The sequence below is a fragment of the Clostridium malenominatum genome (assembly GCF_039521365.1).
Taxonomy (GTDB): domain Bacteria; phylum Bacillota; class Clostridia; order Clostridiales; family Clostridiaceae; genus Clostridium_AW; species Clostridium_AW malenominatum.
Genome location: NZ_BAAACF010000002.1, coordinates 1 through 57,671 on the forward strand (window position 1 = coordinate 1; position 57,671 = coordinate 57,671).

Annotated in this window: 52 protein-coding genes and 7 tRNA genes (1 of these 59 running past the window's edge); 9 read left to right on the plus strand and 50 right to left on the minus strand. The window is 30.5% G+C overall.

Going from position 1 to position 57,671, the window contains the following annotated elements:
* Window positions 1-436: 436 nt before the first annotated feature.
* The 40 genes from murD to purR all read right to left on the minus strand — a co-directional run bounded on the left by murD (window position 437) and on the right by purR (window position 36,972).
* Window positions 437-1,816, minus strand: coding sequence for a UDP-N-acetylmuramoyl-L-alanine--D-glutamate ligase (gene murD, locus ABDZ69_RS11065; RefSeq protein ID WP_343769662.1), 1,380 nt, complete (start codon window positions 1,814-1,816; stop codon window positions 437-439).
* Between the two features lie 390 nt (window positions 1,817-2,206).
* Complete coding sequence (locus ABDZ69_RS11070; RefSeq protein ID WP_343769663.1) at window positions 2,207-3,598, minus strand: glycine--tRNA ligase; 1,392 nt, start codon at window positions 3,596-3,598, stop codon at window positions 2,207-2,209.
* 285 nt (window positions 3,599-3,883) lie between these two features.
* Window positions 3,884-3,958: transfer RNA gene (locus tag ABDZ69_RS11075), tRNA-Asn, on the minus strand.
* A 97-nt stretch (window positions 3,959-4,055) separates the two neighbouring features.
* Window positions 4,056-5,567 carry a lysine--tRNA ligase gene (lysS, locus tag ABDZ69_RS11080; RefSeq protein WP_343769664.1) on the minus strand — a complete coding sequence of 504 codons (1,512 nt, stop codon included), beginning with the start codon at window positions 5,565-5,567 and terminating at the stop codon, window positions 4,056-4,058.
* A gap of 19 nt (window positions 5,568-5,586) precedes the next feature.
* Window positions 5,587-6,066 carry a transcription elongation factor GreA gene (greA, locus tag ABDZ69_RS11085; protein WP_343769665.1) on the minus strand — a complete coding sequence of 160 codons (480 nt, stop codon included), beginning with the start codon at window positions 6,064-6,066 and terminating at the stop codon, window positions 5,587-5,589.
* Between the two features lie 146 nt (window positions 6,067-6,212).
* Window positions 6,213-7,040, minus strand: a complete 828-nt coding sequence (locus tag ABDZ69_RS11090; RefSeq protein ID WP_343769667.1) for a hypothetical protein — start codon at window positions 7,038-7,040, stop codon at window positions 6,213-6,215.
* Between the two features lie 58 nt (window positions 7,041-7,098).
* On the minus strand, window positions 7,099-8,070 hold the full coding sequence (gene dusB, locus ABDZ69_RS11095; RefSeq protein WP_343769669.1) for a tRNA dihydrouridine synthase DusB: 972 nt from the start codon (window positions 8,068-8,070) through the stop codon (window positions 7,099-7,101).
* Window positions 8,071-8,078: 8 nt separating this feature from the next.
* Window positions 8,079-8,858 carry a type III pantothenate kinase gene (locus tag ABDZ69_RS11100; protein WP_343769671.1) on the minus strand — a complete coding sequence of 260 codons (780 nt, stop codon included), beginning with the start codon at window positions 8,856-8,858 and terminating at the stop codon, window positions 8,079-8,081.
* Window positions 8,859-9,033: 175 nt separating this feature from the next.
* Window positions 9,034-10,068 carry a DUF4179 domain-containing protein gene (locus ABDZ69_RS11105; RefSeq protein WP_343769673.1) on the minus strand — a complete coding sequence of 345 codons (1,035 nt, stop codon included), beginning with the start codon at window positions 10,066-10,068 and terminating at the stop codon, window positions 9,034-9,036.
* Window positions 10,043-10,654: a sigma-70 family RNA polymerase sigma factor gene (locus tag ABDZ69_RS11110; protein ID WP_343769675.1), complete on the minus strand. Its 612-nt coding sequence runs from the start codon at window positions 10,652-10,654 to the stop codon at window positions 10,043-10,045. The genes ABDZ69_RS11105 and ABDZ69_RS11110 overlap by 26 nt, the downstream gene beginning before the upstream one ends.
* A 123-nt stretch (window positions 10,655-10,777) precedes the next feature.
* The gene (locus ABDZ69_RS11115; protein WP_343769677.1) at window positions 10,778-11,161 is read right to left on the minus strand and encodes a thioesterase family protein; all 384 of its coding nucleotides are present in this window, start codon (window positions 11,159-11,161) and stop codon (window positions 10,778-10,780) included.
* Between the two features lie 28 nt (window positions 11,162-11,189).
* On the minus strand, window positions 11,190-12,995 hold the full coding sequence (ftsH, locus tag ABDZ69_RS11120) for an ATP-dependent zinc metalloprotease FtsH (RefSeq protein WP_343769679.1): 1,806 nt from the start codon (window positions 12,993-12,995) through the stop codon (window positions 11,190-11,192).
* A 79-nt stretch (window positions 12,996-13,074) separates the two neighbouring features.
* Complete coding sequence (hpt, locus tag ABDZ69_RS11125; protein WP_343769681.1) at window positions 13,075-13,611, minus strand: hypoxanthine phosphoribosyltransferase; 537 nt, start codon at window positions 13,609-13,611, stop codon at window positions 13,075-13,077.
* Entirely contained in the window at window positions 13,608-14,993 is a 1,386-nt protein-coding gene (gene tilS / locus ABDZ69_RS11130) for a tRNA lysidine(34) synthetase TilS (RefSeq protein ID WP_343769683.1), read from the minus strand. The genes hpt and tilS overlap by 4 nt, the downstream gene beginning before the upstream one ends.
* Window positions 14,994-15,093: 100 nt before the next feature.
* Complete coding sequence (gene spoIIE, locus ABDZ69_RS11135; RefSeq protein WP_343769685.1) at window positions 15,094-17,481, minus strand: stage II sporulation protein E; 2,388 nt, start codon at window positions 17,479-17,481, stop codon at window positions 15,094-15,096.
* A gap of 220 nt (window positions 17,482-17,701) precedes the next feature.
* Window positions 17,702-17,778 (minus strand) — tRNA-Met (locus ABDZ69_RS11140).
* A 12-nt stretch (window positions 17,779-17,790) separates the two neighbouring features.
* Window positions 17,791-17,866: transfer RNA gene (locus ABDZ69_RS11145), tRNA-Met, on the minus strand.
* Window positions 17,867-17,876: 10 nt separating this feature from the next.
* Window positions 17,877-17,965 (minus strand) — tRNA-Leu (locus ABDZ69_RS11150).
* Window positions 17,966-17,972: 7 nt separating this feature from the next.
* Window positions 17,973-18,049, minus strand: a tRNA-Met gene (locus tag ABDZ69_RS11155).
* A gap of 12 nt (window positions 18,050-18,061) precedes the next feature.
* A tRNA-Met gene (locus tag ABDZ69_RS11160) sits at window positions 18,062-18,137 on the minus strand.
* 11 nt (window positions 18,138-18,148) lie between these two features.
* Window positions 18,149-18,237: transfer RNA gene (locus ABDZ69_RS11165), tRNA-Leu, on the minus strand.
* A gap of 107 nt (window positions 18,238-18,344) precedes the next feature.
* On the minus strand, window positions 18,345-18,758 hold the full coding sequence (locus ABDZ69_RS11170) for a S1 domain-containing RNA-binding protein (protein ID WP_343769687.1): 414 nt from the start codon (window positions 18,756-18,758) through the stop codon (window positions 18,345-18,347).
* Window positions 18,759-18,811: 53 nt separating this feature from the next.
* Window positions 18,812-19,087 (minus strand): FtsB family cell division protein, encoded by a 276-nt coding sequence (locus ABDZ69_RS11175; RefSeq protein ID WP_343769689.1) that lies wholly within the window; start codon window positions 19,085-19,087, stop codon window positions 18,812-18,814.
* Window positions 19,088-19,174: 87 nt separating this feature from the next.
* Window positions 19,175-19,573, minus strand: a complete 399-nt coding sequence (yabQ, locus tag ABDZ69_RS11180; protein WP_343769691.1) for a spore cortex biosynthesis protein YabQ — start codon at window positions 19,571-19,573, stop codon at window positions 19,175-19,177.
* 9 nt (window positions 19,574-19,582) lie between these two features.
* Window positions 19,583-19,870 carry a sporulation protein YabP gene (yabP, locus tag ABDZ69_RS11185; RefSeq protein ID WP_343769693.1) on the minus strand — a complete coding sequence of 96 codons (288 nt, stop codon included), beginning with the start codon at window positions 19,868-19,870 and terminating at the stop codon, window positions 19,583-19,585.
* A 96-nt stretch (window positions 19,871-19,966) separates the two neighbouring features.
* Complete coding sequence (locus ABDZ69_RS11190) at window positions 19,967-20,230, minus strand: RNA-binding S4 domain-containing protein (protein ID WP_343769695.1); 264 nt, start codon at window positions 20,228-20,230, stop codon at window positions 19,967-19,969.
* 75 nt (window positions 20,231-20,305) lie between these two features.
* Window positions 20,306-20,599 (minus strand): HU family DNA-binding protein, encoded by a 294-nt coding sequence (locus ABDZ69_RS11195; RefSeq protein ID WP_343769920.1) that lies wholly within the window; start codon window positions 20,597-20,599, stop codon window positions 20,306-20,308.
* 78 nt (window positions 20,600-20,677) lie between these two features.
* The gene (yabN, locus tag ABDZ69_RS11200) at window positions 20,678-22,141 is read right to left on the minus strand and encodes a bifunctional methyltransferase/pyrophosphohydrolase YabN (RefSeq protein WP_343769697.1); all 1,464 of its coding nucleotides are present in this window, start codon (window positions 22,139-22,141) and stop codon (window positions 20,678-20,680) included.
* Complete coding sequence (locus ABDZ69_RS11205; RefSeq protein ID WP_343769699.1) at window positions 22,104-23,690, minus strand: putative polysaccharide biosynthesis protein; 1,587 nt, start codon at window positions 23,688-23,690, stop codon at window positions 22,104-22,106. Before ABDZ69_RS11205 ends, yabN begins: the two co-directional genes overlap by 38 nt.
* Before the next feature lie 163 nt (window positions 23,691-23,853).
* Window positions 23,854-24,405, minus strand: coding sequence for a stage V sporulation protein T (gene spoVT / locus ABDZ69_RS11210; RefSeq protein ID WP_343769701.1), 552 nt, complete (start codon window positions 24,403-24,405; stop codon window positions 23,854-23,856).
* A 120-nt stretch (window positions 24,406-24,525) separates the two neighbouring features.
* Window positions 24,526-25,530 carry a peptidylprolyl isomerase gene (locus ABDZ69_RS11215; protein WP_343769702.1) on the minus strand — a complete coding sequence of 335 codons (1,005 nt, stop codon included), beginning with the start codon at window positions 25,528-25,530 and terminating at the stop codon, window positions 24,526-24,528.
* Between the two features lie 72 nt (window positions 25,531-25,602).
* Window positions 25,603-29,109 carry a transcription-repair coupling factor gene (gene mfd, locus ABDZ69_RS11220; RefSeq protein ID WP_343769703.1) on the minus strand — a complete coding sequence of 1,169 codons (3,507 nt, stop codon included), beginning with the start codon at window positions 29,107-29,109 and terminating at the stop codon, window positions 25,603-25,605.
* Between the two features lie 22 nt (window positions 29,110-29,131).
* Window positions 29,132-29,698 (minus strand): aminoacyl-tRNA hydrolase, encoded by a 567-nt coding sequence (pth, locus tag ABDZ69_RS11225; RefSeq protein ID WP_343769704.1) that lies wholly within the window; start codon window positions 29,696-29,698, stop codon window positions 29,132-29,134.
* Between the two features lie 87 nt (window positions 29,699-29,785).
* Entirely contained in the window at window positions 29,786-30,967 is a 1,182-nt protein-coding gene (locus tag ABDZ69_RS11230; protein WP_343769706.1) for a S1C family serine protease, read from the minus strand.
* A 77-nt stretch (window positions 30,968-31,044) separates the two neighbouring features.
* Window positions 31,045-32,451, minus strand: a complete 1,407-nt coding sequence (locus ABDZ69_RS11235) for a sensor histidine kinase (protein WP_343769708.1) — start codon at window positions 32,449-32,451, stop codon at window positions 31,045-31,047.
* A 1-nt stretch (window position 32,452) separates the two neighbouring features.
* Entirely contained in the window at window positions 32,453-33,139 is a 687-nt protein-coding gene (locus ABDZ69_RS11240) for a response regulator (protein ID WP_343769710.1), read from the minus strand.
* Window positions 33,140-33,307: 168 nt separating this feature from the next.
* A complete protein-coding gene (locus ABDZ69_RS11245) occupies window positions 33,308-34,261 on the minus strand; it encodes a ribose-phosphate pyrophosphokinase (protein ID WP_343769712.1) in 954 nt (317 codons plus the stop codon).
* Window positions 34,262-34,283: 22 nt separating this feature from the next.
* The gene (gene glmU / locus ABDZ69_RS11250; RefSeq protein ID WP_343769714.1) at window positions 34,284-35,654 is read right to left on the minus strand and encodes a bifunctional UDP-N-acetylglucosamine diphosphorylase/glucosamine-1-phosphate N-acetyltransferase GlmU; all 1,371 of its coding nucleotides are present in this window, start codon (window positions 35,652-35,654) and stop codon (window positions 34,284-34,286) included.
* Window positions 35,655-35,780: 126 nt separating this feature from the next.
* The gene (spoVG, locus tag ABDZ69_RS11255; RefSeq protein ID WP_343769716.1) at window positions 35,781-36,062 is read right to left on the minus strand and encodes a septation regulator SpoVG; all 282 of its coding nucleotides are present in this window, start codon (window positions 36,060-36,062) and stop codon (window positions 35,781-35,783) included.
* 91 nt (window positions 36,063-36,153) lie between these two features.
* Window positions 36,154-36,972 (minus strand): pur operon repressor, encoded by an 819-nt coding sequence (gene purR, locus ABDZ69_RS11260; RefSeq protein ID WP_343769718.1) that lies wholly within the window; start codon window positions 36,970-36,972, stop codon window positions 36,154-36,156.
* A gap of 195 nt (window positions 36,973-37,167) precedes the next feature.
* Here purR and murC point away from each other — a divergent pair, with 195 nt between their 5' ends.
* From murC to ABDZ69_RS11280, 4 genes are all read left to right on the plus strand, one after another.
* Window positions 37,168-38,547: a UDP-N-acetylmuramate--L-alanine ligase gene (gene murC / locus ABDZ69_RS11265; protein ID WP_343769719.1), complete on the plus strand. Its 1,380-nt coding sequence runs from the start codon at window positions 37,168-37,170 to the stop codon at window positions 38,545-38,547.
* An 83-nt stretch (window positions 38,548-38,630) separates the two neighbouring features.
* Window positions 38,631-38,948: a hypothetical protein gene (locus ABDZ69_RS11270; RefSeq protein WP_343769721.1), complete on the plus strand. Its 318-nt coding sequence runs from the start codon at window positions 38,631-38,633 to the stop codon at window positions 38,946-38,948.
* Window positions 38,949-39,005: 57 nt separating this feature from the next.
* Entirely contained in the window at window positions 39,006-40,352 is a 1,347-nt protein-coding gene (locus ABDZ69_RS11275) for a [Fe-Fe] hydrogenase large subunit C-terminal domain-containing protein (protein WP_343769722.1), read from the plus strand.
* 276 nt (window positions 40,353-40,628) lie between these two features.
* Window positions 40,629-41,804 (plus strand): class I SAM-dependent rRNA methyltransferase, encoded by a 1,176-nt coding sequence (locus ABDZ69_RS11280; protein ID WP_343769723.1) that lies wholly within the window; start codon window positions 40,629-40,631, stop codon window positions 41,802-41,804.
* A 108-nt stretch (window positions 41,805-41,912) separates the two neighbouring features.
* Here ABDZ69_RS11280 and ABDZ69_RS11285 read toward each other — a convergent pair whose 3' ends face one another.
* From ABDZ69_RS11285 to ABDZ69_RS11310, 6 genes are all read right to left on the minus strand, one after another.
* Window positions 41,913-42,623 (minus strand): 2-phosphosulfolactate phosphatase family protein, encoded by a 711-nt coding sequence (locus tag ABDZ69_RS11285; RefSeq protein WP_343769724.1) that lies wholly within the window; start codon window positions 42,621-42,623, stop codon window positions 41,913-41,915.
* 1 nt (window position 42,624) lies between these two features.
* Window positions 42,625-43,653 carry a LacI family DNA-binding transcriptional regulator gene (locus tag ABDZ69_RS11290; RefSeq protein ID WP_343769725.1) on the minus strand — a complete coding sequence of 343 codons (1,029 nt, stop codon included), beginning with the start codon at window positions 43,651-43,653 and terminating at the stop codon, window positions 42,625-42,627.
* Window positions 43,654-43,692: 39 nt separating this feature from the next.
* Window positions 43,693-44,637: a PucR family transcriptional regulator gene (locus tag ABDZ69_RS11295; RefSeq protein ID WP_343769726.1), complete on the minus strand. Its 945-nt coding sequence runs from the start codon at window positions 44,635-44,637 to the stop codon at window positions 43,693-43,695.
* Between the two features lie 11 nt (window positions 44,638-44,648).
* Complete coding sequence (locus ABDZ69_RS11300; protein ID WP_343769727.1) at window positions 44,649-45,758, minus strand: ABC transporter ATP-binding protein; 1,110 nt, start codon at window positions 45,756-45,758, stop codon at window positions 44,649-44,651.
* A gap of 93 nt (window positions 45,759-45,851) precedes the next feature.
* Window positions 45,852-46,784 (minus strand): tRNA modification radical SAM protein MnmL/YtqA, encoded by a 933-nt coding sequence (mnmL, locus tag ABDZ69_RS11305; protein WP_343769728.1) that lies wholly within the window; start codon window positions 46,782-46,784, stop codon window positions 45,852-45,854.
* A gap of 84 nt (window positions 46,785-46,868) precedes the next feature.
* A complete protein-coding gene (locus ABDZ69_RS11310) occupies window positions 46,869-48,002 on the minus strand; it encodes a hypothetical protein (RefSeq protein WP_343769730.1) in 1,134 nt (377 codons plus the stop codon).
* Window positions 48,003-48,132: 130 nt separating this feature from the next.
* On the opposite strand from ABDZ69_RS11310, the gene ABDZ69_RS11315 reads away from it, so the two are divergent.
* Window positions 48,133-49,173, plus strand: a complete 1,041-nt coding sequence (locus ABDZ69_RS11315) for a YkvI family membrane protein (RefSeq protein ID WP_343769732.1) — start codon at window positions 48,133-48,135, stop codon at window positions 49,171-49,173.
* 29 nt (window positions 49,174-49,202) lie between these two features.
* Here ABDZ69_RS11315 and ABDZ69_RS11320 read toward each other — a convergent pair whose 3' ends face one another.
* Window positions 49,203-51,002 (minus strand): heme NO-binding domain-containing protein, encoded by a 1,800-nt coding sequence (locus ABDZ69_RS11320; protein WP_343769733.1) that lies wholly within the window; start codon window positions 51,000-51,002, stop codon window positions 49,203-49,205.
* Window positions 51,003-51,139: 137 nt separating this feature from the next.
* Between ABDZ69_RS11320 and ABDZ69_RS11325 the strand changes: the two genes are divergently transcribed.
* On the plus strand, window positions 51,140-52,918 hold the full coding sequence (locus ABDZ69_RS11325; protein WP_343769734.1) for a SpoIID/LytB domain-containing protein: 1,779 nt from the start codon (window positions 51,140-51,142) through the stop codon (window positions 52,916-52,918).
* Between the two features lie 40 nt (window positions 52,919-52,958).
* Here ABDZ69_RS11325 and ABDZ69_RS11330 read toward each other — a convergent pair whose 3' ends face one another.
* Both ABDZ69_RS11330 and ABDZ69_RS11335 read right to left on the minus strand, forming a co-directional pair.
* Entirely contained in the window at window positions 52,959-53,624 is a 666-nt protein-coding gene (locus tag ABDZ69_RS11330; RefSeq protein ID WP_343769736.1) for a S24 family peptidase, read from the minus strand.
* A gap of 2 nt (window positions 53,625-53,626) precedes the next feature.
* A complete protein-coding gene (locus ABDZ69_RS11335) occupies window positions 53,627-54,004 on the minus strand; it encodes a DUF3783 domain-containing protein (protein WP_343769737.1) in 378 nt (125 codons plus the stop codon).
* A 224-nt stretch (window positions 54,005-54,228) separates the two neighbouring features.
* Between ABDZ69_RS11335 and ABDZ69_RS11340 the strand changes: the two genes are divergently transcribed.
* Complete coding sequence (locus ABDZ69_RS11340) at window positions 54,229-56,127, plus strand: type I glutamate--ammonia ligase (protein ID WP_343769738.1); 1,899 nt, start codon at window positions 54,229-54,231, stop codon at window positions 56,125-56,127.
* Between the two features lie 42 nt (window positions 56,128-56,169).
* On the opposite strand, the gene ABDZ69_RS11345 is transcribed toward ABDZ69_RS11340, so the two are convergent.
* Window positions 56,170-56,718, minus strand: a complete 549-nt coding sequence (locus ABDZ69_RS11345) for a 2'-5' RNA ligase family protein (RefSeq protein WP_343769739.1) — start codon at window positions 56,716-56,718, stop codon at window positions 56,170-56,172.
* Between the two features lie 132 nt (window positions 56,719-56,850).
* Between ABDZ69_RS11345 and ABDZ69_RS11350 the strand changes: the two genes are divergently transcribed.
* Window positions 56,851-57,009: a DUF1540 domain-containing protein gene (locus ABDZ69_RS11350; RefSeq protein ID WP_343769740.1), complete on the plus strand. Its 159-nt coding sequence runs from the start codon at window positions 56,851-56,853 to the stop codon at window positions 57,007-57,009.
* A 200-nt stretch (window positions 57,010-57,209) separates the two neighbouring features.
* On the plus strand, window positions 57,210-57,671 hold the 5' portion of the coding sequence (locus ABDZ69_RS11355) for a UDP-N-acetylglucosamine 1-carboxyvinyltransferase (protein ID WP_343769741.1). It continues 798 nt past the right edge of the window; the window shows 462 of its 1,260 coding nt (coding positions 1-462); the start codon lies at window positions 57,210-57,212; its stop codon lies off the right edge, out of view.

Consider the following 57,671-nt stretch of genomic DNA (forward strand, 5'->3'; position numbering starts at 1 on the left):
TGAGCCAGGATCAAACTCTCAATTTTAAAGTTGACCTTTTGCTCAAGATGATATTTTTATCATCCATTATTTTGATTCTTTATAGAATCGACTGGCTTAATGTACTCTGTTTAATTTTCAAAGACCATTGCCCCTAAAGGACTACTTTATATTATCATTTGCGCTTTACATTGTCAAGAAGATTTTTAATATTAAATTAACTTATTTAATCTCTTTGAACTTAGTAAGTGAAATGACAAAAGCTATTCTATCATATAAGCCTATATTGGACATGCATTGAGTTATTGTTATTTTACATTATTTCTATAATACTTACTCTACCTTTGTTTTTCGTATAAATTCATATATAGATACACCAGATACAGTTGAAAGTTATACTATAAAAAAAGAATTAAAAGTTTACTTAAACTCTTAATTCTTATCTATAAATATTTAGTTATTCAATATTGTTTACTATAGCTTTAAATTTATTTCCTCTTTCCTCAAAATTAGCAAACATATCAAAGCTTGCACAAGCAGGAGAAAGAGATACCACATCTCCTCTTGAAGATATCTTTAAAGACACTTCAACAGCTTCTTCAAGAGAATCTACTATATATATAGGTATTGCGCAGTTATTTTTTTTCATAATATCTTCAAAAACTTTTCTTATCTTATCTTTTGTAGTCCCTAAAAGAACTAAACTTTTTAAAAAGCTATATCCCTCTTCCGCTAGTTCATCAAAGGATATATTTTTATCATATCCACCTGCAATTAGTATAATAGGCTTGTTAAAAGCTTTAAGCGCAGCTAAAGTCCTTGTTGGGCTTGAAGCTATTGAATCATTATAAAAATCTACTTCCTTTACTCTCTTAACAAACTCCATTCTATGGGGGACTCCTGAAAAGTTTATTGCTACTTTTCTCATAGCTTCTATAGATACTTCACCACTAACACAGCAAAATGCAGCTAAAAGATTTTCTACATTATGCATTCCCTTCAGCTTCATTTCTGACACATTGCAAATCTTCTTGTCACCATTGAACAAGTCCCCTTGATTATAATAAGCTCCATTTAAAAGCTTATCCTTTATACTAAATTGAATAACTTTTCCTTTACTCTCCTTAGTCATTTCATTTGTTATTTCATTATCTTTATTTAAAATTAATAAGCTATCCTCTTCTGCAAATTTAAATATATTCTTTTTAGCATTTATATATTCTTCCATATCCTTATGTATATCTAAATGATTTGGACTTATATTAGTAATCAATGCTACATCTATTGAACATTCTATTGTCATTAATTGAAAGCTAGATAACTCTAGTACTACCTTATCATCTTCTTTTATCTCTTCAATTCTAGCAAACAAAGGAGTTCCTATATTTCCTCCTACCCATGTATTATATCCCTCTTCCTTAAGCATATTATATACAAGTGTAGTAGTAGTGGTCTTTCCATCGCTTCCTGTTATTCCAAAAACTTTAGCTGGACAATATCTTATAAATTCCTCCATCTCCGAGGTTATATACGCTCCACTTTCTTTAGCCTTTAATAATTCAGGTAAATCTGCTCTCATAGATGGGGTTTTAAATATAACATCATATCCTTCTAACTTATTTAAATAATCTCCTCCTAAAACTAAGTCTATATTTTTATCTTTTAAATCTACTGCTACTTTTCCTAATTGCTCCTCAGTTTTTTTATCAAAAGCTGTAACTTTAGCACCTAATTTTATTAGTAGATCTATTAAAGGTCTATTGCTCACTCCTACTCCTAGTACAGCAGTTTTCTTATTTCTTATATACTCCTTAAATTCATCAAAGTTTCTTTTCATATTTCCCTCCAAATTAATTCAGTTTCTAATATAAATTATATCATCTTTAGCCCATTCTATATAATTAAAATATAAAATTCATCCTTTTTTATAGCGTCAAATTTATTATTATTTGTATGTCGAACTAAGTCGAAATTGTGAGAATAAATTTAATATAAAGACTTTTTTATCGGTTATTGCAATATTATGCATTGCTGTGTTATACTAAGAATGTGCCGTAAGGAAACATTAATATAATTCCCCAAGTTTTAATTGAACATATAACATATCCCCATGATTAAACCCTATTTAGCCGGTATAGATACGTAGTACCGGCTCTTTTTTTATACTTTTTTATATAGACGCAAAAAAGAGGAAGTTATGTTTCTATTCATAACTCCCTCTTTTTTATTAAAACTCCATCTTATCTTGTATATATTTTACTAGCTCATTTATATTCAATCTGATTTGTTCCATAGTATCTCTATCCCTTATTGTTACAGTATTATCCTCTAGAGTATCAAAATCCACTGTAATGCAGAAAGGAGTTCCTATTTCATCTTCTCTTCTATATCTTTTACCTATGCTACCAGCTTCATCATAATCTACATTGAAGTGTTTTGATAACATCGCATATACTTCTGTTGATTTTTCTGATAGTTTTTTTGTTAATGGAAGCACTGCAGCTTTAAATGGTGCTAATGCTGGATGTAATCTCAACACCGTTCTAACATCTCCATCTTCTAATTCCTCTTCGTCATAAGCATCTGCTAAAAAGGCTAGCGTTACTCTGTCTGCTCCTAAAGATGGCTCTACACAATAAGGAACATATCTTTTGTTAGTAACTGGATCTAAGTAAGTTAAATCCTCTCCTGAATGTTTCATATGTTGATTTAAGTCATAGTCAGTTCTGTCTGCAATTCCCCAAAGCTCTCCCCATCCAAATGGGAATAAATATTCTATATCTGCAGTAGCTTTGCTGTAAAAAGATAATTCTTCTGCAGCATGATCTCTAAATCTTAAATTATCTTGTTTCATTCCAAGATTTAATAAGAAGTTCCAGCAATAATCTTTCCAATACTTAAACCATTCTAAATCTGTATCTGGTTCACAGAAAAACTCAAGCTCCATTTGTTCAAATTCTCTTGTTCTAAAAGTAAAGTTTCCTGGAGTTATTTCATTTCTAAAAGACTTACCTATCTGAGCTATACCAAAAGGCAGTTTCTTTCTCGTAGTTCTTTGAACGTTTTTGAAGTTTACAAAAATACCTTGAGCTGTTTCTGGTCTTAAGAATATTTCTGACTTAGCATCATCCGTTACACCTTGAAAGGTTTTAAACATAAGATTAAACTTTCTTATATCTGTATAATTTTTCTTACCACATTTAGGACAAACTATATTGTTTACATCTATATATTCTTTTAATTGTTCATTACTCCATCCATCAGCAGATGCAACTTCAGCACCTAACTCTGACATATGATCTTCAACAAGTTTATCTGCTCTAAATCTAGCCTTGCACTCTTTACAATCCATCAATGGATCTGAGAATCCCCCTACATGTCCAGATGCAACCCATACTTCTCTATTCATAAGAATTGCACAGTCCACCCCTACGTTATATGGGCTTTCTTGAACAAACTTTTTCCACCAAGCTTTTTTAACATTATTTTTAAATTCCACACCAAGAGGACCATAATCCCATGAGTTTGCAAGTCCGCCATATATCTCTGACCCCGGGAATATAAAACCTCTATTTTTAGCTAAAGCTACTACTTTATCCATAGTTTTTTGAAATGACATAATTTTTCCTCCTTCATATCTTATTTTTTTGTATAAAAAAAGCAGTTACCATAAGGGACGAAAGAAATTCTTCCGCGGTTCCACCCTTTTTGGCAACAGCCCTACTCTCAACAAACACATTCAAAAGTTCCCTTCATAATAAAATTTTAGCTATTTTCACCAACCATAGCCTCTCTTAAAAATTACTATTATTACTCTTCTCCATCATCATGCACTATATTCATTTAAAATATATTTTATCAGAACTCAAATCATTGTCAATACTTAATTATCAAAAAATAAAAATGGCTCCGCGAAAAGGATTCGAACCTTCAACCTATCGGTTAACAGCCGAGTGCTCCACCGTTGAGCTATCGCGGAACGTTTATTACAAGACTTATTATATCATAACTTTTTTTAAATGCAAGTGTTTTTTTAAAAAAGACATTGGTTTTATCCAATGTCTTTTTTGTATTAATTATTGATTATTAGTAGGTTTCATAGTAGGGAATAATATAACGTCTCTTATGGAATGTGCATCCGTCAAGAACATTACAAGTCTATCTACACCTATTCCTAATCCGCCAGTTGGAGGCATTCCTATTTCTAGGGAATTTATGAAGTCTTCGTCCATCATATAAGCCTCATCATCGCCTAGTTCTTTTTCCTGTAATTGTTGCATAAATCTTTCCTTCTGAACTATAGGATCATTTAATTCTGAGTATGCATTGCATATTTCTCTTCCATATATGAATCCTTCAAATCTTTCGGTATATTCAGGATTTCCTCTTTTAACTTTTGTTAGTGGGGATATTTCTACTGGATAATCTAATATAAACGTTGGTTGAATCATATGTTTTTCTGCATATTCTTCAAACATAGCATTTAATATATCCCCTTTAGTGCAGTCTTTTAATTCCTTCTTTAATTCAACTCTCTTAGCTTTTACAATTTCTCTAGCTTCTTCATGAGTTTTAATTTCATTGAAATCTATTCCTGCATATTCCTTTACCGCATCCACCATAGTTATTCTTCTCCACGGTGGAGTTAAATCAATGTCAGTTCCTTGATAGTTTATTTTAGTAGTTCCACAAACCTTTTGGGCTACATAAGCTACCATATTCTCTGTAATTTCCATCATATCATTATAATCTGCATAGGCTTCATATAATTCTATCATAGTAAATTCCGGATTATGTCTTATACTTATTCCTTCATTTCTAAAGTTTTTACCTATTTCATATACCCTTTCAAATCCACCTACAATCAATCTCTTTAAATAAAGCTCTGTTGCTATTCTTAAGTACATATCTATATCTAAAGTATTGTGATGAGTAACAAAAGGCCTAGCCGCAGCCCCACCTGCAATTGGCGAAAGAACAGGCGTTTCTACTTCTAAATAATCTCTAGCATCTAAGAATTCTCTTATAGCTTTGATAGTTTCTATTCTCTTAAAGAATGTTTCTCTAACTTCTGCGTTCATTATTAAGTCTACATATCTTTGTCTGTATCTTAGATCTGGATCCTTCAGTCCATGCCATTTTTCTGGAAGTGGCTTTAATGACTTAGAAAGTAGTTGAAAGTCCATAATATGTACAGAAACTTCTCCTGTTTTTGTTCTAAAAACTGTTCCTGTTATAGATACAAAATCTCCAATATCAAAGGTTTTATATTCTTTTAATTTCTCTTCTCCAACATCGTTAATTTTTATATATAATTGAATTTTACCGTATCTGTCATGTATATCTGAAAAACCAGCCTTACCATGAACTCTTTTAGACATAAGTCTTCCTGCTACAGTAACCTCTTTTCCATCAAGGCTTTCAAAATCCTCTTTTATTTGTTTTGATGTGTGTGTTCTATTAACCTTATAAACATCAAATGGATCCTTACCTGCAGCCTGAAGATCAAAAAACTTTTGTCTTCTTTCCTTAATCAACTGATTAAATTCTTGTTCTTCTGTAATTAAATTCTTTTCTTCATTAGACATAGTATATCTTTCCTCCATATCAATCTTTTCTTACTGATAGTATTTCATATTTACTTACTCCATCCGGAACTGAAACTTCCACTATATCTCCTATACCTTTTCCTATAAGAGCTTTCCCTACTGGAGACTCATTGGAAATTTTATTTTCCATAGGATCTGCTTCTGCGGAGCCTACCATGAAAAATTCTACTTCTTCATCAAACTCATAATCCTTTACTTTTACAATAGTTCCTACACTAACAATATTTTCAGGTATTTCGCTTTCATCAATTATAGATGCATTCTTAAGCATATTTTCAAGTTGCATTATTCTTCCTTCAACAAAAGCTTGTTCATTTTTTGCTTCATCATATTCAGAGTTCTCACTTAAGTCTCCAAAAGATAATGCAACCTTTATTTTTTCTGTTATCTCTTTTCTTTTAACTGTTTTTAAATACTCTAATTCATCTTCTAATTTTTTAACTCCCTCATATGTCATGATATATTTTTTATCACTCATTTTTTTCTCCCCTTTTAAATTCTTTTAATGTAATACCTCTATATATTATTATGTTGCCTTAATATTTATGCCTTAACACAAAGCAACTATTTAACAATCATTTAAGTTATTATAAATCACCCTAATAATCAATGTCAACTTATGCACTATTTAAATAATAGTACTTTGTTATTAAATAGTATGTGATTTAAGTAAACCCCATTATACCGTAAAGATTTTTCTACATCCTTTTCTTCCATTTGACAAAGTATCGCTCCTAATAGCTCTAAGGAAATTCCATTTTCACCAAACCAAGGAGTAAAGTAAGTAACATCATTTATATATTGTAAGCTACTATTTTCACCAACAAATAAATTGTCTAAAAACCAGGTAGGTTTTTCCGTTTTTAAATTCTCTTTTTTTGATGTTACTATAAAATCTCCAAGCTTTAGAGCATAATCTTTGTCTTTGGTAACTATAGGTGATATACCGTAATTCGCCATTACATAATCAGACAACGTCATAGCCTTCGGAATATTATTTGTTAAAAATACTATATATTTAGCAAATTTAGAAATTGTCATAACACTTTCATAAACTGATGGATCTACAGGGTCATATATTACTACACAGCCACTTCTTATACTCTTATTATTTAATCTAAATATAGTTTGTATAGTTGAAGTTATGCTATAAGCTAAAAGGTCTTTTTGAAACTTACTATAAAAATTATAATCCACTTTCCTCCATACCCTAGGCGCTATATATCCACTTTCTTTTTTAAAATATCTTTTTGCTGTTTCAATATTTTTAATGTATGCATTGAGATTGAGATTCATGGGAAATTTTATATTCTTTATATTTAAGTTTAAATCTTTTACATAATGTTCATCAGTTAACTTAATAGTTAATCTATCTTTTACCCTTGCGACTATATCATGTCTTTCATATACCTTACAATTTTTAGGTTGTTCAATTAAAAGTATAGGCTTCATAATACTATATCCTTTACATTGATATAGTCTATTTATATGATTATTGCCTTTATATAATTCAATCTTTCATTACATATTCTTTGTAACTTTCCAATATACTTATTAAATTATACGCCTTATCTTCTGAATTTACTAAAGTTTTTATTTTAGTACAATCTTTTAAACCTTTTATATACCAAGCAATATGTTTTTTCATTTCTCTTACAGCCTTATTCTCTCCATGATAATGTATAGCTCTTTTTACATGCTCTATACAAGTGTCTATTATCTCTTGATCACTGGGATGAGTTACAGGCTTACCATTTAGTTTTTGGTGAATTTGCTTAAATATCCAAGGGTTTCCTAAGGCTCCTCTACCAATCATTATTCCATCACAATTTGTAACTTTTACTATTCTCTCTGCATCTTCAGGATTAAATACATCTCCATTTCCTATTACAGGAATGGACACACTTTCTTTTACTCTTCTTATTATTTCCCAGTCAGCTTCTCCTTCATACATCTGCTGTCTTGTCCTTCCATGAATAGTAATACAATCTACACCAGATTCTTCCAATATTTTTGCGAACTCTACGGCATTGATATTATTTTCGTCATACCCTTTTCTAAACTTGACCGTTACAGGTTTATTCGTAGAAGCTTTTACCCTCTTTACTATTTCTGATGCCAACTTTGGATTTTTCATCAAAGCAGCTCCCTCTCCATTTTTCACTATCTTAGGAGCAGGGCATCCCATATTTATATCAATTAAGCATATATCTTCAATATGGTTAAAATAATCACATATTCTCCCCATAACTTCTGGTTCATGACCGAAAATCTGAACAGCTATAGGAACCTCATCTTTAGAAAACCGCAACATTTCCTTAGTATTTTCATTATTATAGTCTAGAGCTTTAGCACTTATCATCTCAGTATATACAAGACCACAGCCCTTTTCTTTGCACAACCCTCTAAAAGCTATATCTGTAACTCCAGCTAGTGGAGCTAAAAAAACATTATTTTCAAATTCTAAATTGGATATTTTCATTAAGAGTTTTACTCCTTATTTTTTTCATAAATTATTCTTAATCCTACTAATGTTAAGTAAGGATCTACCACATCTATGCTTCCTGCTTCTTCACTTATTAGTTTTGCTAATCCGCCAGTAGCAATGACAATTGGCTCCTCTTCACCCATGGCTATCATTTCTGATTTCATCTTACTTACAATAAACTCTACTAAACCACCATAGCCATATATCATCCCCGCTTGCATACTTGCTACAGTATTCTTGCAAATAACTGTCGAGGGTTTAACTAATTCAACTCTTGGAAGTTTAGCAGCCTTTTGAAATAAAGCTTCTAAAGATATCTTTATTCCTGGACATATGGTTCCTCCTAGATAATCCCCTTCTTTTGTTATTGCACAAAAGGTTGTAGCTGTACCAAAATCAATTAATATTAAAGGTTTTTTATATATTTCATGAGCAGCCACTGCATTTACAATTCTATCTGCTCCAACTTCCTTAGGATTATCATATTTAATATTTATTCCCGTTCTAACTCCTGGTCCAACTATTATTGGTTTTAATTCAAAGTATTTGGAAATCATATGTTCTATTGAATACATAATATTAGGTACTACTGAAGATATTATAACTCCTTCTACATCGGAAGGGTCAATTTTATTTTGCAAAAATAATTGCATTACTTGAATACCATATTCATCTGCAGTCCTTATAGGGTCTGTTGATAACCTCCAATCCACTATAAGTTCTTTATCTTTATATAGCCCTATAACAATATTGGTATTACCTGCATCCAAAACCAAAATCAAAGTTAACACCACTTTCTTTATTAATTTAATCTTTACTGTCTTTTTGTATTATGCAGAAAAATCCAGTAATTATACATAGATATTTACATACACACAATTATAAGTTATAAAAGAGTATCTGTAAATTAAAAATCAACAGATACTCTTTTATTTAACAATTAATTCAATTATTGTTTTACTCTTTTAAGGATATTTCTCCTATTACCACTTTAGATTCATCTTTTTTATTATATTCTATGATTATTTTTTCAGGTATTTCTTCCACATAGTCAAATTTATAAAGTCCTTCATACTTATATCCTAATCTTAGGGAATTGCAACTTAATGAAGCCCCCCTCTCATTAAAATCATTTTCACTCCTAAATTTTATGTTGCTATATTCAAATTCTTTATCCGCTTTAAAGGTTATTGCTGTAGATATAGATGAGAAAGTTATTTTATCTATAACAAGCTCTATTTCTTCTCCTTTTCCGTCAATAAAAGTATATTTGGTATTAACATCAAAAGATTTTATACTATCTCTCATTTTACCTTTTGTTGCATCAAACTTAAATGCCCAATTTCCCTTTACATTGCCTATTTCATTAAAACTAATATCCATGGTGAAATCATCTGGTATGTCATTATTCTTTATTTCATAGTCCATCATTACCTGAACTGTGTTTTGGTCAATTATTTCATGTCTTCCTCCAGCTCCTCCTCTAATTTCTTTATTGTTAATTTTAATAGACTTACTTGGAGCATACGGGAATGGGCCTTGAGCCTTATTAATTATATCTTCTATTTTTTCTTCAGTCTTTATAGTATATATTATCATAAGGCTATAATCATCCATGGTAATTTCATTTAGAGTTACTTCATATCCTTTATCCTTTACGCTTTCTCCTATGACTTGCGTGTAGTCTTCAAACTTTCCACTATAATTAAATTTAGAAAATAAAGTATTTATATATGGAGCCTTTGCTATACCTATCTTATCCGCTAATACACTATTGTTTAACATCACCGCGGAAACTCCTAATGCTAAAAGTAGTGACGCTACCCAAACTCTATATTTCCTCTTTCTATTTCCACGGTAATTTTTATTTATTGAGCTTTTGAATCTATTTTTTATTCTTTTCATAGTTACATCATCAATATCCATTACTTCATTCTCTATAGAATTTAAATCCAAAGTAATATCATTAAAATGCTCGTATACACTTTTCATCACTATATACCTCCTTAGACTCTTTATATTTACTTTTCAACTGACTTCTGCCTCTTGATAATCTTGTATACACTGAACTTTTAGATAATTTCAATGATGCAGCTATATCTTCAATGGACTGTTCCAAATAATACCTCATTATAAATATCTTCTTATCTGTATCATTCATTTTATTTATGTCATTATATAACTCTTCTTTTTGTTCTTTTAATATTAAACTTTCTTCTATAGAAAAATCTGAAACTTCATTACACTCTTCAAACTGTAGCACACGTTTTTCATTAACTAATTTTCTATAATAATCTATGGATTTATATCTAGCTATAACGCAAATCCAATTTTTAAACTTTCTTTCTTCTCCTTCTAATTTAATATTGTATTCTCCAGAATACTTCTCAATATTTTCCCATATGTTTAATAATACATCATTCATGCATTCTTCTAAAATTCCCTTATCATTAAAACTGCCTAAGGTTTTATATATCACCGTATAAAGAAGTCTTCCATATTTATTAACTAAAAAATCCATAGCCTGTGGATCTTTTACTTTAATCTTGTGTATAAAATTCTTTTCTGTTATTCCCAAGACCTGTACCTCCCTCCATATAATCTAAAGAGCTCTTCATTTATTATTACGTGTAGTAGAAGTATTTTCTTACACAAATAAAAAAAGAAGATATAGGATTAATCCCATATCTTCTTTCATATATTACTTTATTCTCTCCATAAAATCCTTGCTATTTACTATATATCTAACATGGGTACCTTCTCCAATTTTGCCTAGTTCATCCCAAGCATTAACCTTGAAGAAAAGCTTTTTTCCATCTATTTTTTCTAAAACAGCTTCACCTTTTACCTTCATATTTAATGGAGTAGCTTTAATATGTTTTACACTTATGTCTATACCAACAGTAGTAAATTCACTAGTTAAATGAGATCCTACACAGCCCTTAGCAGCATTTTCCATAAGACCTATCATTGCTGGTGTTGCAAAAACTGGCAAATCTCCTGAACCATGCTCTATGGCGGTGTCCTTTTCACTAACTGTAATTTCAACTATTGAGTTAATACCTTCTTTTAAATCAAAACTCATTTTAATCACTCATCTCTACTTTTTATAGTTAGTTACCACTAAATATTTCTTCAAATTCATCAGCTTCAAGCTTTTCTCTTTCTAACAAAGCTACGGCTACTGCATGAAGTTTATTTATATTTTCAGTAAGTAATGTCTGAGCTTTTTTATATCCTGTATCAATTAAGTTTCTTACTTCCTTATCAATCTTAGATGAAACTTCTTCACTAAAGTTTCTACCTTTATTATAATCTCTTCCCAAGAAAACTTCTTCATGACCGCTTCCAAAGGCTATTGGTCCTAGTTCTTCACTCATTCCATAGTCCATAATCATTTTTCTAGCTATAGTAGTAGCCCTTTCAATGTCGTTTTTAGCGCCAGTGCTAATATCTCCAAGTACAAGTTTTTCAGCTACTCTTCCACCTAGTAATCCTACTATTTGATCTTCTAGCTTAGATTTGGACATATATGAACTATCCTTTTCAGGTAAATGCATAGTATATCCGCCTGCCATTCCTCTTGGAATTATGCTTATTTGATGAACAGGATCAGCATTTGGCAACAGTTTCATTACCACAGCGTGACCTGCTTCATGGTATGCTGTAAGTTTTCTATCATCTTCATCAATAACTCTACTCTTCTTTTCAGGTCCAGCTATTACTCTAGTTACTGCTTCTTCTAATTCTTCCATAGTAATTTCTTTTTTATCTTTTCTCACTGTTAAAAGTGCTGATTCATTCATTAAGTTTTCTAAATCGGCACCAGTAAATCCTGGTGTTCTTTTAGCTAAAATATCTAGCTTAACTTCTGTTGACAGTGGTTTATTTTTTGAATGAACCTTTAATATTTCTTCTCTTCCCTTTACATCTGGAGCTCCTACAAGAATTTGTCTATCAAATCTTCCAGGTCTTAATAATGCAGGGTCTAAAATATCAGGTCTATTTGTAGCGGCAATCATTATTATTCCTTCATTTACCGCAAATCCATCCATTTCAACTAGTAATTGATTTAGTGTTTGCTCTCTTTCATCATGACCTCCACCAAATCCAGCTCCCCTTTGTCTACCAACTGCATCTATTTCATCTATAAATATTATACATGGAGCATTTTTCTTCGCTTGGTCAAATAAATCCCTAACTCTTGATGCACCAACACCAACAAACATTTCTACGAAATCGGAACCGGAAATGCTAAAGAAGGGAACTCCCGCTTCTCCTGCTATTGCTTTCGCAAGCAATGTTTTACCTGTTCCTGGAGGCCCTACTAACAAAACACCCTTAGGTATTCTAGCTCCCATTTCTATATATCTTTTAGGTTGTTTTAAGAAATCAACTATTTCAGCTAATTCCTCTTTTTCTTCATCAGCTCCCGCAACATCATCAAAGGTTACTTTCCGTTTATCCGGAGTAGCCATCTTAGCCCTACTCTTTCCAAAATTCATTACATTTCTATTTCCTCCACCTTGAGATTGTTGCATGAACATAAACCAAAATATTACGAACATCAAGATTACTATAGCACTAGGAAGGAAATTCACCCATATAGGCGTTTTTGCAGGAAGTAAATAACTCTCTCCAATCTCTCCACCTTTATCGTATTTATTTATAAAGTCGTTTAATCTTGCAAAGGGAACTATTGTCTCATATTGAGTTCCATCCTTTAGAGTACCGACTACAGTCATTCCATCTTCTTTTACCTCAAAGCCTTTTATACTATCGTCTCTCCAATATTTTTGAAATTGGTTAAAACTAATTCTTGTTGAAGGTTCATTAGTTCTTGCTAAATATAATGCTGAAAATATAACTAATACAAATATAACAACCCAGGCCGTTGCGCTTGAAAACTTTTTATTCATTATTGGCCCCCCTCTCTTTCTAATTATACTGTAAAATTGTATCACATGTGAAAATTGTTTACAATATTGTTAATATTAATTATTTATAAACTTCCTCTTTTAAAATACCTACATATGGTAAATTTCTATATTTCTCTGCGTAATCAAGTCCATATCCTACCAAAAAGAAGTCTGCTGCTTTAAAACCTACATATTTAGCATCTATTTGAACCATTCTTCTTTCAGGCTTATTTAATAGTGCTGCAATTTCTATAGAAGCTGGTTTTCTTCCCTTTAAGTAATCAACTAAATATCTTAATGTAGTTCCTGTATCTATTATATCTTCAACTATTAAAACATGCTTATCTTCTATTTCAAAATCCAAGTCTTTTAAGATTCTAACAACTCCTGATGTAGTTGATGAATTACCATAACTGGATACTGCCATAAAATCTATAGAGCATGGAATATCTATTTCTTTAATTAAGTCTGCCATGAATGGAACAGAACCCTTAAGTACTCCTATTAACAATAGATCTTTTCCCCTATAATCTTTACTTATCTGCTTTCCTATTTCCTTAACTTTTTCTCTTATTTGGTCTTCACTAAATAGCACTTCTTTAATATCATCTTTCATTCTTCTGCCTCTCTTTCAATACTAATTTTTAATATATTTTTTGTAGATTTTTCAATCTTAAAATCTTCACTAATTCTATAACCAATTACCCAGGCAATTTCTTCTCCAAAACATATAAGAGGGATATCATTCCTTTTTTCTTTGGGTATCTTCAAATCTATAAATAAATCCTTTAACTTTTTACTTCCCTTCATTCCTAAAGGCTTGATTCTATCTCCATCTTTTCTATATCTTAAAACTATATTTTTAGTTATTTTATCATAATCAAAAAATTTTATATACTGTTCTTCTTTTATCAAAATATCTTTTGAAGTTAACATTTCTAAGTTTACAGTCATGTTTTCTTTTATATCATTTCGCCCTAAGTGCAATTCATATTGTTCCCTTGTATCATTTTTATAATCCTTATCTCTTTTTAAAATATGAATATCCTCATAATTATTTAAAGCTATAAGTTCTTTGGGTAGTTCTATTATCTTTCCCGTTCCCAGCTTATGTAACTTTATAATATTATCAATATGTACCTTTTCAAAATTTAGTAGATTCCCTTGCAATGAATTTATAGCATTTCTTATAACCCTACTAATTATCGCTCGAGGCTCTAAAAACAATTCTTTTAATAAAATCACTCTATCTTGTTCCTCTTGAGCATATTTATTATAAATCTCTTTACTTATAAAGTCCATAAATTCAATATCCCACTCTATATTTTCCACAAGCCTATTTATAGATTGAACAATATTACTATTAAAATTTTCTTTTATATAGGGGATTAACTCTAATCTTATTTTATTTCTAGTATAAATTGTTTCTAAATTACTTTTGTCCAGTCTAGTTTCTAAAACATTGCTTCTACAATAATCCTCAATCTCTTCTCTTGTTATCTTAATTAATGGTCTTATGTATATATTATCTCTTAAGGGCTTTATTCCTGCAAGGCCTTCAATCCCTGTCCCCCTCATTATTCTCATTAAAACAGTCTCACATTGATCATTAGCATTATGCGCTAAAGCAATCTTATTTCCATTAACTCTTTCCATGACTTCTTTAAAAAAAGTATATCTTACCTCTCTTGCTGCTGTTTCAAAAGATATCTTTTTTTCCTTAGCTATTTCATCTACCTGTATTCTTGCACTATAAAAATCAATATTATAATCTTTACAAAATTGCCTTACAAAATCCTCATCCTTATCTGCATCTTCTCCTCTTAAGCAATGATTAACATGTGCTACGTATAGTTCTATTGAATATTTTTTCTTTAATTGCCAAAGAATATGCAACAAACAAATAGAATCTGGCCCGCCTGAAACAGCAATAATTATTTTATCACCTTTACTAATCATTTGTTTCTCTTCTATTAATTGAATAACTTTTTCTATCATGTCAATCACTTCCCTAGATTTTATAATTTTTATTATAACATAAATGCGGAATAAAAAACCAGAAATCCTCAATAAGTACTATTGATTTCTGGTTTTTAAATTAATATAAAGCATATACCTTAGAAACTATTACAGTCATATCGTCTTTAACTTTTCCATTACTTAATTCTTTAGCTTTATTCATAATATCTTCACATAATTCTTCTGGATTATTATAATTGCTATTTTTTAAGTAGTCTAACATCCAATCTACTTTTCCCGCTTCTTTAATATTATAATCTAAAACCCCATCACTTAACATTACTAAAATGTCACCATTTTTTACTTGTTTTCTTATAATGTCAACATCTACTTTATCTAACACTCCTATAGGTAAAGTTTTAGATTTTATAACATCTACCTTATCCTTAGATTTTATAAAACTTGGCACTGCCCCTACCTTCATAAAATCAGCCTTACCTGTATAAAGATCTACGCTACTTAAATCCACTGTCGAAAACTTTTCATTCTCTGAAAACTTTATTGTCATCAATGAGTTTACAGTATTAATTGCATTTATTTCCGTAAATCCAGTTTTCAAGAATTTTTGAATTAATTGAACTGCCGCTCCACTTTCTTGACAAGCTTCTGGCCCTGAACCCATACCATCACTTATTAATGTAATGTAGTTACCATCTTTCATTTTATCAAAAACATAACTATCTCCATTTAACTTTTCTCCATCCTTACACATTCTACCTACGTACGAGGCTATATGGTATTTAGGAGTTTCTTCTAAAGTAAGATTGCAACTTTTAGTGCACTCATCAATATTACATCCATCATTGCTAACACACATTACTTTTCCAGTAACGGAATTTATAAGAGGAAGTATTTCTTTAACACATTTATGCTTACCACCACAAGGTATCAATGATAATTTTATTACAATCCTATCTTTTCTATTGTTATAACAAAATACATTATTATACAAAATATTATTTTTCTTTAATATTCTCCTTAAATCTTTTTCTATATACTTATCAAATTGAATATCTACATCCATATTTTTGTTAATTTCCTCTACAGAATATGCAATATTGCCAATTTGATTAGCTAAGTACTCTCTGCACTCACTTAGACTTTTTCTCCACATTTCATCAATGATATAATTCTTCATAATGCTCTCTGTGTTTTCAATTAAATAAGATCTTTTTACGCATTTTCTTTCTAATTCACTTGGTATGCTTTTCTTACCACTTTCATATCCCTCTATTAGTTCTGAAAAGGCAGAATAGGTATAAAAGCTTTCCCTCTTCCAGCACATATTCCTCATATCACAACTACTACAAACTCTGTCAGCTAAATTTTCTACTAAGGCACTACTTTTACCTTTCATTCTTAGTTTATCATTATTAGCTAAACTCTCCATAGTTTTTCTCATATCTAATAATAACTGTGAAAAGTTACTTAATTTCTCGTTAAATATCTCCTTTACATTATTCACATAGTTTTCCTTTAAATTTTCACCCTTAAGTTGCCAATCTAATTCTACTTCCATTTTCTTATAATACTTTAATGGAATCATATAATACATAGACAATGCTATCAAAGCTTCCTTCATTTGGAACTGAACTCCTATGTCTGAGTAGAGTTTCAATATAGAAAACATTACAATATAAGCAATACCACTAGCCCATTTTCCCGTTTCTTTAAAAATACCAGCCATTAACCCACATACTCCATAGGTTCCTATAAATACCACCATGTTATTAGTAGATATACCTATAATCGCTCCTAAGGCGACTCCACAAGCTCCCCCTGTAGAGGAATCCTTTACGTATCCAATCATTACAACAAATGCAAGAGCTACAATATTTCTTATGGAAAGGTTAAATATGCTAATTCCCCAGGTTCCAGCTATAAATAGAGATAAAGTAATAGCAATACTGATTATTTCCTCGCTACTATATAAATATTTATTCCTATACTCTTCCATGCATATTATAGAATAATTAACAATATAATATATTGGGAATATGCAGGCCAATTCAAATAAAGCATTAAAAATTGAGAGTACTGTAGTAACATGAAAAGCAAATCTATTAAAGAGAGTTAATAGAACAAATATGATACTCATACTAATAATCAACTTTTTATTCTTGCTTTTTCCCTTATAAAAATATGTAAATACGCTTACAGCTAATGCTTGTACTATATATACCCAAATATTTTTTACCGCATAAAAAATGGATATATACCCCAAAATAGTTCCTATACCCATAACAATAGGAATTTTTTTATCTCTTTTCATGGTACCAGCTAGTAAAAATGCTATTCCAAAGGGAGCCATTAAATTAATCATAATTACTCTGCTTATAAATATACTACTAAAAAAGTATAATACATATCTTATTGGCAAAGTCATGTTAAATATCTTTTTCTTTTGTATTTCTTTATGTAAATTTCTAATCCTTTGATATGGAAGTATATCCGCTCCATATTGCATAACTTATCCCACCACCCTTATGTTTTTATTTAATTATAACAAAGGGTTATGGAAATAAATGTCATTTATTAGGAATAGTTAATATTTTTTTTAGGACATATATCTTTACCTTTTAACATAAAAATTATACTTTGGGGGAAATTTGAAGTTTGATGAGAATAAATAAAAATAATTCTATACAATCAAAAAGATTACCTTTTTTAAAAGGTAATCTTACTTATGGTAGCGGAAATAGGACTTGAACCTACGACACTCCGGGTATGAACCGAATGCTCTAGCCAGCTGAGCTATTCCGCCTTATTTCATTTTTGGTTGCGGGGGCAGGACTTGAACCTACGACCTTCGGGTTATGAGCCCGACGAGCTGCCAACTGCTCCACCCCGCGATATTAAATTTGGTGCCGAAGACCGGAATCGAACCGGTACGGTGTTTTAGCACCGCAGGATTTTAAGTCCTGTGCGTCTGCCAGTTCCGCCACTTCGGCATATATATGGTAGCGGAAATAGGACTTGAACCTACGACACTTCGGGTATGAACCGAATGCTCTAGCCAGCTGAGCTATTCCGCCATATTTAACTTTTGGTTGCGGGGGCAGGACTTGAACCTACGACCTTCGGGTTATGAGCCCGACGAGCTGCCAACTGCTCCACCCCGCGATATTAAAATTTGGTGCCGAAGACCGGAATCGAACCGGTACGGTGTTTTAGCACCGCAGGATTTTAAGTCCTGTGCGTCTGCCAGTTCCGCCACTTCGGCATTTGTGTTAGCACTTCTTGCAACATAGTCTATTATATATTAACTATTTACCTATGTCAACACTTTTTTTTAAATATATTAAAAGAGGCCGCAAAGCCTCTTATATACTAAAAACTTGAGTTTTTTCTATAGCCACGATTTCGTGCATCTTGGTTCTTTTTTATGTCTTGAAGCCTTTCCTCACTTTCCTTCATAAATTTCATCATTCTGTCCTCAAAATCTTTTGGAGAAGCTTGTTTTTCCTTTTCTTTTCCCCAATCAATTTCTATTGGTCTGACTGATTTCTTTAGTGGCATTGCTTGTTTCATAGATAAACTTATCTTTCCATTATCATCAACGGAAATTATTTTTACCTTCACTTTGTCTTTTTCCTTTAAAAAACTTCTTATGTCTTTAACGTAACTATCTGATACTTCAGATATGTGTACCAAGCCTGTTTTGCCTTCGATTTCTACAAAAGCTCCAAAGCCTGTAATGTTAACTACTGTGCCTTCTAGTATGTTTCCAGCCTTTAAGGTCATATTGAAAAAATTCCTCCTTAAAAATGTATATTAATTAATTTAAATAACAAGCATTACTTATCTGTATTATTGATAACTGCATTTTCTCCAGGCTTAATCAAATTCAATTTTTCTCTTGCGAGCTTTTCTATATATGAATCCGACTTGCTCATATCTACTTCCTCCTGGAGAGTTTTGTTTTTTTCCTTCAGTTTCTCAACTTCCAAATTCTTTTCATCAATTTGGCTTTTTATATTTTTGATAGTAATTTGTTGTTTGCCAAAAACAAAACATATATATACTATTATTACACAAAAAAGCAGATTATTTAATTTACTACGTTTTTTCATATAACAAAATATCCTTTCTATGTTTTTGGCTATCCTTTAGTTATATTCTAATGGCAATTGAATTTTTCTTCAAGTGATTTTTATAATTTACTTTACTTTTTTATTATTAATCTTATATATTATGAATTCCATTGGAAACAATATGGTATTTCTAATTATTCTCAAGAACCTTCCTAGGAAAGTTATAACAATATAAGTTAATTTTATAAACTTATTACTTATCAGTTTCAAATATAAAAGTATACCCATTGTAATAAAAAGATATACATAAAACCCAATATAAGCATAGTTAAAATATAGCAAGAATATAAATACTAAGATACTAGACAAAATCCAGAATAATATATCTTGTATATACGTTATTATTTTATTTGGATTTTCAAATCCTCTTATAATTCTATAAATGTCAAATAGTCCTCCAGTTAAAAACCCAGATGCTATACTGTAGACAACTAAATTAACCTGATGTTCTATAGATATTATCATTTTTACTCCCTACTTAAATAGCTTTGATAATAATTTTTCTTTTTCCTTTTTATTTTCCTTGTTTGTATAGACGCAAGAATTTATTGTACCATTTATTATAACCTCACCGTTTTGCACGTCTAGCTTATTCATCTTTAGTCCATCGCCTTTTATATGTAAAGTCCCAAGTATGGTATTCAAAATAATTTGTTCTTCATTGAAACTAAATACATCTACAATTCCATTTAGTGAAAGTCGTTTTCTGCTCTCCATTGTCATAATACTTTTTTCTTCTAACTTAATTTCCTTCTTTTCCATGAAATTCACCTCCAACTTTATAATATTATATGCTTATATATATTCATATAGCACTTGACTTATATTATAAAAAAGGAAAAAGACTAAAGGTTTCCTCTAGTCTTCTATGTTTTCACTTCCAGGCAATATCTCATACATTTCTTTAGCATCTTCTTTTTTTACATGTTCGGCTATGTTGATTATTTTTGCTTTTAATGACTTTTCCGCATATTTAATTTCAATGACATCATTTTCTTTAACCTCTGTACCTGGTTTTGCAACTTTGTCATTTATATACACTCTTCCATTTTCGCAAGCTTCTTTAGCTACAGTTCTTCTTTTTATAATCCTAGATACTTTTAAATATTTATCTAACCTCATGTTAACCCTCCTAATCTCTCTTAAACACAAAAAACCCAGATTTACACCTAGGTTTCTTGAAAAATATAATTATTCTTATTTATTAACTTTATCCTTGAATTCTTTTCCTGGCTTGAATACTGGAACAGTTGATTCAGGTATAGTGATTTCTTCTCTAGTCTTTGGATTTCTTCCAATTCTAGCTGCTCTTTTTCTTGTTTCAAAAGTTCCAAATCCAACCAATTGAACCTTCTCACCTTTTTCAAGAGACTCTTCAACTGATTCGATAAATGCTTTAAGAAGTATTTCAGCATCTTTCTTAGTTAATTTAGATTTTTCAGCCATACTTGTAATTAATTCTGCCTTGTTCACTTTCTTTACCTCCTTAATATTGAGTATGCTATAAAATAGCGTACTTACTATAAAATAGCATATTCTTCATCGATTTTAAAATTCCTTCTGAAATAGTTATTTATTTTCTAAATTAAATTGTTTCTTCGCTTCTTCCCATAGTTTATCCATCTCCTCTAATGTCATTTGTGTTAAATCAAATTCCATTTTAGACGCTGTTTCTTCTATGTAACCAAAGCGACGAATAAATTTCTCTATACTATAATTTAATGCATATTCGGGGTCTATGTCAAGAAATCTTGCTACATTTACCACAGAAAATATTAAATCTCCAACTTCTTCTAATATTTTTGCCCTATTATTACTTTTATATACATCTTTTATCTCATAATATTCTTCCATAACCTTAGCTAGTGCATCCTCTATATCATTCCAGTCAAAACCTACCTTAGCAGCTTTTCTTTGAACCTTTTCAGCCCTCATTAAAGCTGGTAGTGTCTTTGCTATATGCTGTAATTCTTCCGTATAGGAATTGAATCCCTTATTCTCTCTTTTTATTTTATCCCAATTATCTAAAACCTCTGAAGATGTGTTAACATTTAAATCACTAAATACATGAGGATGTCTTTTAATCATTTTATCACAAATTCCTCTTGTTACATCCATTATGTTAAAATCCCCTAATTCCTTACCTATCTGAGAATGAAAAACAATTTGAAGAAGAAGATCGCCTAACTCTTCTTCTATCATATTACTGTCGGACTTTTCAATAGCTTCAATTACTTCATAAGTTTCTTCTATCAAATACCTTTTTAAAGAATTATGATCCTGTTCCTTATCCCACGGGCATCCATTTTCTCCTCTTAATTTTCCCATTATGTCCAATAGGTCATTAAAATCTCCTACAATTTTTTTGTTTTTGGGTATATATACAGAAGTCAAATAATCTATATCCTCTTGTCTATCTAATTCATATAGCTTTATTTTTCTTATGCTCTCTAATTCCTTTATCCCTGCAGCTCTTACAAAATATATTTCTTCTTCATCTCCATAATAGTTCATCAATGTTAATTTTACCTCTGAAGCAATAAACTTATTATAAACCTGAGTTATAATAGTATTTACCCTTCTATCTAAAATTCCTTCTTCTAGTCCAAAGGCATCTATTATTTTTAACCCTTTTATAGGATCTATTTCTAAACTTTCAATTATGGCATCTACAAAGCTTACTGCTGGATATATCTTATACTCTACATTTTTTTCCTTACAAAGCTTTATTAAATTATCTACTGACTTTTCCGCAACTAATGGATGTCCTGGCACTGCATATACTAGATTTTCACAAACTTCATGTCTCTCTACTAACTCTTCAGCAATAGACATATATACTTTATCAAAACTATTCATCTCATCATATTTATAGTCAAAGCTTTCGAAAGTAACTTCTAGGCCTTTTATATATTCTACCACTGGATGTTTCTCTGTTCTTAGGTAAATATCTTTATACTCTTTAAGTATTTTTATAACTCCCAATGTCAATGCATCACTGTTTCCTGGCCCTAAACCTATAATTTTTATCATCTATCTCTCTCCTTTTCTTATGTAAAATCTTCCCCCTAAAATATTCAAAGTTAAAAATCCTCATTGCGAAAATTAGTATAGCGTATATTATCACACCTGAAAGTATAGATATTACAGAAGTTAACTTGTCATTCTGAATTACTATATTTAATCTAAAGTTTATAAGCATAACTGACGATATCATAATTATAGATGCAATGAATGGTTTTATAAATATATTATACCAATTTAATCTAACCTTTAGGATTATTTTTAATAATAATATATTCATAATTGCAACCACGAAATATCCTCCAATAGAGCTTATAACGGCTCCATAAACATTAATACTCTTTATTGGTACTAACTTCATCGTTAAAAAAATCTTCATAATACAACCTAATATTAAGGGGATTACCGGAGCAAAATATTTCCCCACTCCTTGCATAATAGCTGTAGAGGTTTGCGTTAATATAATAAACGGTATTGCTATAGCCGAATATTTTAATATATCTCCTCCTCCACTATGTCCTGGAAACAATAGCTGCATTATTTGTTCAGATAAGAAAAACAATCCTAAAAATGATGGGAGAGAAATAACTGTAGCAACTTTTACTGCTAACTGTGTTTTCTCCATAACTTCAAATTTTCTATTAAGAATGTAACATTCTGCTATAATTGGAACTAAAGATGTACAAAGAGACATAGATAGGGTTAATGGAACATTTATAAGTACTGAAGCTTTACCAGTTAATTGCCCATAAAGTATTGTAGCCTCTTTATAATCAAATCCACCCTGCAAGAGCTTTTGTGGTACTAATATTGAGTCCACTAGCCCCATAACGCTTCCTATGGTAGCACCTACCGATATGGGAATGGATATGTATATTAATTTACTTAATATATCTAAATTATCCTTAACCTTTTTTACTCCAATCTCTTTTCTTATACGAATATATTTGCTGTATAGGTATATACCTCCTAGCATTCCCCCTGCAGTGGCTCCAAAAGCTGCTCCGCCAGCGGCGTACTCTATTCCCTTAGGTAATAATAAATAAGCTAGTCCAATGCCGAATACCACCCTTCCAATCTGTTCTATTATTTGAGATACAGCAGAGGGATTCATATTTTGCAAGCCTTGAAAAAAACCTCTAAAAGCACCAATGATCGAAATAAAAAGAGGAGCCATTGCAATAGCTATCAATGAGAAATACGCTTTTTCATCCCACTTAAAAAAATATATTATATACTTAGACAAGATTAATATGCTGGCTGAAAATCCTCCCCCTATAAATAGCATAAGTAGCATGGATTTCTTAAATACTTGAAATATACCTTCGTTATCTCCTAACGCTTTTCTTTCTGACACCATTTTAGATATAGCCACAGGAACTCCAGAAGCTACTGCAATAAAAAATAAATATAAGGGATATGACATCTGATAATATCCTATACCTTCATCGCCTATGAGCATTATTAGGGGCCATCTAAAAAATATTCCTAAAAATTTAGCAAAAACCCCTGATATTCCTAGTATAAAAGTACCTTTTAATAAGGATTGCTTTTTCATAATTATTACCTCCGAAAGTCTTCTAAGTATTATTTATTTAAAGAACGGTGGTAATATTACTTTTTATTGAATATTTTCATATTTTCTTGTCAATAATTTTTATGGGATAAAAATAAATGGCAGACATGCTACCATTTATTTAAGTAATTTGCCTACCATTTATTTATTGTTCCATTTGTTTACCTAAGAAGGCTGATGCAGTTTCTGCTAATTTAATTTCTATTTCTCCAAGTTTCTTACCTTCATCTTTAGAAACTATAATTACAGCTCCAATTGCATCACCTTCTGCTATTATAGGAGATATAACCTGCCCTTTATATTTATCACCAGGTTCCTCATCATCATAAAGTGCTATATATTCTGAATCTTGCTTGTATTGTACTGTTTTACGCTCATCTATAATCTTTTCCAAATCTCCACTTATTTTTTTATCTAAGTATTCTTTTTTTGATGTTCCGCTTATAGAAATGATGTTATCTCTATCGCATATAACCACTATGTTTCCCGCCGCTTGCTGCAGGGATTCTGCGTAACCTTTTGAGAACTCAGTCAATTCACCAATAGGTGAATATTTTTTTAATATAACTCCACCTTCTCTATCAGTAAATATCTCTAAAGGATCTCCCTCTCTTATTCTTAATGTCCTTCTTATTTCTTTTGGAATGACAACTCTTCCCAAATCGTCTATGCGTCTAACAATTCCTGTAGCTTTCATAATTTTTTCCTCCCTTAAATTAATATTACAAATTGTATTAATATTATCTTTCTATTTATGAAATTTTATACACAATTGTCATTTAAAAAAAGTCCCGAAATAAAATTTCGGGACTTTTTTTTAAACTAAATTTTTCTCATATTTTTCAACTTCTATTTTAGATTCTTTTTTCCAACCTTCTAGTTTAGTATTAAATTCTGTTTGTTGCTGACTGGATAATAAATTTTTCTTAATTTCTTCTTTTATAGTGTCGTATTTTTTAATTGTTATAGGTTCTTTATCTATAAGCTTGATTATATGGTAGCCAAATTGACTTTGTACTGGTTCAGATATTTCTCCTTTGTTTAACTTAACTACGGCATCTACAAAAGGTTTAACAAAATCTCCATAACCTGCTTCACCTAAATCTCCACCATTTTCCTTGGAACCATCTTTTGAGAACTCCTTTGCTAATTTAGCAAAGTCTTCACCTTTGTTTAATTTATCCTTTATGGTTTTAGCTTCAACTTCCGTATCCACTAGAATGTGAGCTGAGTGAAATTTTGCATCCTTTTCCAAGTAGCTATATATGTTTTCGTCATAATGCTTCTTTGCAACATCATCAGTTACAACTACATCTTTAACTATTTCATCTCTTACTTTCACTATAGTTATTTGCGTTTTATAGAAGTTTCTTAATTGGTCTTCAGTTACTCCCATTTTAGTTAGGTCTTCTTTAAACTTTTCCTTATTACCTTCAAAATTTGCTTTTACAATGTCATCTAAAGTTTTTTCCACTTCTTCCTTTACTTTGTTTTCATCTACTTTTAATTCTTTTGCCTTTTGAAGTATTAATTCTTCTGTAGCCATTTGTTCAATTACTTGTTTCTTAAACTCTAACATCTCTTGTTTAGCTTCTGGATTATTAATGTAGTTGTCTCCATATTGTTCTTTCATTGCTGCAATTTGCTCAGAAACTAAAGGATTTAAATCCAATTCTTCTCTAGTTATAGTTTTATCATTAACCTTTGCAACCACACTCTTTTTAATTGCCTCTGGCGTTTTTTCAATCATGCTACATCCTACTGCTGAAAAGGTCATTAGTGCTACTAAGGATGATATGATTAACTTTTTTACGTTCTTCACTACTATTCCCCCACTCTTTTTAATCTTTTTTAATTATAATATATTTGGTTAATACAATGCAAATAAGTTTAATTAATTGCATTGATTCTTTATAAACAGTATAAACTCCTTTAGTTTAGGCAATAAATCTTCCTTTTTTATATTATTTATACTATATACTAATTCTGGCTTTTGACTAAATCTGAAGCTTAAAATTTTATTATAGTTGCTTTTTACAGCTTTTCTTATAGAATCATTTAATCTTTCCATCTTCTCAAACTGGATAGTAATCTCATTGCCCTTTTCTTTTATTTCCTCTATTCCAAGTGACTTTGCAACACTTCTTATATAAGCTATATCCATTAAGTTTTCTACGGAATTAGGTATATTGGAAAATCTATCTTCCAATTCTTCTTGTATATCCAAAAAGTCCTCATAACTATTAATAGATGCAATTTTTTTATAAACTTCTATCTTTTGAGTTTCATCTTCTATATATGTCTCTGGAATATATGCATCTACTTTTATCTCCACAGAAGTTTCAATAGGTTCCTTATCTATCTCTCCTTTTAGTAACCTTATAGTTTCTTCTAACATTCTACAATATAAGTCATATCCAATAGATGACATGTGACCATGCTGCGAAGATCCCATCATACTTCCTGCCCCTCTGATTTCTAAATCTTTTAGAGCAATTTTAAATCCTGAGCCCAATTCTGTGAATTCTTTTATGGCCTTTAATCTTTTCTCTGCTACTTCTGTTAGTATTTTATCCTTTTTATAGGTTAAATAACAATAGGCTATTCTATTGCTTCTACCCACTCTACCTCTTAATTGATATAGCTGAGATAATCCCATTTTATCTGAATCGTAAATAATTATTGTGTTTACATTGTGAATATCCATTCCTGTTTCTATTATTGTAGTAGCTAGTAAAACATCGTACTCATTTTTAATGAAATCCATTATAACCGTTTCTAATTCTCTTTCCTTCATTTGTCCATGAGCCACACCTATCCTTATCTCTGGCATGAGCTTAGCTAAATACGATGACATGTCCTGTATGTTCTCAACTCTATTATATACAAAGTACACCTGTCCTCCCCTATTTACTTCTCTAAGTATGGCATCTCTTATCAATTGGTCATTATACTCTACTACATAGGTTTGTATAGGATATCTCTCCTCAGGTGGAGTTTCTATTACACTAATATCTCTTACTCCTACCAAGGACATATGGAGAGTTCTAGGTATAGGCGTTGCACTTAAGGTCAACACATCTACATTCTTCTTAAATTCCTTTATTTTTTCCTTATGTTTTACACCAAATCTCTGTTCCTCGTCTATTATTAATAGCCCTAAATCTTTAAACTCTATATCTCTTTGGAGAATTCTATGAGTTCCAATTAATATGTCTAGGTTTCCAGCCTTAACAGATTTTATGGTTTCTTTTTGCTGGGCAGGAGTCCTAAATCTACTTATCATATCAATTTTTACCGGGAAGTCAGAAAATCTTTGCATTAAATTATTATAATGCTGCTGAGCAAGTATAGTGGTTGGTACTAAAAAAGCTACCTGTTTTCCATCCATGACACATTTAAAAGCAGCCCTTATTGCAACTTCTGTTTTACCATATCCTACATCACCACAAAGAAGTCTGTCCATTGATTTATCTGATTCCATGTCAACTTTTATATCACCTATTGCAGTTAGCTGATCTGGAGTTTCTTCAAATGGAAATTCCTCTTCAAACTGTTTTTGCCATACAGTATCCTTAGAAAAACTATACCCTTTAAGTGTAGACCTTACTGCATATAAGTTTACTAAGTCCTGTGCTATTTCTTCTATAGATTTTTGAGCCTTAGTTTTTGCTTTAACCCATTCAGAACCACCTAATTTATTTATTTTAGGAGAAATTCCCTCTCCGCCTATATACTTTTGAACCATATCTAGTTGTTCTACGGGAACATATAGTTTATCTTCTGCATGATAAGTAAGCTCTAGATAATCTTTCTTATGTCCTCCTATATCTAATTGTCTTATGCCATTATATACACCTATTCCATGGTTTACGTGAACTATGTAATCCCCTGGTTTAAGCTCGGAGAAACTCCTTATTTTACTTAGTCCTTTTTTATTAAACTTTTTTGAATTTTTCTTTTTTGCTTCTCCAAATACTTCCTTGTCAGAAATAATTGAGATTTTTAAATTGGGGTATTCATATCCTTTTATTTGACTACCAAAAGTTATTATTACTTCTCCTGGTAAAATTTCATTAATTATATCCTTGTAAGAGCTCTCTATCCCTCTTTCTCTTAAAGTATTAACTAATCTTTCTCCCCTAGGCCTTGTACCTGAAAGTATTATTGTTTTATATCCTTGGGACTTTCTATACTTAATATCCTCTATTAACAAATCTAATTGCCCTTGATAGTTATGCAGTGTAATCTGCTGAAAGTTAGCTATAAGTCTTGGCTGTAATATACTTGTAGATTTCGGTATGCCACTTAAAGTAATAATTTTTTCCTTCTCTAAGCCATTTATTAAATCTTCTTTATAAACTAACAAAGAGGATTGCTTTGGAAGTATATCTCCTCTTTGAAGAAAGCTCATGTAATTTTCTTCAAACTCAAAATAAGTACTCTCTATTTTACCCATGCATCTTTGAAGATCATCTATTATTACAAACCACTCTTTAAAGAAGTCCAAAAATGAAGAAAGGTTATCATAAAAATATGGTAAATAGCTATCCATAGTTTCAAATTGCCAATTTTCTTTTAAACTTTCCAGGTTTTTATAAATAGTAGCTTTTAACTTATCACAAGTTTCTTTTTCTTTTATGGTCTTTAATACTTCTAGTAAATCTTTTTCAATGGTAGCATAGCCTTTTTCAATATTCTCTTTAGTTAGTATTATTTCTTTTGCCGGAAATATCTCCAAGAATTGAACCTTATCTATACTCCTTTGAGTTTCTAAATTAAAACTTCTAATAGAGTCTACTTCATCTCCGAAAAGTTCTATTCTATAAGGTTCTACGGACGTAGGAGGATAAATATCTAATATTCCCCCTCTTACAGAAAATTGTCCTTTGCTATCTACTAAATCCACTCTTTCATAGCCACATTGTATTAGTTTTTGAGCTAATTCCTTAAAATCTACTGTATCTCCAATAGAATACTTAAAAATATGCTCTTTATATAAATTTAAAGGTATATAGCAGGCAGCTAAGGATTCAATAGAAGCAATGATTATTTTCTTACCAGGTTCTAATATATTCTTTATTACCTTCAATCTTTCCCATCTTAAATCTCCTGATATAGCATCTATGTTATAAAAAACTACCTCCTTAGTAGGAAAGTAATACACCTCTGGGACATATAAAAATAAATCCTCTTGCATATTTCTTGCTTCCACATCACTAGAGGTTAGTATCAATATCGGCTTATCAATTTGATCATATATTCCTTTTACCATGTAACTTTTAGCGGATTCAGAAACTCCAAATACACCAATGGGATATTTTTTTTCATTTATTCCATCTTTTACAACCTTAAATTCTAGACTATCTAATAGAGGCTTTAAGACCCCATTAAGTCGCATTCATTATTCACCTCATCAAACATTAATCTGCTTTAAAACTATTATATTTATTCATAGCACTTTCCGCATTATCTTTTATTATAGTTTCTGTAGCATCTGTACAAACTTTAATACATTTATCAACAATTTCTCTATCTTCTTTTGAGAACCTTCCTAGCACATGATTTACCATATCCCTTTCAGCTTTTCCAACTCCAATTTTTATCCTCGGAAAATCCTCTGTACCTAAATGGTATATTATACTTTTTATTCCATTATGCCCTCCAGAACTCCCTTTTGCTCTAATTCTTATTCTACCAACCTCTAAATCTACATCATCATACAATACTATAATGTTTTCATTCTTAATTTTATAAAAGTTTACTACTTCTCTTACACTTTCTCCACTAAGATTCATAAACGTTGTAGGCTTTAGTAATATAACTTTATTTCCACCTATGTTTCCTTCTCCATACATTCCTCTAAATTTTAACCTATTTATATCAACATTATACCTATTAGCTATTAAATCAACAGCATCAAATCCTACATTATGCCTAGTGTTTGCATATTCTTTTCCTGGGTTCCCTAGTCCAACTATTAAAAACATCTTACCTTCCTCCGAAAAATAATTTGTACAATATTACTATTATACTATAAACCTTGAAATAATAAAGAGACTTTAAAAGTCCCTTTATTACCTATTTGCTTCTTTAACTTCTTTCAAAGTTATGTTTAATTCCACAGTAGCTCCATCTCTCCATATCTTGCAGGATACGCTATCACCTATTTTGTGTTTATCTAAAGCCTCTGCTAAATCTTCAAAGCTTTCTACCTTTTGTTTATCTATTTCTATTATTATATCGGTAGGTTTCATTCCTGCTGCAGCAGCTCCAGAAGCCTCTATAACTTGATTTACATAAAATCCTTTTATACTTCCATCTCTAGAGCTTACAGTTTGACCTAGCACTCCTAATGCTGGCCTCTTTACCTTACCGTCATTCATTAAAGCATCTATAATTGTCTTAGCTTCATTTATAGCTATAGCAAAGCCCATTCCTTCTGCATTAGCCTCTGAGCCTATTTTCAAGCTATTAATTCCTATTACTTCACCATTTTCATTTACTAAGGGTCCTCCACTATTTCCAGGATTTATTGCAGCATCTGTTTGAAGTACTTTATAAATGGCTCCATCATATTTCATAGTTCTATTTAATGCACTTATAATACCAGCAGTAACAGAACCTGCAAATTCCTCTCCTAGTGGATTTCCTATAGCTACAGCTAAATCTCCAACTCTTACCTTTGTTGAATCTCCGAATGTAGCTACTGGTAAATTTGTTCCTTCAATTTTTATAACAGCAATGTCTGATCTTTTATCATAACCTACTAATTTCGCTGGGAAAACCTTCCCATTGGATAATTTTACAGTTACCTTTGCGGCACCTTCAATTACATGATAGTTTGTAACTATATATCCATTTGAATCAAATATAATTCCTGAGCCTATGCCCTTATCTACAGTTCCCCAAAAGCTTTCTCCTGTATTGCTCACTCCTACTACCGCTGGTCCTACATTATCTGCAATTTTATTAATAGCACTGCCATATAAATTGCTACTTTTTAAAGTATCTCCAGTATAGCTCTCATTTTTTTGAGGAATAACATATTTCCCTCCATTAGAGTTATATATGTTGTTAACTACATAGGCCCCAGATATTCCTCCTGATATGGAAGCAATTATTATAAATATAATAGCCTTTAAAAAACCACCGAAAAATGACTTCTTTTTATTCTTTCTAAACTTAATATTTCCATCTTCAGGATTTATACTTTCCCAACGCACGTCTTTTACTTCATTAAATTTATAATCATCCATCTAAAATCCACCTCCTAATTATAAATTCATTATAATTTATAATTTTTACTTAGCTATGAATAAACTGTAATGAATTCTTATATTTTCTTTAAAGAAAAAATGAACATTACTCCGTTATCTTTATTTTCTACCCATACATCTTCTCCTAATTGAGTTAAAATGCTTCTTACAATAGAAAGTCCTAGTCCTGTACTTATTTTAGATGACCTTGCTTTATCAGCCTTATAAAATCTAGTCCATATCTGTTTTAAGTCTTCATCCTTAATCTTTTCTCCTGAGTTAAAAACAGATACATATACCTTATCTCCTTTAACCCTTGTCATTACTTCTATGCTTCCGCCTTCATTAGTATATTTTATAGCATTATCAATTAAATTAGTGACAATTTGAATAAGCCTATCCTTATCTCCTATTACATATAAATCATCATATTGTAAACATACATCTACATTAATCTTTTTATTTTTTATAGCTTGCTCGTATTTAATAACTGTAATTCTTATTATTTCATTTATGTTCACTTCTTCTATTCTCAATTTAAGCTGTCCTGCTTCAATTGCCGACAAATCTAGAAGGTCATTTACCAGCCTTGTAAGTCTTTGTGTTTCGTCATAAGCTAAAGAAAGATAATATTTTTCATTTTCTCTAGGAATTACTCCATCAAGTATCCCTCCGATAAATCCTTTTATAGATGTAAGTGGAGATCTTATCTCGTGAGATACATTAGATATAAATTGCCTTCTATTGTCTTCTATCTTTTCTAAGGATTCTGCCATTAGATTAAAAGAATTAGCCAAATCCCCTATCTCGTCTTGTGAATTTACATATACTCTTTTATCAACTTCTCCTTTAGATATTTTATCCGCAACATGATTTATTTTACCTAAAGGTTTAATAATTATCTTTTGCGAAAAATAGTATATAACTATTACTGATATGATTATAGCTAGGGACGCAGAGGCCCATATTATTTCGTAAAATCTCTCTAAGGGTTCTTTTATCTCTCCAATGGAAGTGTGCATTATAATAGATCCTCTAAATACATCTTTATATAATATAGGAACCATATAGGTATGTACTGGTCCTTTAAATACACTGCTATAACCATCTCTTTTTTCTACACTCTTTCCAATTCTAAGTTCTCTTAGCTCTTCACTTAATATTTGTTTTCCTATTAACTCACTATTACCTTTACTAGAAACTGCATATACAATACCATAGTTATCAGCAAGCCATATATCTGTATAAAGATAACTCCCCATGCTCTGCAATAGTTCTTCCATTCTTTGATAAGATAAACTTCCATTTAAATATTTAACTGCAGTAACACCTATATATTCACATTCATTTAAAAGCTGAGTTTTTCTTTGTTCAAAATAATATCCTTCAAACCAGTAGGATAAGAAAGCAGCAGTTATTACAAAACTAAGAGTAATAATAGTTGCAAAGGTAATAACCAGTTTTGAAAATAAACTCTTTTTCATTTTATTTCACCTCGAATTTATATCCAACCCCCCAGACTGTTTCTATCTGCCAGTTTAATCCCTTCTCAAGCTTTTCTCTTATTCTCTTTATGTGAACATCCACAGTTCTAGAATCTCCAGGATAATCATAACCCCAAACTTCACATAATAACTGTTCCCTTGTAAAAACCCTATTTTTATTGCTAGCTAAATAGTATAAAAGTTCAAACTCTTTTGGAGGCATTTTTATCTCATCTCCATTGTATACCACAGTATAAGAATTTATATCTATAGTTAAATCTTCAAATTTCAAAGCTTCCTTATTGTCTCCCTCTGAATTATATCTCCTTAAAACCGCTTTAATTCTAGCTAATAGCTCTTTAGGTTCAAAAGGTTTTACTATATAATCATCAGCACCTAATTCTAACCCTAAAACTTTATCAAAGGTTTCGCCCTTTGCTGTAAGCATTATTACTGGTGTCTCGTATTCTTTCCTAATCCACTTTAATATATCTATACCATCTATGCCTGGTAACATTATATCCAATAAAACTAAATCCGGTTTATACTCTAAAAAAACACTTTGAGCTTCTTTTCCGTTATTACTTACCCTTGTTGCATACCCAGAATTTTCAAGATACAACTTTATTACTTGACAGATATTGTTGTCATCATCAACAATTAAAACTTTAGCTATTTTACCTTCCATTTTTGTTCCTCCTAATATGTTTTTACTAATTTAAATTTACCATAGATTAACCCCATGTATATAGTGTATTCTTAAAAAGTTACAAATTATTTACTACTTGTAATAATTATTAATAAAAAAATAAAAGAACAGGCCTTTTTATAAAAACCTGTTCTTTAAAATCATTAATTAATCAAATAATTTACTTACTGACATTTCCTCATATATTCTTTTTATAGCCTCAGCAAATACTGGAGCTACTGACAAAACTCTAAACTTAGGGCTACTTTTAGCAGCTGGAAGATCAATTGTATTTAACATTATCAGTTCTTTAATAACAGATTCATTTATTCTCTCTATAGCAGGACCTGATAATACTGAATGTGTGCAACAAGCATAAACTTCATTAGCTCCCATTTTCATTAAAGCATTTGCACCATTAGTAATGGTACCTGCAGTATCAATCATATCATCTATTAAAATACAAGTTTTGCCTTTAATATCTCCAATGATATTCATAACTTCTGCTACATTTGGCCTCGGTCTTCTTTTGTCTATAATTGCTATAGGAGCGTGAAGTCTATCTGCAAACTTTCTTGCTCTTGTAACGCTACCTAAATCTGGTGATACTACCACTACATCATCTCTTTGGTCGAATCCATTTTCAGCAAAATACTTTCCTAATATAGGTACTCCCAATAAGTGGTCTACAGGAATATTAAAATATCCTTGTATTTGAGATGCATGTAAATCCATAGTTAGCACTCTATCTGCTCCTGCAGCTGTAAGAATGTCTGCAACTAGCTTTGCTGTAATTGGATCCCTAGCTTTTGCCTTTCTATCTTGTCTTGCATACCCATAGTAAGGCATAACAGCAGTTATTCTTCCAGCGGAAGCTCTTCTAAATGCATCAATCATTATTAAAAGCTGCATTAAATTATCATTTACAGGCTCATTTGTAGGTTGTATTATGAATACATCTACTCCTCTTACTGTTTCACCAATATCTACACTTATTTCTCCATCACTAAATGTTGAAACCTTAGCCTCTCCTAGTGGAACTCCTAATATGTCTGCAATATCCTTAGCTAGCTTTGGATGTGCATTACCTGTAAAAATTTTAAAACCTTTGCTTTCACTCATATCTGAGTAAACCTCCTTAGTACTATTTTTTTAATGCTTTTTTAGTAACCCAACCTTCTTTATTTACCTGTTTTGCTCTAGCTATAGCTAAAGCATCTTTTGGCACTTCTTCTGTTATAGTCGAACCTGCCGCAATATAAGAGTTATCGTTAACCTTTACTGGTGATACAAGATTTGTATTACATCCTATGAAAACATTATCACCAACAATTGTCTTATATTTCTTCTTTCCATCATAATTAACTACTACAGTACCGCAACCAAAGTTGCAGTTTTCTCCTACTTCCGCATCACCTATATAAGTTAAATGGGATACTTTCGTATGATCACCTATAGTAGATTTTTTTATTTCCACAAAATCTCCTACCCTTACAGATTTTCCAATTACGCTTTCTGGTCTTATATACGCAAAAGGACCTACTGTAGTATTATCACCTATATGACTTTCTAGTATAACTGATTCTTGGATAGTAACCCCACATTCTATTGTGGTATCTTTAATTCTACAATTAGGATACAACACACAATTTTCCTTAATTATTGTTTTACCCTCTATCACATTTCCAGGATATATAATAGTGTCATTTCCTATTAGTACATCCGTTTCTATATAAGTATTATTCGGGTCTAAAATTGTTACACCATTGTCCATGTGTTTATGGTTAATTCTTCTTCTCATAATCTGTTCTACTTCTGCTAGCTGAACTCTAGAATTAACTCCCATTGTTTCTTCAAAAGGAATAGGTATGGCTCCTAATTTTTCCCCTTTAGCTTTTAATATTTCAATAACATCTGTTAGATAGTATTCTTCTTGAGCATTATTGTTAGATAGATTATTTAAGCTACCTAAAAGAGCATCTATGTCAAAACAATACATGCCTGCATTAATCTCATTTAATTTTAACTCTTCTATAGAACAATCTTTATGCTCTACTATTTTTCTTACTTCACCATTTTCTTCTCTAATTACTCTTCCGTAACCATAGGGATTTTCGACTATTGAAGTGAGTATTGTCCCTTTATAATTTTTTTCTTTATGAAAAGCTATAAGTCTTTTTACAGTGTCAGGTGTAATTAAAGGAGCATCTCCAGTAAAAATTGCAACAATCCCCTTTTTACCTTGTAAAAAATCTTTTGCACATTTTACCGCATGACCTGTCCCTAACTGTTTTTCTTGAAGTGAATAACTTACATTTCTTGACATGGTGTTTTTCTTTACTTGTTCTGCACCATTTCCAATAATTATATCTACATCATCTATACCTGATTCTCTTAAAGTGTCTATAACGTGATTTATCATTTCTTTACCACAAGCTTTATGCAATACCTTTGGTGTAGTGGATTTCATTCTCTTTCCTTCTCCAGCTGCTAGTATAACAGCACAACTATACATTTTATCACCTCTTCAAGGTCTTTTATTTTACTATTTAATTATATTTTATATAATAACTAATTTCAACCTTATAAGACAAATTCAGAAAATTCCCAAATGCAAAAAGGAGTATTGCTACTCCTTTTTTTATTGTTCTACTTCTTCTACTGTCTCATCCTTAACTTTTTCGTACTGATCTAAAATTGCTTTTTGAATTCTTTCTCTTGTTTGTGTATTTATTGGATGAGCTATGTCTTTAAATTCACCGTCTGGGGTCTTCCTGCTTGGCATAGCTATAAACAAACCATTTTGACCCTCAATCACCTTAATATCATGAACAACAAATTCATTATCAAAGGTTACCGATACAATGGCTTTCATCTTTCCTTCAGCAGCAATCTTTCTAACTCTTACATCTGTAATTTCCATAGTTAATCCACCTCCAAGATGCTTATGTACATTATAGTATTCTATATTATTTTCATTTTTCCTTCTTTATTTTCAAAAAATTATAAATCTTTTATAATTTAATTTTTTCAGAAGGATATAATATAGCATTATTGCTCTCGTCAAGTCCCGCAAAATCTACAATAGATACATATTCGTTCACTAACTTCTTATCAATGCTTATATTATCTATCAAAACACCTATGCCGACAAGCTTACTATCAAACTCTTTTAATAAATCGATTATGCCATAGGCAGTGCCCCCTGCTTTCATAAAATCATCTATAAATATGCAATTGCTTTTGCTTTTTATTGATTTTTTAGGCAAAGACATGTTTTGTATTCTATTAGTAGATCCAGATACATAGTTTATTGTAACAGTAGATCCTTCCGTTACCTTTGTTTCTCTTCTAACTACCACTAGCTGAACACCCAACATTTTAGCTACTTCATAAGCTAAAGGTATTCCTTTAGTTTCTACTGTAACTACATAATTTACATCTAATTTATTAAAAGCTGAAGCCAAAATAAGTCCCGCCCTTTGAATAATGTACGGATTAAAAACTAAATCTGTAACATAAAGAAAGTTTCCTGGTATTATTCTTTCTCTATCTTTTAAAATCATACATAATTCTTCAACAAATTTTCTACTATCTTCCTTTGATATACCACAAACGTATTTTACTCCTCCTGCTGCCCCTGATATAGTTTCTACCTTCCCCATGTCAAGTCTTGATAAAATATCTTTTATTGCAATTAAATCTTCGCTTATTGTAGATTTTGCTGCATTAAACTTTTCTGTAAATGTATTTAAATTTATTATTTTATTGGGATTTTCCATTAATATTTTTGTAATTGCTGATATTCTTTGATTTCTTGTAAACTTCTCCATTTTACATCACCTATCCATTATTTTTACGAATTATTTTATTAATAAAATGCCTTATTATTCTTATTTTATTCTAAATACTTTTCATAATCAATGTTTTATACAACTTTTCCATATAAAATAATAATAAAGTGTTTTTTTCCTCCGTTTTTGTATATAATTATTAAATGGAGTTAATTTTTTAAGGAGTTGATTATTTTGTCTTTTGAATTTATACAAAGTGAGAATAAAAAAATTCATTTTATTGGCATAGGCGGAATAAGTATGAGCGGTATTGCTGAAATACTATTAGAAAAAGGCTATAAAATATCAGGTTCAGATATGAATAGTTCATATATAACTAACATGTTAGAAAGAAAAGGAGCAGAAATCCATATAGGTCATAAAAAAGAAAATTTAGATTATACTGTAGGTATGGTAGTATATACTGCAGCTATTTCAGAGGATAACCCAGAGCTCTTAAAAGCAACAGAGTTAGGCATACCTTTGATGGATAGAGCTGAATTTTTGGGAAATCTTATGAAAGGTCATAAGTATAACATTGCAGTTTCAGGCACCCATGGTAAAACCACCACTACTTCTATGATATCTCATATAGTTATAAAAGCAAATTTAGATCCTACCATTTTAGTAGGCGGAGATTTAGATATTATAAAAGGAAATGTTAAAACAGGAAACAGCGAATATTTTATAACAGAGGCCTGTGAATATAAAGCATCCTTTTTAAAATTCTATCCTTATATTGGAGTAATTTTAAATATTGATGAAGATCATCTAGATTTTTATAAAGATATAAATGACATACAAAATACCTTTATAAAGTTTGGAAAGATGATTCCAAAGGATGGATATCTAATTGCTTGCGCTGATGACAGTAATATAGATAAAGTTTTAAAAACTGTAGATTGTAATATAATAACCTATGGATTAGAAAAAGGAATCATTCAAGGTAAAAATATCGTATATAACGAAAAAGGCTGTGCTTTTTTCGATGTAATACAAGACAATGAATTTTTATTTTCTATAGAGCTTAATGTTCCTGGAGAACATAATGTATTAAACGCTTTAGGAAGTATTTCTATAGCTTTAGCCTTAAACATAAACCCAGAAGCTATAATAGAAGGATTAAAAAGTTTCCACGGAACTCATAGAAGATTTGAGTTAAAAGGTGTTAAGGATGATATTACTGTCATAGATGATTATGCTCATCATCCTACTGAAATAAGAGCTACGTTAAATGCATCACAAAATTATCCACATAATAGAATATTTTGTGTATTTCAACCTCATACTTACACTAGAACTCATGCTCTTTTAAAGGAATTCACGGAATGTTTTCATGGAGCTGACGAAATAATTTTAGCAGATATATATGCTGCACGAGAAAAGGATACAGGAATAATAAGTTCTGTAATGCTGGGCGATAAATTAAGAGATAACGGATTAACCTGTAATAATTTTCATAGCTTTGAGGATATTGTAAGCTATTTAAAAGAAACTTTACTTCCAGGAGATTTAGTTCTAACTGTTGGTGCTGGAGATATATATAAAGTTGGCGAAATGTTTTTAAAGAAATAAACTTATAATAAAATAATTTTTAAAAGTGTAAAACACCTTCAATATGGTAACAATAAATATAATTCATATTGGAGGTGTTTTTTGTGAGAAATTTTTTAATATCTGCTGCAGTAAACTTAGTTCTAATAATTATATCCTATATTTTCTTTAAAAATATAATAAGCGGTCCCACAAGACATAGAATTTACGAAAAGATTTTTAGTTCTTTTGCAAAGTTTGTAATTTATTTATTTATTGTAAGTGTTGCTGTAACTGGAATATCAGCTTTGGCTCTTTACAAAACTCATTATATTGCCTATGTTAATGTGGTAGCGCCTGCTTTATTATCTTTATTTGTAGGCTTTATCATTTCCACTGTCCCTACCCGTGGTGCTGGCGATAAGGAAAAAGGGGGCAAATAGTACCCCTTTATTTTTTATTTATAAATATAAATGCATTTTAAAAGGAGTTGTATTACGATGAATAATGAGCATAGAAAGATTTTTAAAGAACTAATAACTGCCTTTGAAGAAGATACCTTAGAAGAGAAGTTAAAAGAGTTATTTAAGAGAGAAGATGTAGATAAAAACAAGCTTTCCTTTATTATCTCTTCTCTTTCTGGGCTAGATACTACTTACAATGATGATTACATAAAAAACATTTTAGAAGGTATAAAAAACTACACTCCTAGCAAATACGTAATATCGAAATTTTCAGAATGTGGATCTTGTTGCCATCAGGATTCAGGTAAATCTATATGCGAAGAATCCTGCCCGCTAAATGCTATAACTAGAGATCCTAAGGATAATAAAATATATATAAACAGAGAACTTTGCATAGACTGCGGAATATGTGTAGATAATTGTGAACATGGAGGTATTCTAGATAAAGTAGAATTTTTACCACTTTTAAATCTTCTAAAAAGCAAATCCATATTAATAGCCGCTGTAGCCCCAGCAATTATGGGTCAGTTTGGCAAAACTGCTAACATATATAAACTTAGGACTGCTTTTAAAAAATTAGGTTTTACGGATATGGTGGAAGTAGCCTTTTTTGCCGATATGCTTACTCTCAAAGAAGCAGTAGAATATGATCATTTTGTAAAAACCGAAAAGGATTTTATGATAACTTCTTGCTGCTGTCCTATGTGGGTTGGAATGTTAAAAAGAGTGTATAATGATTTAGTAAAAAACGTATCTCCTTCTGTATCTCCTATGATCGCTGCTGGAAGGGTTATGAAAAAAATCAATCCTAACTGCAAGGTTGTTTTCATTGGACCTTGTCTAGCAAAAAAAGCTGAAGCAAAGGAAAAAGATTTAGTGGGAGATATAGACTTTGTATTAACTTTCGCAGAGTTAAAAGATATTTTTGATACTTATGGTATAAATGTAGAAGAATTAGAGGAAGATCTATCCCATGAATACGCTTCCCGCGGAGGAAGATTATATGCTCGTACCGCTGGGGTTTCCACTGCTGTAGGAGACGCTATAAAAAGATTATTTCCAGAAAAACATAAATATTTAAAAACTGCTCAAGCTCATGGGGTTAGAGAATGCAAGGAAATACTCTCTAGACTTCAAGATGGTGAAATTCATGCTAACTTTATTGAAGGTATGGGCTGTGTTGGTGGTTGTGTTGGTGGTCCTAAAGTTCTAATACCAAAGGAAGTTGGAAGAGATTTTGTAAATGACTTTGCTGAAAACTCAGATATAAAAGTAGCTGTAGATAGTAGCTGTATGATAGATGTTTTAAAAAATTTAGATATTACCTCCATAGAAGATTTTAAATCTAAGGAAAAAATATTTATCTTTGAGAGGGACTTTTAGCCAAGATTTCTTGGCTATTTTGCATTTTGATGCATAGAATAGTGTATGGAGAACAATTTTAAAGGGAGATTTTCATGATATTCCTATTTTTACTATTAGCCTGTTCATCTCTTTGCTTTTTTTATTACTTAGATAATAAAATTTCCTTGCAGAAGAGAGAAATTGTTTTACTAAACAAGCAAATTAGAGAACTTAAAAATAAATTAAAAAAACAAAATGAATTAAAAGAAGAAATATGATATACTACACTTTAGACTAAACTCAGGAGGGAAATTAATGGCTTGCAAATTTTATTTATATAAAGGTATGGGAAGAAAATCTGAAAATGGCCATCCATGGATATATTCAAATGAAATTGAAGGATATGATGGAGAATACATTAATGGTGATATTGTAGAGGTATACAACTATAGAAATGATTTTATAGGAAAAGCCTATGTAAATGATGCTTCAAAGATAGCTTTAAGAATTATGACAAGAGATATCAATGAGGAAATCAACGAAGAATTTTTTAGAAAAAGAATGAAAAACGCTTGGGAATATAGAAAAAAAATTATCGATACATCAAGCTGTAGATTCGTTTTTGGAGAAGCTGATTTTTTACCAGGTTTAATTATTGATAAGTATGAAGATTATTACTCTGTACAGTCTCTAGCTCTTGGTATTGATAAGTATAAGGATATTGTGATTAAAATTCTGAAAGAAGATTACGGTGCTAAGGGAATATATGAAAGAAGTGACGTTCCCGTAAGAGAATTAGAGGGCATGGAGCAACATAAAGGCTTCTTAAGCGAACCCTTTGATACTGAAATACAAATAACAGAAAATGGTGTTAAGTATTATGTAGATATTGAAAATGGTCAAAAGACAGGTTTCTTTTTAGATCAGAAGGAAAATAGGAAAGCAATACATAAACTTTGCAAAGATGCTGATGTTTTAGATTGCTTTACCCACACAGGTTCCTTTGCTTTAAACGCAGGTATCGCTGGAGCGAAAAGCGTTCTAGGAATAGACATATCTGAGCTAGCCGTAAAGGATGCTACGAGAAATGCTGAATTAAATGGACTTTCAGATAGAGTTAAATTTGAATGTCACAATGCCTTTGATGTGCTTCATAAATGGTCAAAAGAAGGTAGAAAATATGATGTGGTAATACTAGATCCTCCTGCCTTTACGAAATCAAGATCTACAGTAACTAATGCTACTAGAGGATATAAGGAGATTAACTTAAGAGGAATACAAATGGTTAAATCTGGCGGATACTTTATTACCTGCTCATGTTCTCATTTTATGAATGAGGAATTATTTAAAGATACAATTTGGGAAGCTGCAAAAGATTCTAGAAAGATTTTGCGACAAGTAGAATTTAGAACTCAAGCTGCTGACCATCCTATATTATGGAACTCAGATGAATCATATTATTTAAAGTTTTATATATTTCAAGTGGTTTAAAAACTAGTTAATAGTTTTTTAGTTAACGACAAAATTCCTGTGGAATTTTTATAATTATAAAATTCCGCAGGAATTTTCACATTAACTAGCATCTAAATGTCTAGCCATCTAAACATCTATCTTAACTATCTTTCCATCCACATACTCAGGAACAATATCTATAATATCTTTTTTCAAACAATATTCTAAATCTTCTTCTAAACCAAGCTCCTTAATTCTATTATAATGCTTAGCCTCTTTAATAAAAGATAAGTCTGGACTTATGCTATAAATCTGACGGGCTGTTTTAGCTATATCGCTCAATTCTACCTTTAGATTTTGTTTTAAAATACAGTCTATAATGTATCCCCCGCATATAAAATCATCTATGGAAAATTCTCCATGGGTGCCTGCATTAACTATTACTAAATCTTCCCTTAAACTTAAAACTCTACGAGCTACTGCTTTACCATTTATCATGGCACCAATTAAAATATGCTTTGCCCCTTCAGATCTTTTAATTGCTTTAGTGCCATTGCTGGTGGTTATGATTAATCTTTTATTTTCTACTACATCAGTAATGTATTCTAACGGAGAATTTGAACAATTAAAGCCATCTATCTTTAGCGCATTTCTTTCTCCACCTAATATGCATTCTCCTTTATTTGCAAGACTTAAAGCTTCCTCAACTTCCAGTACAGGAATTATTTCTTTACACCCATTGCTTATAGCTGTAGTTATAACAGAGGTTGCTCTTAAAACATCTATAACCACTACAGTTTTTCCTAAAACTTCTTCTTTATTTATATGATCTGCAGAAATCATTATGTTAATTTTCATTTTAATCACCTTCTAATTCTCTAAAAGATTCTCTATAAATTATTTTGGTAGGAACTATTACCTTGTTTTCCCCTTCTTCTAAATCATCTTCTATTTTTTTTATCATTAGTCTTGCAGATTCATATCCTAAAGTTATTGCATTTATATCCACAGAGCTTAGACTAGGAGAGGCAAACTCAGCTAAAGGAATGTTATTAAAGCTAACTATTTCAATATCATTAGGAACCTTATAACCCTCTTCTTTAATGGCATCTATGGCACCAAAGGCCACCACATCATCAGTTACAACTATTCCCGTTGGCATATCTTTAGTTTTTAAAAGTTCTTTCATCGCTGCGTAGCCCGCTTCTTTTGTAAAAGGCACCTCTTTTATATATTTTTCATGTAAATCTAATCCCTCTTCAAAAATTGCTTCTTTATATCCTTCTAGCCTATCTAGAGATACCACTAAATTCAAAGTTCCCGTTATTAGTCCTACATTTTTATGTCCTTTTTTTATCAATTTCTTTGTAACAAAATAAGAGGCTTCTAAATTATTATTATCAACATATAAAACATCTAAATCGTCTAAAGGCTTACCTATAATTAAAACAGGAATATTAAGTCTCTTTATTTCCTTTAGAATTATATTATCTACAGATGAATACATTAAAATAACTCCATCAACTCTTCCACTTAGAACTATATTTTTTATAGATTCTAGCTGAGATATTTCCGTATTTCCTGTAGATAAAATAATACAATAATCCTTTTCATGGGCACCTGCTGCAATTCCGCTTAATACTTGTGAGAAAAAAGGATTCAAAAAAGCAGCTTCTGTTGATTGGGGCATAACTATTCCTAATGTATTAGTAGATTTACTTACAAGACTTCTTGCAATTGCATTAGGATAATATCCTAACTCCTCCATAGCCTTTTTTACTTTTTCTTTCGTTTTTTTACTTATTCTTGAATTATCAGAAATCACTCTAGAAACCGTAGACGGTGAAACCTTTGCTAATTCAGCAACTTCTTTAATTGTTATCTTCATCTTATGCAACCTCATTAATAAAACTAAAGAAGTAACTTCTTACTTCTTGTTTTTTTCTTTCCAAAATAATAATGCTATGGCAAATAAAGCAGCGTTTTTAAAAATTCTAATATCATATCCTGTTTCCTTCTGTATTTTGTCTAATCTATAGATTAAAGTATTTCTATGTATATATAAAATCTTTGCAGTCTCACTAATATTTAAATTGCACCTTACAAATTCTTCTATGGTATTTATCATTTCTCCATCAAATTTTTGAAGGATCTTGCTAATCTTTTTTAATATATCATCTTTTATTCTTGAATCTATATTATAGGCTAATCTCTCAAGAAATAAATCATCATATGAGAGTATCCTATTATTTAAAGAAAAAACTTCTCCAAGATATATTGCTTCTTTAGCCTCTTTATAAGCTTTTCTTAAAGAACATTCATCTGTTATATTTTTAGTCATGCTAATTGTGCAGTTGCAATAAAGCTCCATTTCTATTGAACTTTTTATGCCTTCTGCATGCTCTATTAATTCATCAAAATTTCCTATTATTACAATATAGTTTTCATATACAAAAGAAAAAACTTCTTCTTTTGTATATAAGTTTTCTATTATATTTAAAGCTTCTTTATAATTGTTTTTTAATTTTAAAAGTAACATGTTGTTATTCTTATATATAAAAGGTAGTTCTCCTTGTATCTCCTCTAATACGAAATCCTCACCATCTAATAGTTTTGCTAAAATATTTTGTTTATATCGAGCTAATTCTCTATATTTATTTTCAATAGTAAATTTTAATAAGGGTGCGCAATCATTGTCTTTTATTTCCACATATAAATTAGCTTTACTATTTCCAAGTATTATTTCATAAGATATAATTTCCTTTATAATATCACTGCTTTTATATATAACTTTACCACTTTCCCAACATAATTCAAAATCAATGCCGGTTTCCATATGAAGATTGTTTAGATATGTTTTAAAATCGCACACCCTGCTTCCCCCTAAACTATTGTAATTTCAGTTTCTTTGTCGAACAAGTGAATTCTATGTGGCTTTATTGCTACTGTTATTTTATCTCCGGTTTTTGAAGTAGCAGTTCCATTTACTCTAGCTGTTAAATTTACTTCACCCTTTGAAAGGTATATATAAGTTTCCGCTCCCATTAATTCCGTTACTTCTACATCAGCTTCTAATAAAGAGTCTTTAAATTTATTTATATCTTCTTCTTTATCTGAAATATTTTCAGGTCTTATTCCTAGAACAACATCTTTTCCTAAATAACCTTTTTCTTTTGCTATTTCCCCTTTATCTTCAGGCAGTAAAATTCTATCTTCTCCCACAAGGAAATATACACGTCCATCTTTTTCTTCTAACTTTCCATGAATAAAGTTCATCTGAGGGCTTCCTATGAATCCAGCAACAAACATATTAGCAGGATTACGATAAATTTCTTGTGGACTATCCACTTGCTGTATTAATCCATCTTTCATTACAACTATTCTGGTTCCCATAGTCATAGCTTCTGTTTGATCGTGAGTTACATAAATGAATGTAGTTTGTAACTTTTTATGTAATTTAGATATTTCAGTTCTCATTTGCACTCTTAGCTTAGCATCTAAGTTAGATAAAGGTTCATCCATCAAAAACACCTTAGGCTCTCTAACTATAGCTCTTCCTAAAGCAACTCTTTGTCTTTGCCCACCAGATAAAGCTTTAGGTTTTCTATTTAATAAATGTTCAATGTCGAGTATTTTAGCAGCTTCCTTAACTTTTTTATCTATTTCATCTTTAGATACTTTTCTTAATTTTAATCCAAAGGCCATATTATCATAAACCGTCATATGAGGATACAAGGCATAATTTTGAAACACCATGGCTATATCCCTATCCTTAGGCGCCATATCGTTTACTAAAATATTATCAATATAAAGCTCACCACTACTAATTTCCTCAAGTCCTGCTATCATTCTTAAAGTTGTGGATTTTCCGCAACCTGAAGGTCCTACAAATATAACAAATTCTTTATCCTCAATCTCTAAGTTAAAATCACTTACCGCCGTTACATTGCCTGGATATACCTTGTAAATGTTCTTTAATGATAAATTAGACATAAAAAATTCCCCCAATACTAAAATTATATTTACTACCATATTAACATTGTCAGAATTTTATTTCTATTCTTAAAATCTCCAAAATTATTACGGTTATTTTGGAGAAAAGTACAAGCCTTGATATATATCCTTATTCTTTAAGTTATCATCAATAGCATTTAATATTTCCCATTTCTTTAAACTCCACTGCGGTCCTATTAATAGTTCCCTCGGTGAATCTCCTGTTAACCTATGAACTACTATATCTTTCCTTAGAAAACCTATACTTTCACATAATATATCTACATATTCATTCTCTTCTAAAAATTTAAATCCCCCTCTATTATATAAATGAACTAAAGGAGTATCCTTCATTAAATGCAGTAAATGAAATTTTATACCTTGAATATCTTTAGTAGATAAATACTTCACTGTTTTTAACATATCTTCTTTATCTTCACCTGGAAGTCCAAAAATGCTATGCACTACTACATCTATTTTTCTATCCCTTAAATTCTTTAAAGCCTCTTCAAATACCTTTAATTTATATCCTCTATTTATTAACTTAGCAGTTTCATCGCTTACAGTTTGTAATCCCAACTCTATCCATAAATAAGTTTTGCTATTTAATTCTTCTAAGAGATTTAAAACTTCTTCACTTAAACAATCTGGTCTAGTAGCTATAGATAAAGCTACCACACCTTCCTCCTGTAAAGCTTCTTCAAACTTTTCCCTTAATACATTAATAGGAGCATAGGTATTAGTATAAGCTTGAAAATAAGCAATATATTTTCCCTCTTTCCACTTCTTTTCCATTAAAGTTTTTATATCTTTAAATTGTTTTGATATTGAATAATCTCTATTTCCTGCAAAATCACCTGACCCTCTAGCACTACAAAAAACGCATCCTCCGCTGCTTATTTTTCCATCTCTATTTGGACATGAAAAACCAGCATCCAAAGATATTTTATATACCTTACTACCGAATTTTTCTCTTAAAAAATAATTTAATGAATAATACCTTTTATCTCCCCAATATTTGCTCATATATAAAACTCCATTTCTAAATAATATAAAAATACCCATAAACATTATAGTCTATGAGTATTTGCCTTTCAACCTTTCTTTCCTCTACACCTTCTTGACTTTAAATTCTTTTAAGTCTAATTGCCATCTTCCTACAAGCCCTCCAATAGACTTATCAGAAGTTACTCTCGGAACAACTTCGAAATTTAAAGAATCTTTATCAAAGGATGAAAATATTACATTTACCTTATTCATAGGATAATATTTTTCAAACTCATAGGAAATTATTTCTCCTGTTTCTACTTCATATACCCTTATACTTTTTGCATTATCCTTTGTATATTGGGCAAGAACAAACTTTTCATTGGAGGAAAACACTACAAAATTTACCTTTGAATCCTGTATTAGATCTAATGAAGTTATGTTTTTGCCCATAGGCTTTTCCTTAGCCATATTACCCTTTTGTTGTTGCCCTCCCTGTGCTCCTTGTTGTCCTCCTTGCCCTGCTTCTCCTCCTTGCCCTCCACTAGAGGCTTCACCTTGTACCGTCATACTCTCATCCACTTTTATGAGACCAATATAACTATCCTTGTCATATGTGGTAATTACCAAACTTTCTCCTTTATAAGAGAATATCATAGGACCATAGTTGTTTTTAGGAACTTCCAATTTATTTGTTTTTGCTTTATCGTTTTTAGAATACTCATAACTTGGTATACCACTATTTTCAATTAATAGATTATTATCTATATTATTTTTAACTCTAATTCTTATGGTTCCATGCCTTAAAAAAATTTCTCTTTCCGTTATAGTGTTTATATCTTGTATTTTATAATCCATATCTTCCTTATTAATTTTAATAGTATACTCTTCTAATGAAGCATAGGGCTCCTTTTCACTCATTTTAGTTACTTTAACTTTAAATAACCCCGCTCTGCCTAATTCAATGATTTCATCAATATTATATCCTTTTATCTTTAAAGGGCCTTTCATATCTTTAGAAGTCTTCGATGTTCCCGTTAATAATTCTTTAGAGTAAAATTTCAAAGCATTTTCATAATCATCATTTGTTAAATAAGACATATAGCCATCCACAATATTTTTTGCAGCTTTTATATCAAAAGTTTTATCCACTTCTTTCTCCACAGTAGGCTTTCTATCTATTCTTCTACACCCAAAAGAAGTAATTATTATTATAAAAGAAAAAAATATTACAAAAAATTTCTTTATTTCACTCATAGTTATTCCCTCCATTCTTAAATATAGTTTCCCACAAAAACAAATTTTTAATATTAAAAATCATTATTTTGCATTTTTGCTATATACATTTATAAAGAAGAATTTTATTTCTATTGAGAGGAGAATTTTTTTGTTTAAAAATGTGAGATTAATATTTCAAATTGCTGCTGTATTTATAGGAACCATAGTGGGTGCCGGACTTGCTTCGGGACAGGAAATAACTCAATTTTTTTCTACCTATGGCTATAAAAGCTTTATAGGTATATTTATTTGCTGTGCTATTTACATACTATCTGGATATGTCATTATAGATTTAAGCATCAACTATAAATTAAAATCTTATAATGAGCTTATTAGGCTAGTTAGTCCAGGTTTTTTAGGGAAAGTAACAGATTTTATAACCACAATGTTTTTAATAAGTGGCTCTGCTATAATACTCGCTGGAAGCGGAGCACTTATACACCAGTATTTTGGTTTAAACAAATGGGTTGGTATACTTATAATGTCTATAGCAGCTATAGTTGTTTTGCTTAGAGATACACAAGGACTTATAGAGATAAATTCTCTTATAGTACCATCACTAACCATAGTGATTATAACTTTATTTTTACTGTACGTTTTTTTATATGATAACACTAGCTTAACCTACATAAAAACCCTTTCACCTTATAAAAACAATTGGTTTTTTTCTAGTTTATTATACTCTAGCTTTAATGTATTATGCGCATCAGGAGTAATGGTACCTTTAGCAAAAGAATTTCCTAAGAAAAAAATTATGTTTACGGGAATTGTTTTGGGATCACTATGTTTGACAGTATTAACATTAATAATTAATCTGCTTTTAATACTAAATATTCCATACATTTTTCAATATGAAATACCTCTTTTATATGTTTCAAATAGATTCGGAAAGACCATACAATTTTTATTATTAGGTATAATATGGCTTGAAATGTTCTCCACTGAAGTATCTGATATATATAGTGTAAGCAAAACCTTAGAACAAGTGTTTAAAATACCATATAAAAAGGGTTGTTTTTTAATAATGGCAATTGCTATTCCAATATCTCAAATTGGATTTGTAAATTTAATAACCTTCCTATATCCCGCCTTTGGTCTGGTTAGTCTTATTTTTTTAATTCAATGTGTAATATTTTACATTAAAAACTAAGAGGATTCCTTTAAAGAACCCTCTTAGTTTTATATTTTATATTTACTTAAATCAGTTTTAAATATTTCTGTAATACCCTTAAATTGATTAATACTATCTACTAATTTTTTAATTTGTTGTGTATATTGAGCTACATTAGCACTTACCTCTTCTGAAGAAGCTGAATTTTCCTGGGCAATAGCCGCTAAAGATTCTATATTTCCAAATATACTTTCTATAGTATGAGTTTCTTTATTTAAGTCCGCTATTGTATTAATCATATCTCCTGCAACTGATTGAATGGAATTTGTGGCCTCATAACTTATATTTCTTACATTTTCTAAACTTTTAGTTTCATTTTCTAATACATTATATTGAGAGCCTATTTTATCTGATAATATTTTAGTTTCCTTAGCAAAAGAAACCAAGTTTGAATTAATTTCTTCAACGGCTACTTTTGTTTGTTCTGCAAGCTTTCTAACTTCATCTGCAACAACTGCGAATCCTCTTCCCTGCTCTCCTGCTCTAGCCGCTTCAATAGAAGCATTTAGTGCTAACAAGTTTGTTTGCTCAGATATTTGAGATACCATAGATACAATATTTGTTATATCCTTTGCCCTATTCTCTAATTCTAAGCTCTTGTTATTTACTTCCTTAAATTTCTCCAATGTATCCAATATATTCTTGCTAGAATTATTAACATAATTATAACTATTATTGATTTTATCTAAAGCTCTTTCTAGTTCACCTTTATTAGTATTCTCCCTACTTACTATACTTTTTATGTTTTCTACATTGTCACTTAAGATAGCTACAGTATGTTGAGTGCTCTCTGCTTGATTAACGGCACAACTAGCTACTTGCTCTACAACTCCTGCAATCTCCTCTGAAGTATTAGTCATAGTTTTAGAGATGATATTTATATTTCCAACGAAACCATTCATTTCATCAGTAACACCTTTAAATCCGACAAAATCTCCTTTAATAACATTTTTATATTCCTTAATAAGTCCAAAACACTCTTCAAAAAAATCTCCTGTTACTATATCTCCATCTTCCAAATATTTATTTTCTTTAATTCGTTCTAACTCATGCTTTAATACTTTATTAGGTCTCATAAGAAGTTCTGAAATTAAAAAAGAAGCTACTGCACCTACTACAGAAGATATACCAGCTTTAAATAGGTTGCCCATCCCCATGATAGCAATATTTCCTATAAGTGAAACTATGAACGTCGCTATAGCTACCTTGCCACCTATATTATTAATAAAACCTAAGGACAATATTTTATTAACCTTATATACTTTTTTATAATAAATATCTTTTTCAAAAGTTAATTTCAATTTTAATGAAGTATCTGTTTTTTCTACTTCTTCTACTTGAACTTTTTCCTTATAAAATTCCATACTTCCATCAAGCATACCTAAAAAATAATCAAACATTCCCCTTTGAGAGGAATAAGAAAATATAGCTTGTCTACTTGATATAGGTTCTATATTAACAATTGGAGGTTTTGCTCCTGGAAACTTTTTTGTCATAACTACATGGATATCAAATAGGGACTTTAAAAAGGAATATAGGTTTTCTTGCTCAAAAAACGCAGGAAAATCCTTATAGAATGTCTTTATGTTATCCTTTCCTATTTCTTTCCACAAATTTTTAACATCTATATTTTTTCCATTAGCAATATGCTGAATTACACTTTTAACTTCATTATCTTCTACGTTTTCAATAGGGCTAAATAGCTTGTCACTCCTCCAGCCAATAGATTCCATTGCTCTATTGACAACTTCATCATCATAGATTTTTCTACAAGTCTTCAGCCACGTAGAAACTATAGTTCCCTTCATTTTCATTCCTCCTTTAGTTATTTAATAAGTAAATTATACCTCATAAAGTATATTATTACAAAGTATATAATGTTATAATTTTAAAACGAATTAAATATTGTTAAGTATAGTATATTAAATGTACGGAGGTAATGAATATGAAAAAATTTATTCTTTTAACACTATTTCTTATTACTATACTGTTATCTATAATTTTTATGCCACGTAGCAAAGAACACGCTGTAGTAATGATGTCTGGGGAGGTATATTCTCAAGTATACAACGAGGATAAAATATATACGGTTAAACTTCCTGAAAAATATAGTCCTGGAACTGTAATCAACTACAAATATAATTTCTTTAAAATATTTAAAGTAGAAGTATTAACCCCCTTAAAGGAAAGGGTTATGAAGGTTGAAGATAATAGATACGATTTAGAATTATCAGGAGAGCTTTTATCTCACAAAGCAGTTAACTATTACACTTTAAATGACCAGAATAATATTTCTCTATCCGATGATAAAAAAATTCTTATCGGAAAAAATAATTTAAATATATATCTAAATAAACAAAATGAAATAAAAACCTTTGTTGTGAAGCCCTATAACTATTCTAATATGCGTGTTGGTTTATCTACCACGGGATTTAACTCCTTAGACCATGAAGAAATTATCTTAACCTGCTTAGAAGATGGTACTTTGTTCAATTTAAGAGAAAACTTCAATGAAATTATACCCCAAGGTACAATGATAAAAATATACACAGAAAACGGTAAAATAGTTTTAAATATTAATAATGCCATTAAAACCTTTTCCGAGAGAACATATTTAAATTGCAATAACATAAGAATAGACAGTATTTCTAGAGGTATTCCTGAATTTACACCTAATTATTCAGGAGTCTTAGAGTTTACTAAATCTAATAATGGCTTATCCTTAATTAACGAGGTAAATATGGAAGAGTATTTATATAAAGTAGTTCCTTCTGAAATGCCTTCTAGTGGAGGAATAGAATCTTTAAAATGTCAGGCCATAGCTGCAAGAACCTACGCTTTATCTGACATGATACAAAATAGATTTTCTCATCTCGGATTTTATGTGGATGATAGTACGCAAAGCCAAGTATATAACAATATGAAATCAAATTTAATAACAAATGAAGCAGTCTACTCTACAAAAGGTTTAATAATAACTTATGAAGATAAGCCCATCGATGCAAAATATTATTCCAGCTCTGCAGGCGTAGGTACTACTTACCAAACTGTGTGGTTTAATGCAGATGGATCTAGTGAAGACAAGAACTATTACTATAAGGGAACATATATTAAAAATAATTCCCTGCCAAAGAACGAAAAGGAATGGTTAACATTTTATAAAGATAAAACTTTGAAATCTTTGGATAGTACCTCCCCCTATTTTAGATGGCATGCTGACTTTTCGAAGAAAGCTCTTGAAAATAGCTTAAATAAGTCCATTAAAATAATACATGACAGAAGGCCTAACTTTATTCAAATACTTCAAAGTGGAAAGCAAAGCAATACTCTTCCCCAATTAGTAGACTTAACAAATATTGAAGTAGTAAAGAGAAGCGAGTTTGGAAATATAATAGAGATTTCTTTTCAATTTGCCAACGCCACCATTAATGTAAAAGGCGATTATAATATACGAAGCGCTATAAGATGCAACAAAGATTTTTCCGGGGAAATAATTCCTATAATAAGGCATATAAAAGAGCCTCTCATTAATAATAATTTTCTCCCCTCCTCATTCTTCTCAATAGAAAAAAACGCTGAAGGATATAGAATCTATGGAGGTGGATATGGCCATGGAGTTGGTATGAGCCAATACGGAGCTATGGAACTGTCCCAGAAGGGATTAAAATATGAGGAAATACTTAACACTTTTTATAAAGACGTTACCATTGAAAAGATATATTAAGGAAAATTGCGAAGCAGCTTTATCAGCTGCTTCGCAATTTTTATAAACTTATTTCTAATCTAATAAGTCTCGCAATAACCTTTAAATTCTTTGCATCTACCGTGTCCGCTCTTACGCTATTTGGATTTCCTATTAGAAGGACTTTACTATTATCTAATTTTTTTATTTGTTTAATCTTTCTTTCTCCTTCAGCTTCAACTAAACAAATAGAGTTATTTATTATTTCCTGAGTAGAAACTGCAAGGGCTAAATCATCCTTAGCAATTCTAAACCCTACCATTTCATTATCTTCCACTTTTAAATAAAAAACCTTATCTTGGGAATACCCTTCTATTTTATTTCCTATAATAGGCAGCTGCTTACTTCCTAAGGCTTTATTTAATGTATAATCATAAATTGGTATGTTTTTTAATACCGATCCAAATGCTTCATTCCAAATCTCATTTACCTTTTCTTTTTTAGGTTCATAACTAAACTTAGGTTCTTCCTTTTGAAAAACCTCTTCTTCAAAGGACATAGTTATATCATTTAAATCCTTACCCAAAACTTTGCCAATTCTATCTATCAAGTTTTGATTAATTACCTTTCTTCCTGATTCAACTTCATTTATAAAATTCTCTGCAACTCCTAGCTTTTTTCCTAATTGCTTTGCTGATAAACCTGCTTCATTTCTTAATTGCTTTATTTTTTCTCCTACTCTGCTCATGTTTAAACACCTCGTTTTTTAAACCATTCTCTTTCTTCGATTAAATGTTCTAATAAATTTTTGAATGTCCAATCAATAGACGTGGGGGTAACTACTGCAAGTATAGGCTGAGGACTGAAAACTCCCCTTAAAGATTTAATACAGCTATCTAATTCTAAATCACTTAAATTATTAAACAGTATTACCTTTTCCTTTGGTAGATTATGTACATTAAAAACCCCTAGCTTTAAACCATCTATAATATCATTAATAGTCATATTACACATATTTTCCTCTATTTCTGTATAAGATGGAAATCCTTTGCTTTTGAATAAATTTTCTAGAAGTATTTTATCTTCTTCTGTAAACCCATATATTAATATGCATTTATTATTCTCCATACTATCAGTCACTCCTTTCAAATTCATTTATTGCCATTTACCCTTTAATTATACAATATTTAATAAATATATGTATATACTAATATAAGTTTAATAATCTGTAATTTTTTCACAGTTTTTAACTATAAAAGTCTAAAATACCTGTTGACAAGTAATAGTGTATAATTATAAAATCAACCATATAAATTTTTGTTCCCCACTTAATTTTAAAGGAGGAAAACACTATGTTAGAAGATTTAATTTATGTAGTATACAAAGAAAATCATTCTGAAGAAGCTCTCCGCGAAATTTTTAATTTACATCCTGAAATAAAATTTGTTTCTTTCGTTGGAGTTGACCTGGCAGGCAATGATACAGACGAAAAAATTCCGGTGTCTATTTTTATACAAGATTTATATACATTCTTAAAAGGTGCCGTTCAAACTGATGGTTCTTCCGTATCCTTTCCTGGTATTGCCTCTTTAAATAACGGTAAGATTGATATGATTGCTGATTTAGATGCAAATTGGTTTGTTGATTACAATTATGAGCATATAGACATAAAAACTGGCAAACCTATAGGTACCCTCCGCATTCCTTGTTATCTCTACCATGACAATAAACCTATTGATTCAAGGCATTTATTAAAAAGTTCAATTGATTTCTTCAAAGATTCTCTTATTGATTTATTTAAAACTTATCCTGAAACATTATCTCAATTTAATATTAGCTTAGACGATATAGATTATATAGATGTTACTTCTGCTACTGAGTTAGAATTTTGGGTTAAAACTCCAAATGACAAAGCAGAAATAGAAGAGCTATCTACTTCTCAAGTATTACACGAACAATACTGGACTAGAACTAAAGGAGCCGTTAGAACTTCTCTCGAGCAATCTATTATGCTCTTGGAATATTATGGTTTATCCCCTGAAATGGGTCATAAAGAAGTAGGTGGAGTTAAGGCAAAGTTAGATGACTCTGGTAAATTAACTCATATAATGGAGCAATTAGAGATAGATTGGAAATATTCTAATCCTCTACAATGTGCCGATAACGAACTTCTGGCAAGAAATATAATAAAGGAAACCTTTAGAAGAAATGGATTAGATGTTACTTTTTTAGCAAAGCCTGTAGATGGTGTTGCCGGTAGTGGAAAGCACGTTCATATAGGAATAGCTATTAAATTAAAAAATGGTAAGAAAATAAACTTATTTTCAACAAATAAAGAACACTTTTTAAGCAATATAGGATATTCTGCTTTAATGGGAATCCTTAAAAATTATGAAGTTATAAATCCTTTTATATCTTCCACTAATGATTCCTTCAGAAGGTTAAAGCCTGGTTTTGAAGCTCCTGTATGTATTGTAACTTCCATAGGTCATGCTGTGGAATTGCCATCAAGAAATAGAACTATATTAGTAGGTGTAGTAAGAGATCTTCAAAATTCCCTTTCCACAAGATTTGAATTAAGATCTCCAAATCCTCATACAAATACTTATCTAGCTATAGCTACTCTCTATTTAACTATGCTAGATGGGATTAAATATGCTATAGAAAATAAAAAGTCTGAGGACGAATTATTAGCGGAATTATCAAAGAAAGCTGGAGAAAGCAGTGATTATTTAGAAAAAAATAGAGCTTATAGATCTGAAGAAAACATATTTGAAGACTTTACACAGGAAGAAAGGGAAAATTATTTTGGAAAAGTACCAGCTACAGTATATGAAAACTTAATCTCCTTTGAAAATTATCCTGAAAAATTAAAAGCTCTACAAGCCGGAGAAATATTTACTGATAAAATTATTAATAGCTTTAAATTAGCTGCATTAAGCAGATGGGTTACAGAAATCACTCACAGACTTATTAATAATTACGCTGAAGAAATTAGAAGTTATAAAATGATACATTCAAAGGATACATCTTCTGATTTAGATATGTCTAATTGGATGCGAATAAATGAACTAAGACAGCATATTATGAAGGATACTCATAATTATAAAAGTTTATTTACAAAAATTAGAGAAGCTGAAGAAAATAACGACTACAAAGAAATTTCTGACTTACAAAAGGAATTAGATTTAGAAATGGTAAGGTTAAGAAAGCTTTATGACTGTTATAAGAAAAATATATTAGATATATAATAATAAAACCCTCTATAGACTAACATCTATCGAGGGTTTTTGTTAATAATCTCTTAACTGGAAAGATTTTATTAGCATGTCCTTTTTATTATTTATAGGCTTCCATAGCTCAATTTTTTCTACAGTAATTGTTTGCTTAATATTCTTATCTTTAACAAATTCACAGGCATTTAAGTATTCTCTACTACTCCATTCTCTACTAGCAAAATTAGTATTTGCTAACGATATGTGCATATCCCAATTTTCTATATTATCTCTCACTTTAAAATTACTTAACTTTAAAGTGTCATTTATTTGTCTAGTTAATCTTCCTATGTAACCTTTTTTTTGAAGTTTTAGATTTACTGATTTATATGGAGGATCAAAGCATATAGCCCCATCTACCATGACTTTAAATTTTTTATATGGCTTAATTATATTACCTACTATAGAACATACTTCTTCTATACTTGGATCGTCTATAACTTCTAAGGTTATATGTAGCATAGGCATATTTTTATATAGCTTGTATTTTTTACATATACTTCTTTGAATCCCTTCAATATACTTATAAGATTCATTATCAAATAAAGCAACTAAGTAATACTTCATTTTTTTCCCCCAATTTTTAACAACATATTTTATTTATCATTAATATGTATTATTGCATACATAATTAAATTACAATTTGAAATAATAATAATAGTTTCATTCTAAAATAATTTTTACAGGAGGGATTTTTATATGAAACATAATAATAGTATAGCATGTAGAGTTGATGAGTGCAAATTCCATTGTAAGGATGATGATTATTGCACATTAGATCAAATTTTAGTTGCAAAGCATGAGCCTGTAGCTAAAACTGTAGAGTGTACTGATTGCGCTAGTTTTGAAAAAAAATAAAAATAAATAAAAAAGTTCAGAGGAAAACCTTTGAACTTTTTTATTTATTTTTATTTTAACTCTTCACATTTTTAAAATTAGTGTTAAAATGGTATGGATTTATGATATAATATAGCTTGTGATAAAATAAGTATAAGTTTACGTATGTAAGTTCAATATATAAATATAATAATATTAATAGATAAGGATGGATGCGGGGAATGGAGAAATTAGTTATAACCGGTGGTAACTCCCTAAATGGTAAAGTAGATATTAGTGGAGCTAAGAATGCTGCTGTAGCAATACTTCCAGCAGCTATAATAGCAGCTACAGGACTTTGCATTATTGACAATATTCCAGATATAGATGACGTTCATTGTATAGAGAGAATAATAGAAAACCTTGGTTGCAAGGTTAAGGTTTCAGCTAACTCAGTAATTATTGATAGCTCTTCTTTAAATAGCTATAATGCAAATACTGAGGATGTAAGAAAAATGAGAGCTTCTTACTATTTAATAGGAGCATTACTTGCAAGATTTAAAAAAGCTAGAGTTGAAATGCCTGGAGGTTGCGCTATAGGGGTAAGACCTATAGATCAGCATATAAAGGGTTTTGAAGCTTTAGGAGCAAAAGTTACTATTGAGCATGGTTCAGTATTTGTTGAAGCTGAAAAGCTTATTGGT

What these genes read in the sequence shown, in the direction of transcription:
- murD (WP_343769662.1), bottom strand. Translation starts at nt 1,816, where the DNA reads ATGAAAAGAAACTTTGATGAATTTAAGGAGTATATAAGAAATAAGAAA.
- ABDZ69_RS11070 (WP_343769663.1), bottom strand. Translation starts at nt 3,598, where the DNA reads ATGTCATTTCAAAAAACTATGGATAAAGTAGTAGCTTTAGCTAAAAAT.
- lysS (WP_343769664.1), bottom strand. Translation starts at nt 5,567, where the DNA reads ATGTCTAATGAAGAAAAGAATTTAATTACAGAAGAACAAGAATTTAAT.
- greA (WP_343769665.1), bottom strand. Translation starts at nt 6,066, where the DNA reads ATGAGTGATAAAAAATATATCATGACATATGAGGGAGTTAAAAAATTA.
- ABDZ69_RS11090 (WP_343769667.1), bottom strand. Translation starts at nt 7,040, where the DNA reads ATGAAGCCTATACTTTTAATTGAACAACCTAAAAATTGTAAGGTATAT.
- dusB (WP_343769669.1), bottom strand. Translation starts at nt 8,070, where the DNA reads ATGAAAATATCCAATTTAGAATTTGAAAATAATGTTTTTTTAGCTCCA.
- ABDZ69_RS11105 (WP_343769673.1), bottom strand. Translation starts at nt 10,068, where the DNA reads ATGAAAAGTGTATACGAGCATTTTAATGATATTACTTTGGATTTAAAT.
- ABDZ69_RS11115 (WP_343769677.1), bottom strand. Translation starts at nt 11,161, where the DNA reads ATGAGTTTTGATTTAAAAGAAGGTATTAACTCAATAGTTGAAATTACA.
- ftsH (WP_343769679.1), bottom strand. Translation starts at nt 12,995, where the DNA reads ATGAATAAAAAGTTTTCAAGCGCAACGGCCTGGGTTGTTATATTTGTA.
- hpt (WP_343769681.1), bottom strand. Translation starts at nt 13,611, where the DNA reads ATGAAAGATGATATTAAAGAAGTGCTATTTAGTGAAGACCAAATAAGA.
- tilS (WP_343769683.1), bottom strand. Translation starts at nt 14,993, where the DNA reads ATGATAGAAAAAGTTATTCAATTAATAGAAGAGAAACAAATGATTAGT.
- spoIIE (WP_343769685.1), bottom strand. Translation starts at nt 17,481, where the DNA reads ATGCAATATGGAGCGGATATACTTCCATATCAAAGGATTAGAAATTTA.
- ABDZ69_RS11170 (WP_343769687.1), bottom strand. Translation starts at nt 18,758, where the DNA reads ATGACCTTAAAGGCTGGAAACATACTAGAAGGCACAGTAGTTAACATT.
- ABDZ69_RS11175 (WP_343769689.1), bottom strand. Translation starts at nt 19,087, where the DNA reads ATGAAAAAACGTAGTAAATTAAATAATCTGCTTTTTTGTGTAATAATA.
- yabQ (WP_343769691.1), bottom strand. Translation starts at nt 19,573, where the DNA reads ATGATAATATCTATAGAACATCAGGTTAATTTAGTTGTCTACAGTATA.
- yabP (WP_343769693.1), bottom strand. Translation starts at nt 19,870, where the DNA reads ATGGAAAAGAAGGAAATTAAGTTAGAAGAAAAAAGTATTATGACAATG.
- ABDZ69_RS11190 (WP_343769695.1), bottom strand. Translation starts at nt 20,230, where the DNA reads ATGAGGTTAGATAAATATTTAAAAGTATCTAGGATTATAAAAAGAAGA.
- yabN (WP_343769697.1), bottom strand. Translation starts at nt 22,141, where the DNA reads ATGATAAAAATTATAGGTTTAGGGCCAGGAAACAGTGATGCATTGACA.
- ABDZ69_RS11205 (WP_343769699.1), bottom strand. Translation starts at nt 23,690, where the DNA reads ATGAAAAAGCAATCCTTATTAAAAGGTACTTTTATACTAGGAATATCA.
- spoVT (WP_343769701.1), bottom strand. Translation starts at nt 24,405, where the DNA reads ATGAAAGCTACAGGAATTGTTAGACGCATAGACGATTTGGGAAGAGTT.
- mfd (WP_343769703.1), bottom strand. Translation starts at nt 29,109, where the DNA reads ATGCGACTTAATGGGGTCTTAAAGCCTCTATTAGATAGTCTAGAATTT.
- pth (WP_343769704.1), bottom strand. Translation starts at nt 29,698, where the DNA reads ATGTTTTTAATAGTTGGACTAGGGAACCCAGGAAAAGAATATGCAAAC.
- ABDZ69_RS11230 (WP_343769706.1), bottom strand. Translation starts at nt 30,967, where the DNA reads ATGGATGATTATAAATTTAATGAAGTAAAAGACGTGCGTTGGGAAAGT.
- ABDZ69_RS11235 (WP_343769708.1), bottom strand. Translation starts at nt 32,451, where the DNA reads ATGAAAAAGAGTTTATTTTCAAAACTGGTTATTACCTTTGCAACTATT.
- ABDZ69_RS11240 (WP_343769710.1), bottom strand. Translation starts at nt 33,139, where the DNA reads ATGGAAGGTAAAATAGCTAAAGTTTTAATTGTTGATGATGACAACAAT.
- ABDZ69_RS11245 (WP_343769712.1), bottom strand. Translation starts at nt 34,261, where the DNA reads ATGAGTGAAAGCAAAGGTTTTAAAATTTTTACAGGTAATGCACATCCA.
- glmU (WP_343769714.1), bottom strand. Translation starts at nt 35,654, where the DNA reads ATGTATAGTTGTGCTGTTATACTAGCAGCTGGAGAAGGAAAGAGAATG.
- spoVG (WP_343769716.1), bottom strand. Translation starts at nt 36,062, where the DNA reads ATGGAAATTACAGATGTAAGAGTTAGAAAGATTGCTGCTGAAGGAAAG.
- purR (WP_343769718.1), bottom strand. Translation starts at nt 36,972, where the DNA reads ATGGAGAAGTTTACAAGAAATCAAAGAATATCAGCAATTACAAAAATA.
- ABDZ69_RS11275 (WP_343769722.1), top strand. Translation starts at nt 39,006, where the DNA reads ATGAATAATGAGCATAGAAAGATTTTTAAAGAACTAATAACTGCCTTT.
- ABDZ69_RS11280 (WP_343769723.1), top strand. Translation starts at nt 40,629, where the DNA reads ATGGCTTGCAAATTTTATTTATATAAAGGTATGGGAAGAAAATCTGAA.
- ABDZ69_RS11285 (WP_343769724.1), bottom strand. Translation starts at nt 42,623, where the DNA reads ATGAAAATTAACATAATGATTTCTGCAGATCATATAAATAAAGAAGAA.
- ABDZ69_RS11290 (WP_343769725.1), bottom strand. Translation starts at nt 43,653, where the DNA reads ATGAAGATAACAATTAAAGAAGTTGCTGAATTAGCAAAGGTTTCACCG.
- ABDZ69_RS11300 (WP_343769727.1), bottom strand. Translation starts at nt 45,758, where the DNA reads ATGTCTAATTTATCATTAAAGAACATTTACAAGGTATATCCAGGCAAT.
- mnmL (WP_343769728.1), bottom strand. Translation starts at nt 46,784, where the DNA reads ATGAGCAAATATTGGGGAGATAAAAGGTATTATTCATTAAATTATTTT.
- ABDZ69_RS11310 (WP_343769730.1), bottom strand. Translation starts at nt 48,002, where the DNA reads ATGAGTGAAATAAAGAAATTTTTTGTAATATTTTTTTCTTTTATAATA.
- ABDZ69_RS11320 (WP_343769733.1), bottom strand. Translation starts at nt 51,002, where the DNA reads ATGAAGGGAACTATAGTTTCTACGTGGCTGAAGACTTGTAGAAAAATC.
- ABDZ69_RS11325 (WP_343769734.1), top strand. Translation starts at nt 51,140, where the DNA reads ATGAAAAAATTTATTCTTTTAACACTATTTCTTATTACTATACTGTTA.
- ABDZ69_RS11330 (WP_343769736.1), bottom strand. Translation starts at nt 53,624, where the DNA reads ATGAGCAGAGTAGGAGAAAAAATAAAGCAATTAAGAAATGAAGCAGGT.
- ABDZ69_RS11335 (WP_343769737.1), bottom strand. Translation starts at nt 54,004, where the DNA reads ATGGAGAATAATAAATGCATATTAATATATGGGTTTACAGAAGAAGAT.
- ABDZ69_RS11340 (WP_343769738.1), top strand. Translation starts at nt 54,229, where the DNA reads ATGTTAGAAGATTTAATTTATGTAGTATACAAAGAAAATCATTCTGAA.
- ABDZ69_RS11345 (WP_343769739.1), bottom strand. Translation starts at nt 56,718, where the DNA reads ATGAAGTATTACTTAGTTGCTTTATTTGATAATGAATCTTATAAGTAT.
- ABDZ69_RS11350 (WP_343769740.1), top strand. Translation starts at nt 56,851, where the DNA reads ATGAAACATAATAATAGTATAGCATGTAGAGTTGATGAGTGCAAATTC.